Raw genomic sequence first — 51,363 nt, 5'->3', positions numbered from 1 at the left:
GTGCCTCCCCTTCAACACGTCGCGGCGCCGATTGGCGCACACGGCCTCAGCGGATCACTTGGTGACGACCGCCAGGACGTCGCGGGCGGACAGAATGAGGTAGTCCTCACCGGCGTAGCTGACCTCGGTGCCCCCGTACTTGGAGTAGATGACGACGTCGCCCTCGGCAACGTCAACCGGAACGCGATTGCCGGAGTCATCGACGCGACCGGGGCCCACGGCCACGACCTTGCCCTCCTGGGGCTTCTCCTTGGCGGTGTCGGGGATGACCAGGCCGGATGCGGTGGTCTGCTCGGCCTCAACGGTCTGGACGACGATGCGGTCCTCGAGCGGCTTGATGGAGATCGACATTGGAGACCTCCTCCTTCTCTTCAACGTGCAGTAGAACGGCTTGATCGCCCTCCCGAGGCGTACCCGACCGCCGTCGCGGGGGCCGGTCCGGCACGATGCAGGAGTGCGAGTCGCAGAAGGTACCCGCCCGCGTCTCAGGACCGGAGCAGGCACTCCGCTGCGCCTGACGGAGAATCTACGACGGCGTTAGCACTCAGTCAATGCGAGTGCCAAAGCGCGGCGGTGGTTTCGCCATGGGCGTCAGTCCTCGTCAGCGCCGGTGTTCCCGGGTCCAGTTGATGGCCTCCGCAACGCTCGTCTCACGGTGCCCCAGGGTCGGATCACGCCGGGAGACGACGTCGATGACGGCCTTGATCGTGGCCGGGCGCTCGCGCGTCCAGCTGACGGCCCAGCTGATGCGGTCATGACGGGCCCGTGAGTCACCCACGCCGTCGACGCTCAGGCCGACCGAGCGGCAGATGGCGACCGCACGCGGCTCATGGAAGTCCTGGGTCACGAGCAGAGCGCGCTCGATCCCAAAGATCCTGCGAGCCCGTACGCAGGTGTCGTAGGTGTCGAAGCCCGCGTAGTCCAGGGCGATCGCCTGGCTGGGGATCCCTTTGGAGATGAGGTAGTTGCGCATGACAGTGGGCTCGTCGTACCCAACGCGCCGGTTGTCCCCGGAGACCAGGATCGCCTCGGTGCGGCCACTGGTGTAGAGGTCGGCGGCGATATCGAGACGGTGGGCCAGCCAGGGCGAGGGCAGGCCGTCGGCGTGAACGGCGGCTCCCAGAACGATCGCCACCGGGGCCCGGGCGGCATTGGCGCCGTCGGCACTCTCACCGGCGACCTCGATGTGTCCGGCACTGACGGTCCAGGCCCAGGTGCCGGCACCGACCGTGATGAGCCCCAGGACCCCGACGACGACCAACGAGACCCGCATCAGTCTCCGCAGAAGGGCCCTGCGACGGCTCACGGAGCGGGGTGCCGCCTGTGGGTCGTCCCCATCAGCACCCTCACTTTCGGCGACGTCGCCGGGAGCGGCACCACCCCCGAGCCGCGGTTCCTCGTCAGTCATCGACTCCCCATCCATCTTCCCCATCCAAGGCCGTCCGGCTCCGCAGGCATGCGGACATCGGTTCACCACCCTACCCACGACTCCATGCACAGTGCCCTCCCCGCTCGCCTGCCCGACAGGTACCGAGAGCCCCTCCTCGCACCCCACCCAGCGAACATCACGCGCACTGACGGGTTCACCATGGAATGATCTGGGGTGATGGCTGAGAACCACGTCGCGCTCCTTCTGACGCCCGAGGGCTGGGAGCTTCTGTCCTCCTTGCCCCCGTACGACCCGGCCGAGGCTCTGTCGCTGGGACGCTCCCTGAGAGAGGAGGGCCACTCCCCCGCCCTGGTGGCGGCAGCGCTGACCCAGCAGCGTCTGCGCGCCCGGGCCGCAGCAAAGTTCGGGCCCTTCGCCCAGCAGATGCTCTTCACCGCTGACGGCCTGGAGCAGGCCACCCGACTCGCCGTCTCGGCTCACCACGCCGCCCGCTATGCGGCCGCGGGCGTGACGAAGGTCGCGGACCTGGGCTGCGGGATCGGTGGCGACGCCGTCGCCCTGGCCGGGCTCGACCTGCCGGTACTCGCCGTTGACCGCGATGAGGCCGCAGCCGCTCTGGCCACCATCAACCTCATGCCCTTCCCCCATGCGAGCGTCGAGTGCGCCGACGCCCTTGAGATCGACCTGGCCGAGCGAGGGGTGGACGCCGTCTTCGCCGACCCTGCCCGCCGGGCCCAGGGGCGGCGCATCACTGATCCGGAGCAGTGGTCGCCGGCTCTGTCCCGGGTACTCGCGCTGCGTGAGTCCGTGCCCGCTCTCGGTATCAAGGTCGCCCCCGGCATCGACCATGCCGCGCTGCCGCGGGACTCCCACACCCAGTGGGTGAGCGTGGACGGCGACGTCGTCGAAGCCGCCATCTGGTGCGGTCCGCTCGCCCCGGAGGGGCCCGGGCACTCCGCACTGATCATGCGCTCAGGGACGGATGGTGTGAACACCTGCACATTGGTCGACCCCAGCACCGCTGACCCCTCACAGCCTCCGGTTCAGGTCGACCCGATCAGCTCGCCCGACGACCTGGGCAGCATCATCCACGTCCCCGACGGCGCCGCCGTACGCGCAGGGCTCGTCGCCCACCTCTGTGAGCGCCTGGACGCCCGGCCGGTAGGGCCCCGGATCGGCTACCTCACGGGAGAGCGGCTCCCTGATGAGGCAACCACCCCCTTCGTGCGCTCCTTCCGGCTCACCGAGATCCTGCCACTACGACTCAAGACACTGCGGGCCCGAGCCCGCGAGCTGGGGGTCGGAAGCCTGGAGATCCTCAAGCGCGGCGTCGACGTCTCACCCGACGCGCTGCGCACCTCACTGAGACTCAGCGGTCAGGAGTCGGAGACCTGGATTCTGACCCGTGTGGGCGAGAAGGCCAAGGGAGTCGTCCTCGTCGTCGACCCCATCTCCAGGGGGCCATCAACCGACTCGTCAACGTCCCGAATCCACGACGCGCCTTCCGACGACTAGCCCACCGCATCCACCTGCCGGCCCCCCGTCAGGGACCCGAGGAGATGACCAGGACATGCAGGACACGAACCAGAGCACCCCATCCGCCGCCGGAACGACAACGGACCTGCCGCCGGCCCGCCGGCCTCAGTCCCTGCCCTTCACCAGATCGGAGCGATCCACGCTGGGGGTGGAGTGGGAGCTGGCGCTCATCGACCGCGACAGCCTCGACCTGCGCCAGTGCGCCGAGGAGATCCTCCAGAAGGTGGGCCCGGATCCGCACATGCACGGCGAGATGATGCTCAACACCATCGAGCTGGTCTCCGGGGCGCGCCGAACCGTCGCAGAGTGCGTGGAGGACATCGCCCTCGCCTTCGACCGCGTCCTTCCGGTCACCGATCCCCTGCGCGTGGACCTGGCTTCGGCAGGCACCCACCCCTTCGCAGACCCGCTGGTGCAGAAGGTGACCAACGCCGAGCGCTACGCCCGCCTGGTGGACCGCACTCGGTTGTGGGGCCACCAGATGCTCATCTTCGGCACCCACGTGCACGTCGGGGTCGAGGACCGGGCCAAGGTCCTACCGATCCTCAAGGCCCTGCTCACGCGCACCGCTCACCTGCAGTGCCTGAGCGCCTCCTCTCCCTTCTGGGCAGGCGCGGACACGGGATACGCGGACAACCGGGCCATGATGTTCCAGCAGCTGCCCACCGCCGGCGCCCCCGAGCAGTTCAGTACCTGGGAACAGCTGGAGAGCTACACCGGGGACCTGGTCCACACCGGCGTCATCGAGGACTTCACCGAGATCCGTTGGGACGTGCGCCCCTCACCGCGTCTGGGCACCATCGAGGTGCGAGCCTGCGACGCCGCCACGAACCTGACCGAGCTGGCCGGGATCGCAGCGCTGACCCAGTGCCTCGTGGAATCCTTCTCCCGCACCCTGGACCGCGGCGAGGAACTCGACGCGATGCCCGACTGGTACGTCGCCGAGAACAAGTGGCGTTCAGCCCGTTACGGCATGGACGCGATCCTCATCGTCAACTCCGCCGGCGAGGAGGAGCTGGTCAGCGACACGGTTGAGCGGATGCTCACTGAGCTCGCCCCGGTCGCCGAGGATCTCGGCTGCGCCGCCGAGCTGGACTCCGTGCGCGCTACCCTGGAGACGGGAGCCTCCTACCAACGCCAGATCGCCGCCGTCGGGGCCTATGGAGGGCAGAGAGAGGCGGCCGTCAGGCTGCTGCTGGCCGAGGCCCGCGCCGGCAGGCCCCTGCGCCCCACCGAGGTGCTCTCGCTGGCTGCCAAGCCCTGAGCCCCGCTTGTCAGTGGCTTGCCGGACATTACCGACATCGGGTGCCCCGGTTCCGGCTCAGCGGCAGCCCGATGGCGCACGCGACCATGCCCATGATCGCGATCACGGGCAGCTTGCGGGACTGTGACATCAGGTCCACTGGATATCCCTCCCACAGACACACGCTCACAAGCCCGACGATCACGAACATGGTCAGCGCTCCGAACCTTCCCCGGAGTGCTGCTGAGCTGGCGGTGAGCACACGGGCGGAGGGGTCGACGTGCACAGCAGCAGGAAGAGCGGACACGAATTCTCCTTTTCTTCCCGTGGAACAAGTATCGGAAAATGCGGAAAAGAATAGCGCTCACTGACGCCACAGCAAAGCACGACACCGAACATTAGGAACAATGCAGACTATTTCTCACCTCGAGGCCCACCCACGCAATGGAATTCACGTCCACGCAAACCCGAAACACCATTAAGCTTAAGTCACCCTCTGCCACACCCACCTGAAGCACACATTTTCCACGTCATCAAATTATTGTCGCGATAATATTATGGAAGACTGTGTTTCAAAAATGCACAGCCTGCATTCGCGCCCATGACCTCACTTCCCTCTCAGCCCTCCTCCGAGATTCTCCGCCCCAGCGGCACGAACGCCCCATTACAGCCACTCGCGGAGAACGGCGTGCCCCTGACGTACGCCCAGGGCGGCTCATCATGACGTGCAGCGCCCTCGCAGGCCTGGTCGACGCCACCCCCTGATCGGCTTCGCCGCCTTCATGGCGACACTACGATCCAGCGAGGAACCCTCAAAGAGATTGGCGCAGTCAACGTCGCCATGGGCGACAAGCGGATTGTCCTTCCAAGGAGCCGTTGCCCAAGGAATTTTCCGTAAGCGGACTGAGGCCCGCGCAGAGCGTATCGTTGAACGAATCAACGCCATGAATCCGCTGAAACGCTAGCCTCAGTCCATTACTGAGAAGTCAAGAATGACATCCGTCCCCGAGCCTCGCTCCGACTCCGAGCAGGCACGGGCTCAGAGTCTCCCCCTGTTCGCGGTTGACGGTCTCCGGGTCGATCATTCCGCCCGCGATACGAGTGCCCAGCCGCGCGCCCGGGTGCGCTGCTCCCAGAAGCTCCGGTAAGGACCGTCCACCTCCACAAGATTCTCGTGGCTCCCGCACTGGGCGACCTGCCCGGCGTCGTCGAGGACGATGACCTGGTCGGCCGCTGCGATCGTCTCGAGCTTGTGGGCAATGACGATAAGTGTCGAGGTGCGCCGCAGCTCCTGCATCGCGGCAACGATATTGGCCTCGTTCTCCGCGTCCAGGGCACTGGTGGCCTCATCGAGCAGGACGATCGGTGCGCGCTTGAGCAGGGCCCGAGCGATGGAGACGCGCTGGCGCTCGCCGCCGGACAGGGCCCGCCCACCCTCTCCCACGCGGGTGCTCCAGCCGTGGGGCAGACGGTTGACGATCTCGGTGACGCCGGCGAGGTCCGCAGCCCAGCGCACCTGCTCGTCGTCGGCCGCGGGGTCGCCGATGCGGACGTTGGCGTCCAGGGTGTCGTCGAAGAGGTAGACGTCCTGGAAGACCATAGAGAGCTGTTCCATGAGCTGGGCGGTCGGCATGTCGCGCACGTCGGTGCCGCTCACGCGCACGGTCCCGGAGCCGGTGTCCCAGAAGCGGGCGATGAGGCGGGCGATAGTCGTCTTGCCGCTGCCGGAGGGGCCCACGATCGCGCACATGCTGCGCGCGGGCACGTTCATCGACACTCCACCCAGGACGGGCTCGTCGGCACGGTAGCCGAAGACGACATCGTTGAGCTCGACGGCGCCAGGATCGGGCAACATGGCACGAGCCTCGGGCTCGGCCATGAGCTCGGCGTCCATGACGGCGTCAAGGTGGTTCATCATCTGACGCCGTTCCTCCAAACCCATGACGGATGCACCAATGTCGTCGAGCATGGTGGTGAAACGCAGACACATGCCGATGATGGCGACGGCCACGAGCGGCTCCATGGTGCCGGAGACCGCGTAGGAGGCGGTCAGGGCGATCATGGCGACGACGATGACCTGACTCAGTGCGCCGTTGACGACGTTGCCGGCGGTCTCCCACCACAGGGAGCGCCTCGAGGCGCGGGCTCCGTCGTCGAAGGCGGAGGCCAGGCGGCTGTAGCCGGTGGCGGCTCGGCACGAGCGCAGGGCGCCCTGGCAACGGGCGATCTCAACGATGCGGGTGGCGAGCTCGCGCTCGGCGGGCTCGGAAACGGACTTGCCATGGTCCAGCAGACGGCGCGCAGCACGCACCAGCCCGGCGAACAGGGGCGCGGCCACGGTCAGCAGCAGGCCCAAGCGCCAGTCCCAGGCCCAGGATCCGGCCCAGACGACCACGCAGGCAGCGCTCGTGGAGGTGAGCATGTACATGAAGTGGGCGGCTGACTCCCCCAGGGCTACCATCTCCTGGCTGACAGCCCGCGACAGGGTGCCGGCGGAGTCGGCGTTGAACCAGCGCAGGGGCAGGCGGGCGATCCGGTCTCCGACCGCGTGGTGAACATCGTGCATGAAGCCGAGGGCTCCGGACATTCCCCGCCGCTGCCCCTGGAACTCCGTGACAGCGGCGACGACGCCGCAGATGCCGAAGGTGACGAGCCAACCGCCGAAGGACAGCCCCCATCGGGGCGCACCGGACCCCAGCGCGACCGAGGCGGGCAGGAGTGAGACCAGTGCGGCCCCGGAGGCGATGCCGTTGGCCGCTGCCAGCATGAGGCAGCCACGCGTCTGGCGCCAGGAGGACTCCAGCATGAGCCTGCGGAAGCGGGCCAGCAGGGAGCTCGCACCCCTGGAGGTCTCGGCCTCCGGTGTCAGTACCGGAGGAACGGGCCGTGGACGGTCGGCTTCCACGCCGGCGTCCGGGCTGAGAGCGGCGGGAGGCTCCTCCTTCGATCCGGCACCTGCCCGAGTGGGACCGTCCGGCGCGGCGACGGGTCCGTGACCGGCCAGGGCGGAGACATCGCCGAGCTCGCCGGTCTGGCGCAGAAGGGCGCGGTAGTGGGGCTCGTCGACCAGATCATCGTGGCTGCCGGAAGCGACGATGCGCCCGCGCTCCATGACGACGATGCGGTCGGCACCGCGCACGGCGGCCGGACGATGAGCGATGACCAGAACAGTTCGGTCCTCAACCAGGGCACTGAGCGCCTCCTGGATCTCGGCCTCCGACTCCGGGTCGGCCATAGCGGTGGCCTCGTCGAGCAGGATGACGGGGGTGTCCAGCAGGATGGCACGCGCAATGGCGATGCGCTGCTCCTGCCCACCGGACAGAGCCGTGTCCTGTCCCAGGACGGTGTCGTAACCCTCCGGCAGGGCCATGATCTCCTCGTCGATGTGGGCCACGCGGGCAGCGTCGCGCACCTGCTCCAGATCGGCGTCGGGGCGTCCGAGCGCGATGTTCTCCCGCACGGTGGTGCCGAGCAGCTGGGCGTCCTGGAGGACGAAGGAGACCGTGGAGTACAAGGTGGGCTCGTCCATGTCCCGCAGGTCCACGCCACCGATGCGTACGGCGCCGGCGTCCGGGTCGGCGAAGCGTGCGATGAGAGTGGCCAGCGTCGACTTGCCCGAGCCGGAGGGGCCCAGCAGAGCGGTGACGGTGCCGGGTTCCAGAACGAGGGAGGCGTCGTCGACGGCGAGGGTGTCCCCGTAGGAGAAGGAGACACCGCTGATCTCGACGAGCGCCGTGCGAGGCCGCTCGGGGCGGTCTGCGGTTGGCAGCACAGGGGTGTCGAGAACCTCGCACAGGCGCAGGGCCGCGGCACCGGCGAGCTGGTAGGACCAGGAGATCGAGGCAATGGTGATGAGTGCGGCGGGCAGGACCAGGGCGACGAGGGTCGTGGCCAGAACCTGGGGCAGGGTGACGGCACCAGTATGGATGAGCAACGCCCCGCCACCGAGGTTGACCAGGAGCAGTACGGGGATCGAGACCCAGGTGAAGGACAGACAGGTGACGGTCACCAGGGGCATCGCCCAGGCGCGGTAGAAGGCGGAGAACTCGTCGGCGGCGGCGAGGTAGGCCGAGTGGGCGCGCCCCACGCGCCCGAAGGCCTTGACCACGCCGATACCGGAGACGAACTCGACCATGGTGGAGGAGATGGCCGCCAGCTTTCGGTCCATCTCCACGGTCTTCTCATTCATGCCGCGCATGGAGACCGAGTAGGTGAGCACGTAGAGGACGAGCGTGGAGACCGCCAGCAGGGCAAGGCGCCAGTCGATCCAGAAGGCGCACACGAGCAGCGCCAGCGGGGTGACAACGGCGTTGAGACGCTCAACGGGGCCGTGGGCGATGACGGTGTGGACCAAGGTCGTGTCATCCTGGACGGCCTTGCGGATACGCCCGGAGGTGGAGGCGGTGAACCAGGCCAGCGGAGCGTGGGAGATGCGCTCGACGATGTCGCGCCGCAGTCGGTCGCGCAGGGACAGGTCGGCCAGGTGAGTGATGAGCAGTGCCAGGAAGTACAGCAGCAGGCGGGTGGAGTAGACGCTCACGAGCAGCATGACGGCGGAACGCACCTGCTGCGGTTCAGGGCTCACACCCACCCGGTAGGCGCGCAGCAGAATGTCGCCGAGCTGGACCAGAGCGATATAGGGCGCCGCCGCCAGGACGGCGGAGAGCAGGACGAGGACCTGACCGATCCGCAGACGGGTGCGCACGGGAGCGCCGAGGCGCGCGATGGCGGCCTGCCCCTCACGGGAGCGCTGGGCGTTGCTCCTCCTCGCCTGCTCGCCCGACTCCCCGGCTCTTCCGGGGCCCGTCGAAGGCTGCGACAGCCGCGAAGACGACTGCGGTGCCGTCTGCGGCGACGTCCCTGGCGCCGGCCGCTGTGCCTGCGTGCTCATCAGGTGCCTCGTTCTTCCGTCGACTCTAATTCTGAAGGTGTTTCAGAACTCAATAAGGCACACCTTACTCTGGTCGCTGAACCGGGAGCAACCGTCGTTGAGTCGCACTACGGTGCTGTCATGGCATCACAGGCACGACTGGGCAGGCCAACCGGACCGAGACCCGGTTTCTCGCGCGACGACGTCGTCGACGCCGCCCTCGAGATCGGCATCGCCGAATTCACCCTGACCGCCGTGGCCAAGCAGCTGGGCGTGGCGGTCTCCGGCCTGTACCGCACGATCACCTCGCGAGAGGATCTGCTGGCCGCCTGCCTGGAACGGATCGCCGCCCAGATCGAGGTTCCCCGCCCCGGGAAGCGCTGGCCCGACACGGTTCGGGCGCATGCCGAGGCCGTCTGGGAGATGCTGGAGCGCTATCCCGGCCTGGCCGGCGTCATCATGGGGGTTCCCTGGGCCCACCAGGTCTTCGCCAGGCCCGTATCCCAGGCGTGTCAGGCCCTGATCGAGGGAGGACTCGAGGCCGACGAGGCCGGGGTGGTCCTGGACTTCGTCGGTGACACCGTCATCGCCACGCACGCGCAGATCGAGGTCATGCGCTCCCCCGCCGGTCGCCCCGAGCTGCCTGCACCGTTCCTGGGACACGAATCGGGAGAGAGCGCCTCGGGCGCCGGGAGGGGCGGCGCCACGGGGCTGGAGGAGGCGAGCCGGTTCGCGACGACCAGCAGGGCACCGGCCCTGCCCGAGGCACTGACTCCGAACGAGAGCTGGCTAGGCCGAGGCGGACTGGACCGCAAGATCGAGATCATCATCCGGGGTGTGGCCGCAGACATCGGACAGTCATCCCGAACGCGCCGGAGCCTGCGTCGAGAAGCGTCGGCGGACGTCAGCGGATGTCAGTGAGCGACGCTGACGTCCAGCGGCATCCCGGAGTCCGGGGCGAAGTCCATGGGGCTGGGGGCCACGCCGGAGCGCACCGCCGCTGATCCCAGGGCCGCGATCTGGGCACCGTTGTCAGTACAGAAGCGCAGCGGTGGCAGGCGCAGGGTGATGCCGGCGGCTTCGCAGCGCTCGGCCGCCAGGGAGCGCAGACGGGAGTTGGCCGAGTAGCCGCCTCCGACGACGAGCGTGTCGCATCCGGTATCCAGGCAGGCCTGGACCGCCTTGGCCGTCAAGGAGTCGTTAACGGCCTCGGAGAAGGCGGCGCAGACGTCGGCACTGGGGACGCCCCGCCCAGCGTCCTCCAGGGACTCGACGTAACGGGCCACCGCGGTCTTGAGCCCGGAGAAGGAGAAGTCGTAGCGGTGGCGCTCCTTGTCCTTTCCGGCGGCCAGGCCGCGGGGGAAGCGGATGGCGCTGCGGTCGCCCTCTTGAGAGAGACGGTCCACGTGCGGACCTCCGGGGTAGGGCAATCCCAGGAGCCGGCCGACCTTGTCGAAGGCCTCGCCTGCGGCGTCGTCGAGGGTACCGCCGAGCTCAACGACGTCTGTGGCGATATCACGGATGCTCAGAAGGTTGGAGTGGCCGCCGGAGACGATGAGTCCGATGAACCGCTCGGGCAGGGGGCCGTCGACCAGCTCATCGACCGCCAGGTGACCGATGACGTGGTTGACGCCGTAGATCGGTGAGCCCAGGCTCGCAGCCAGGGCCTTGGCGGCGGAGATGCCGACGGTCAGGGAACCAATGAGTCCGGGGCCGGCGCACACGACGACGGCGTCGATCTCGCTCAGGTCGACGTCGGCCTTCTCCAGCGCGGCGTCGAGGGTGGGCAGGAAGGACTCCAGGTGGGCCCGCGAGGCGATCTCGGGGATGATCCCGCCGAAGCGCGCGTACTGGTCCATGGAGGTGGCGGTGACGTCGGCGAGGAGCTCGCGTCCGCGCACGAGGGCCACGCCGGTCTCGTCGCAGGTGGACTCGATGCCGAGGATGAGGGGGTCGCTCACAAGTCCCCACCCTATCGCCTACCGAGACGGACGCGGGACAGCCGCCTGCCATCCCGCCCACTGCCGGCAGGCCGCCCGGCCACTGTCCCGGCTACCGTTGGGACGGGCCGATCGGGAGACGACACCGACCAGGCGCCCCTGACAGGTCACCGACGAGGAGGTACTCGTGACTGAGCCCGACAACCCGGACCTGGTGGTGGGGGACGACGGTCTGGCCAGGCCGGCTTGGGCGGCCACCGACCCTTTGCTGCGCGAGTACTACGACACCGAGTGGGGCATGCCGGTGCGCGACGAACGGGGAGTCTTCGAGCGGCTGAGCCTGGAGGCCTTCCAGTCGGGCCTGTCCTGGGCCACGATCCTGCGCAAGCGGCCGGCCTTCCGGGACGCCTTCTCCGGTTTCGACCCGGAGGTGGTGGCCGGTTTCGGGGACGAGGACGTGGACCGCCTGCTGAGTAACGCCGCGATCGTACGCAACCGGGCCAAGATCCTGGCGACCATCGCCAACGCCCGCGCGACGCTGCGACTCAGGGAGACGGGCAACGTCGCCGGCGGCCTGGCGGGCCTGGTGTGGTCCTACCGGCCGAAGTCGACTCCGCGACCGCACCGGCTTGCAGACATCCCCACTCAGTCGCCTCAGTCGGCGGCTCTGTCCCGCGAGCTCAAGCGTCGTGGTTTCCGCTTCGTCGGTCCGACGACGATGCACGCCCTCATGGAGGCGATCGGGATCATCGATACCCACCTGGTCGGCTCCCACCGCCGTGGCTCCTCCGGGGTCTGGGGCTAGGAATCCCGAGCCCTCCGACGTCGGTGCGCGTGCCCGACTTCGCCGGACCCGAGGTGGGGATCAATACCCCTACTTCGTCCCCGCATGCATCCCTACGCTCCTGCCATGAACAGCCCCGGACAACGCGCTCCTCTCCGTCACCTCGACCACCCCGTGCGCAGCCTCCGTACGCGGCGCGAGAAGCGGCCAGCAGCACCCTTCATTGCCGTCATCGCCGTCACCCTGGCGGTCCTACCGCTCTCGGCGTGCTCCGACGGCGGAGGCAGCATCATCCGCCCCTGGCTCCTGAAACAGGACGGGGTTGAGAAGGTCAAGACCTCCTGCGAGACATATGAGGAGACAGGGTGCCATACCATCGCCACGACGACGCTCTCCGATGACACGGAGCCGGACAAGGCCTGCACGATCCTGAACCAGGCGGCCACTGAGCTTCCCCGCCTGGACAAGATCAAGGAGGACACTGCGTACATTCAGCTCACCTGGAAGCACCACGGCACCGTCCTTGTTTTCGACAAGCAGTCCATCCGCCTCTACGAAGAGACCAACCCTTACCTCGCAGACAACCAGAAACGATCCCTGGAAGCGGCCTGCGACACCATGGAAACGACGGTGGAGCATTCCGGCGGCACCGCGGAGAGGATCACTCAGAGCTACGACACCCTGACGATCGAGCGCGGCGATGAGAAGTCAGTCCCATCTGACGTCATCACCCAACCCCTACCGACCAAGGATGGTCAGCTCCTCGACACGGAAGACACCTTCAGGATCGGCCACTGGGACATCCGAGCCCACACAGGCAAGGAGAACACGACAGAGACGCTGCCCACCTCGCTGATCTCCGACATCCTCGCCCTCTCCATTCCTGAGACGAAGGACCCTGGGATCTCAATCACCGCCAACGCTCTCATCTCCGATAAGAAAACGGGATTCGAGGTGGATGTCAGAGGACTTGGCCCCTACAACCCGGATGGCCCTGACCAGGGCACGACGCGCTCCGTCTTGTCAACGATCGAGAGGTACCCCACTGTCTCCAGCGTTAATCTCTGCACTGCGCAACCCAAGAACAATGCTCAGCACTGCAAGGAATACACTCTGAAGAATGGAGAGTTCGTCACCACCTCCAGCTAGACGCGACCACAGGACCACCAACACGCAGACGGCAAAACATCTCTCTAAGGGGTGGCTGTCACTGAATACGATGTCGGCGACTCAGGTTCACGATATCGTTCGATAGGCTGACGCCGTTCATCTCATCAATTCTGTTTCAGGAGGCATCGTGACCGTTCAGCTGTGGTCGTCATCGGGCAGTACCGCCGAGGGACCGGTGCTCCTGACCCGGGCCGAGGCGGTCCTGTGCGACATGGACGGTACACTCGTGGACTCCTCGGCAGTCGTGGAGTCGATGTGGAGCTCCTTCGCCCGCGATCATGGCATGAGCGAGCGCTTCGACGAGATCATGGCCTACTCCCCCGGCCGTACCGGCCTCGACACGGTCCGCCGGTTCCTGCCGGAGCTCGCGACGGAGGAGCAGGACGCCATCTATGAACGCTTCGCCCGTGAGGAGATCGTGCGCACGGCGGGGCGTATGGCTGAGATCCCCGGGGCCGCCACCCTGGTAACGACCCTGATTAATACCTGCGCTCCGCTGGCCCTGGTCACCTCCGCCCCCATGGAGCTCATGCGGACGCGTATGGAGGAGGCCGGGGTGCCCATCCCCTCCATCGTCGTCTCCGCCGACGACGTCGAGCGCGGCAAACCTGCTCCTGACGCGTACCTCAAGGCCGCCGAGCTCCTGGGGACACCAATCGCCTCTTGCCTGGTGCTGGAGGACGCCACCTCCGGCTACACCGCGGCCCGGCGGGCCGGCGCCCAGGTCCTCCTCGTGGGCACCGGCGCCCCCGAGGCCGATCCAAGCACGCCGCGGATCGCGGACTTCACCAGGATCACTGTCACCGTCGATTAGGGCCCCTGGCTCAGGTCCTGTTGCGAGGTAAGGGCTACAGGGTTACCAGAAGCTACGGCAGGCCCTCCCCTGGCCCGTCACGGACGCCCCAGAGAACTCGCGGGCCGCCCCACAGGACCAGTTGTCGACGCCTGGACGCTATTGGCCGGGAGGTTGGTGCACTCCACTGGGTGCGGAGGCTCGTGCAGTGCGGATAGTCCCTGATCGCCACACCCCAGAACGACCGGGCCCACCAAAGGCCCCATCAGAGCGGACGGAAGAGGCGGGACCACATCTCTCCAGTCCCGTCAGCTTATATCGATTTCTGCGATCAGCTGTAGAAGTATACCGGGGCGCGACTCCCTACCTGATAATAGTAGCGACTATCCTCGACCGCCCCCTCCAAACTGACGCACTTGGTCTCTCCTGGGTTAATGTTAAAGACGCGGGTTGGACCACTGTCGCCACCCTCGGGCACGACACGTATTTCTGGATCAAAAGACATCTTCAAGGCAGGTAAAACACCACTGGCAACTATTTCCATTGATGCACAGAATTGGTTGGTCGCATCATTGTAGCTGACTGCTACATGATCATCAGCTCTATAGTTCGACGGTCCGGGCGAGGCGGCCGAGGCCGGAACCGCAAGCATCACCACCCCAATGATTGCCGACCCTAGAACTGCGGTCTTGACAAGGTTCTGTTTCGTGAATTCTATGAGGAGCGCCTCCTTTGGTCGAGCATTAGATCGAGAATGAAACTTACACTCGGTACCGGCCGACGCCAGCATCTACGCAGGCCACAGAACCTGCAACGGATGCCGCGAATAACCCCCCATGACTTCGCTTCCGCTGTCACGCGACTATGCTACCTTGAAATTCGACTTATTGGTAGAAATAGAACTCTCTCTGTCTCATACACACAAAGAGAAGAGGCGAAGTGAACATATATCCACGTGTATCTTGTGCATTTTCTACACATATGCGAGGTGTCCTATCGACACGGAGGCTCAGCATCCCGCCCTGCGGCGCCCCAGGGAGTTGGCAAGGTCAACGGGCGATGGCAACCGAGTCGGTTCGGCTGGGCCAGTGCATCGTTGAGGCAGAAGCGCCGCCCCGACAAGACGACGAGTAGCACCTAGTCACATTCGCCCTCACTCAGCCCTGGGATACCGCACCCCTGACGAGCTCGAACACGAAACCCTGGCTTGGCCGGGGCGGCCCGAAACACAGAACAAGCAGCGTTGGAGCAACACCCGCACTCCGCACGTCTTTGTTTTCTCAACATGGCCTAACATCGAGCCGGGCTCCCATCGCGGCCCCAACAGAATTTCTGCAGGAATACACGATGTGGGAGCCCGGCTCGGCGTATGAGGGGTCTCAGTGAGCGTGCTGCCCCTTCCACAGGGCGTGGCCGAGGTCCCGGTTGAGGCGCGAGATGACCTCGAGCGGCACTGACTTGGGGCACACGGCCGCGCACTCACCGATGTTCGTGCAGCCGCCGAAGCCCTCGGCGTCGTGCTGGTTGAGCATGCTCACCACGCGGGCGAGACGCTCGGGCTGACCCTGCGGCAGCAGACCCAGGTGCGAGATCTTCGCACCCGTGAACAGCATGGCAGAGGCATTGGGACAGGCGGCCACGCAAGCACCGCAGCCGATGCAGGCGGCTGCCTCGAAGGCGGCGTCGGCCTTCTCCTTCTGCACGGGCACCGAGTGGGCCTCAGGGGCTCCACCAGTATTGACCGAGATGTAGCCACCGGCCTGGACGATGCGGTCCAAGGCGGAACGGTCCACGATGAGGTCACGCAGCACCGGGAAACCGGTGGAGCGCCACGGCTCGATCGTGATGGTGGATCCGTCCTTGAAGGAGGGGTCCTCCGCCAGGTGGCGCATGTGCAGCTGGCAGGTGGTGGAGCGGATCGGCCCGTGGGCCTGCCCGTTGATGACCACACCGCACTGACCGCAGATGCCCTCGCGGCAGTCGGAGTCGAAGGCCACCGGTTCCTTGCCCTCGGCGAAGAGCTGCTCGTTGAGCAGGTCGAGGACCTCGAGGAAGCTCATGTGCTCCTCGATCCCGCTCATGGCGTACTCCTCGAAGTGGCCCTTCGAGTCCTTGTTCTTCTGGCGCCAGATCTTGAGCTTGATGTTCACTTGTAACTCCGCTGCTTGAGCTCGATGTCCTTGTAGACGAGGTCCTCCTTGTGGAGGATCGGCGGACGGTTCTCCCCGCCCCACTCCCAGGCGGCGACGTAGAGGAACTCGTCGTCATGCCGCATGGCCTCACCCTCGGGCGTCTGGGACTCCGCCCGGAAGTGACCACCGCAGGACTCGCGCCGGTGCAGGGCGTCGATGCACATGAGCTCGGCCAGCTCGAAGAAGTCCAGCAGTCGGCCGGCCTTCTCCAGGGCCTGGTTGAGCTCGTCGGCCTGGCCCGTGATGCGGGCGTCGCGCCAGAACTCCTCCTTGAGGGCCCGGATCTGCTTGATGGCGTCACGCAGACCGGCATCACGCCGCTCCATGCCGCAGTACTCCCACATGATGCGCCCCAGGGCCATGTGGAAGTCGTCCACGCTGCGGGTTCCACGCAGCGCCATGAGGCGGGCGACGCGCTCCTCGACGGAGCGCTTGGCCTCGACAATCTCCGGGGCGTTCGGGTCGACCTTGCCCAGGCGCAGCATGTCCGCCAGGTAGTCGTTCATGGTGTCGGGCAGGACGAAGTAGCCGTCGGCCAGGCCCTGCATGAGTGCGGAGGCGCCCAGGCGGTTGGCACCATGGTCGGAGAAGTTCGCCTCTCCGGCGATGTAGAGGCCCGGGACGTTGGACTCCAGGTCGTAGTCCACCCACAGACCACCCATCGTGTAGTGCACGGCGGGGTAGATGCGCATGGGGACCTCGTAGGGGTCGTCCCCGGTGATGCGCTGGTACATCTCGAACAGGTTGCCGTATCGGGCGGAGACGGCGTCCTTGCCCAGGCGGCCGATGGCCTCGGAGAAGTCCAGGTAGACACCGCGGCGCATCATCCGCTCGTTGCCGTTGGCATCGCGCTCCTTGATGGCCGGGCCCACGCCGCGTCCCTCGTCGCACATGTTCTTGGCCTGGCGCGAGGCGATGTCACGAGGCACGAGGTTCCCGAAGGCCGGGTAGATGCGCTCAAGGTAGTAGTCGCGTGCCTCCTCGGGGATGTCGCGCGGGTCCTTGTCGCAGTCCTCGGCCTTCTTGGGCACCCAGATGCGGCCGTCGTTGCGCAGCGACTCACTCATGAGGGTGAGCTTGGACTGGAAGTCCCCGGACTGCGGAATGCAGGTGGGGTGGATCTGCGTGTAGCAGGGGTTGGCGAAGTAGGCGCCCTTGCGGTGCGCGCGCCAGATGGCGGTGGCGTTGCAACCCATCGCGTTGGTGGACAGGAAGAACACGTTGCCGTACCCACCGCTGGCCAGGACGACGGCGTCTGCCAGATGGGTCTCGATCTCCCCGGAGACCATGTCCCGGGTGACGATGCCGCGGGCGCGGCCATCGACGACGATGAGCTCGACCATCTCGTGACGGCGGAACTCCTTGACCGTCCCGGCATGCACCTGACGCTCCAGGGCCTGGTAGGCCCCGATAAGGAGCTGCTGGCCGGTCTGACCGCGGGCATAGAAGGTACGGGAGACCTGGACACCACCGAAGGAACGGTTGTCCAGCAGACCGCCGTACTCGCGGGCGAAGGGGACGCCCTGGGCCACACACTGGTCGATGATGTTGGCGGAGACCTCCGCCAGGCGGTACACGTTGTCCTCACGGGCGCGGTAGTCGCCGCCCTTGACCGTGTCGTAGAAGAGGCGGTAGGTCGAGTCGCCGTCGTTGCGGTAGTTCTTCGCGGCATTGATACCGCCCTGGGCGGCGATGGAGTGCGCTCGGCGGGCGGAGTCCTGGTAGAAGAAGACCTTGACGTTGTAGCCCTGCTCGCCCAGGGAGGCGGCAGCGGCGCCGCCGGCCAGGCCGGAGCCGACGACGATGATGTCCAGCTTGCGGCGGTTGGCGGGATTGACGAGCTTGGCCTCGAACTTGCGCTGCTCCCAGCGCCGGTCGATCGGGACGGAGTGGGGGGCCTTGGTGTCGGCGATCTTCTCGCCCTCGTAGTACAGGCCGTCGATGAGTTCAGTCATAGTCGTTCACTCTCAGTGGGTTGCCGCAACACACTCGGTGAAGTGCTCGGCGGAGGAGCCGATCGCATCACAGAACTGCGGGTAGTAGTCAGCAGCGGCCATGGGGGCGTCGACATAGCCGAAGAGGATCGCCGTCGGGACGGCCATGAAGCCGGCGAACACCGCGAAGGCCACCACGAAGGCGATCAGCCGGATGAAGGGAATGGTGCTTCCTCGCACCGCCCCCAGCGTCTGCAGGGCGGACCACACGCCGTGCCACACGTGCAGGCACAAGGCCACCAGCGCGATGGCGTAGATGAGCCACACCCACCACAGCTGGAAGCCGTACCACATGTTCATGTAGGCGCGCCCGTGCTCGTAGTGTCCCCCCGGCGTCAGCGACAGGGTGGTGAACTGCAGGATGTGCCAGATGATGAACAGCAGCAGGATGACACCGCCCCAGCGCATGGTGCGCATGGCATAGCGGGAGGCGAAGTACTCGGCGCCGGGCTTCTTGACGGCGTACTTGTCGTTGCCGCGGGCCCGCTTGTTGCGCGCCCACAGGTGGAAGGCGCTGCCGGCGTGAGCCAGGAGGCAGGCCATGAGCGCCAGGCGGAGGATCCACAGGACACCGCCGTAAGGCATGATCGGAACCAGCAGCGCTCTGAGGAACACGGCGTAGTGATCGTAGGCGACCTCACCCTCGAAGTAGTGCAGGTTGCCGTAGGCGTGGAAGAGGACGAAGAACAGGAACACCAGACCCGAGATCGCCATCATGCGCTTCATGAAGACGGTCGTGGAGAAGGCGGTCCGCCTCTTCAGGGAAGGAGCAGATGTTTTGGCCACGGCAAAAGGCTAGCCGGGCTTGGGGCGCTGTTGGTGCCATCAATGCCCCCATCAGCGTGGATACGCCAGTTATCCGCGAAATCATGAGGATTTCGAGAACCCTCAACTTCAGATTCAACGCTGCGGAATTTGCTGACTGCCACCTCTGCGGCCACCTTTTCGTCATGAGGGTGTCAGACAAATCTGTGAGGTCTCAGACACACAGCACCTCTCAGGTGGAAGACTGTGTTTATTGTCGACTTTACCGTTCCTATCTGCCTCTTCACCCCGGCGCAATCCTCCTGGTCGGATGCGGCACGTCCTTCGGTTCGAAGAGGCCCCCGGTCCGATTCAGCCCGGGATCTACTCGCCGTTCCCGGTAGACCCGACCGGACCCAGGCGCGGACGCAGCGTCAGCCTCATGACCACCGCGTCCTCGGGTGGTGCCTGGTAGTAGCGACGCCGTCGGCCGATGGGAACGAACCCGTGCCCGGTGTAGAGGCGTTGGGCGGCCTCGTTGGACTGACGCACCTCCAGCAGGACATCGGGGCAGCCGGCCTGCTGTGCGGTGCTGACGAGCTCGGTGAGCATGAGGGAGGCAACCCCCCGCCCGCGTGCGACCGGGATGGTGGCGATGGTCAGCAGGTCCGCGCTGGTCAGGCCGCTGGCGTGGTAGAGACCGGCATACCCCAGGAGCCGTGGCCCGTTCAGTCCGGCCCCAGCGCTGGGACTGGCAGCGTCGTCGGCGTCCTCGGACTCGACGACGACGTAGCGGCGGTCGGCCTGCGGGCCCCGGGACGCCTCCAGCTCGAGGTTCAGCAGACCCCGGCTCCAGGCCTCAGCCCCGAACAGCTCGCCTTCGAGACGGGTGATCGTGTCCAGATCCTCCTCGGTCATCTCCCGCAGGCCGGGTGTCCCCCCTGTTACTGGCACCTCGGGCACCTGAGTCACCCGAGCTCAGCGCACGCGCTTACGGGCGGCGGGCATCTGCACGTCGGCGTGACGCAGGTAGAGCGGCTGCGTGCCCAGCTCCTCGCCGTGGCCTAGACGGGCCAGGGCGATGCGCACCTGGGTCAGCGCGTCACCGGAGACCGGAGCCAGTACCTCGTGGCAGGAGGCGGTCCCCACCAGCTCGGGGTAGAGGGCGGCGCCGGAGCCGGCCACGGCGTCGATGGTGACGGCCCCGCTGCCCTGTTCCGGCGTCTGCACGGCAATGCACTCGGCGACCTGAGCCGGGGGGCAGACACTGATCTCGGTCAGACAGGTGACGTCATCGGGCCCGTTGGCGCGGAAGAGCGCCGCATAGACCTCGCGCCTGCGGGCGTCCGTGGCGACCAGGACAACAGGATCCTTCTCGCCCTGACGCGCACCGAGCTCATCGAGGGCCAGGCGGGCGACGGCGTCGAGGCTGGAGACGCCGTGGACGGGGATGCCGCGGGTACGCCCTACGACCCTGGCCGTCACCAGCCCGGCACGCAGCCCGGTGAAGGGTGCCGGCCCTGTGGCCGCGACGACGGCATCGAGAGGACGATCGGCGACACCGGGAGCGGACAACGCCTCGGAGAGCATCTGACCCAGCGACTCGGCATGACGCCGGGTATCGGCCTGTTCGGCCCGGCTGAGCACCTGCACAGGGCAGGTGACGGGCAGCCCGGCCGTCTCAGTGGTGTCGACGACCGCGACCTGCGTGCCCAGGGAGGAGTCGATCGAGAGGATTCGCACCGGACCAGCCTATGCCCTGGGGCCCCGAGGGGAGTTGACGTGGCTCTCGGGGATCGTGTCCCCCAGGGTCTCACCGTCGGTCGTGCCGGTGTCGCCTTCGGCCCCGTCTCCGAGGAGAGACAGGTCGATGGCGGCACGAGGGATGCCCCGTCTCACCGCGACGCCGCGGGTGTCGGACTCGTCCCGGCTGAGCCGATCGGCGCGCTCGGCCATGTCGGCACGGTTGCGGGCCTGACGCAGCGGCGCAGTCACCTTGCGCTCATGGCGGACCGTGATGATGACGGTGGCGACTCCGACGACGACGACCGCCAGGACCGGCCCCCAGATCGCCCAGCCGCCGGTGGCGGACCGGGCCTCGCTCTGGGTGGCAGAGGTCTTGGGCTTGGAACCCGCCCTCTCGCGCAGGATCTCTCCGTAGTCGCTGAGCTCGATGGGGCCGGCCAGACGCCGGGTGGCCGCCTCCCCCAGGGCGGTCACCGTGGTGCCGCGCAGCGAGTACCAGGCATTGGCATTGCGGTCGTGGATGAGGTGGGCGTCTCCCATCTGGTCGACGTCGGTGGCCAGGTCGTCGTCGAACATGGGGGTGCAGGTGGTGCGTCCCTTGTCCGTGACCACCTCGAGAAGGCCGACGGGCTTGCCTGCGGCGGTGGCGGTCGCGGCCCAGTCGCCGGTGTCGATGGGCTGCGCGGAGGGCTGGGAGCCGTCGAGGAAGCCGGGGGCCCAGGTGTAGACGCTCCGCACGTCTCCGAGCGTGATCTCACCCTGTTCTCCGGTGCTCTGACGCACCTGGGCCACGCAGTCACTCTCCATAAGCGACTTGGCCGCGCTGCGCGAGTCCGCGTCTGCCGTGCCTGCAGAGCCAGCCGTCGAGCCCCCGGCGGGAGCGGTCGGTGCGCTCTGGGCAGCCGGGTCGGAGGTCGCCGACGCTCCCACGGCTGAGCCGTCACCGCTGTCAGGGGCGCCTGAGGCTGCAGGGTCGCCCGCACCGGTCGACGGCGGGTCGGTGGCGGCTCGGACCGGCCCCGCAGTCAGAAGGCAGACGGCAAGGAGAGCCACCGCCAGGGCCAGGCGGATCGTGCTCATCGGGCGCCCGCAGCGCCCGTCGGGCCGGATGGGGATGGCGTCGCAGACCGGCGCCACGGGAGAAGGAGTGTTCACTGCGTTGCTCCAGGCTGATGGGTGGTGTCGGCGGCCAGGGGGCTCAGGTCGATGTCAGCCCATCGTGGACCGAGGGCACGCACGGTGATCGTCCGACTGCCATCATCAACCTCACCCAGGTCCACAACGGGATCCTCCGTCACTGCGCCACCGGAGGACTCAGAACCGAAGGCGACGTCGTCAAGCCTGCGAACGCCGTCGCGGACCGCGCCATGAGGCCGACGCACCTGGATCTCGAGGCGATCGGGGCTCAGGGCCTCCACCTTCTCCTCGCCCCACTCGACCAGGGTGACGGAACGATCCAGGGAGGAGTCCAGGTCGAGGGCGTCGATCTCCTCCAGGGAGGTGATCCGGTAGGCGTCGACGTGGATGAGGTCGGGGCCGTCGGCGAGGGAGGGGTGCACACGGGCGATGATGAAGGTGGGCGAGGAGACCCGGCCGCGCACTCCCAGGGCCGCGCCGATGCCTTGAGCCAAGGTGGTCTTGCCCGCCCCCAGCCCGCCGGAGAGCATGACGAGATCGCCGGCACGCAGAAGGCGGGCAATGCGGGCACCGAGCCCCCGAGTCTCATCGGCGTCGCCGGTGGCGACAGTGATCTCGGGGACGGCCTCGGGGGTGTGCAGCGCACCGCTCATGTGTCCTCCTCATTCATAGGTGGAGCCGGCGACCGGAGCCGACCGGCACCGGTCGCCGGGCCGACGTGCTCCGAGGCCCGCTGTTGTCTAGGGGCGAGCGTAGCCGCCACCAGCCTCTGCCCCGACGTAGCAGCGCGGGACGCGGGCTCCCAGCCGGGTCACGATCTCGTAGTTGATGGTCTCGCAGGCCTGCGCCCACTCGTCTGCCGTGGGGACGGTCTCCTGCCCCACAGCATCCGGGGCGCCCCAGAGCACGGCGGTGTCACCGACCTGGGCCGGCGCCGGCAGGAGCGCGCCGGTCTCATCTCGGGCCGGACCGAGGTCAATGACCACCTGGTCCATGCACACCCGCCCCACGATGGAGCTCATGAGGCCGCCGACGCCCACCGGGCCGGTCGAGCCGGCGGCGCGCGGGATACCGTCGGAGTAGCCCAGCGGGACGAGTCCCACCCAGCGGTCGGTGGGAGCGCACCAGGTGCCGCCGTAGGAGACGGCCTGCCCGGCGTCGATGCGCTTGACCTGGACGAGAGCGGACTCCAGGCGCATGGCGGGCTGAAGCCCGAGCTCGGAGCTGGTTGCCACGGACGGGTCAGGGCTCAGTCCGTAGAGGCCGATTCCCGCTCGCACCAGGTCCATGCGGGCCTCCGGGTGCCACAGGAGCCCGCCGGTGGCGGCCAGATGATGGATGGAGGGCCTCAGTCCCGCCTCCTGCACGATCTGCTCAGCCTGCCGGTATCGCTCCAGGTGCTGCTCGGTGGAGCCGCTGGTGGGCTCGTCGGCACGGGACAGGTGGGACCACAGGCCGACGACGTCGACCACCCCCTCGTCCTCAGCCTGCCTCAGCGCGGCGGCCAGGGCGGGCAGGTCCTCGACCATGGCACCGCCGCGCGACATTCCGGTGTCGACCTTGAGATGGAGGCGCGCCGTCGTCGCCTGAGCCCGGGCGGCAGCTGACAGGGCCTCGAGCTGAGGCAGGGTGGAGACCGACAGGTCCAGGTCGGCCGCCAGTGCGGCGCGCAGGGGCGAGTCCTCGGCGGCCGCCCGGGCGGGATCCATGACGGGCAGGAGCCAGGTGAGGATCCGGGGAGCCTGACCGGAGGGCTCCCCCGCGGGTCGATCCACGTCGGCCTCATCGAGGAGCGCGCGCAGGGCGAGGGCCTCGGCGAGCTGGGCCACCCCCAGCCAGGAGGCTCCCACTGACAGGGCCGTCAGGGCTATCGGCCCCAGGCCGTGGCCGTAGGCATCGGCCTTGACCACGGCCATCCACGGCACGCCCGCCACCTGCGCCAGGCGCCTTCCGTTGTGGGCCACGGCCTCCAGATCAATGACGGCCCGCGAGGTGGCTGCCCCGGGCAGCGAGGGCCGGGCTGCTGAGGCTTCCGGAGCGGTGGAGGGGGGCATTGCTACTGAGTCCGCGGAAGTGGTCACAGCGCGATTGTCGCACTGGGTGGCCGAAGGCGAGGCTGTTGGCTCTCGCACTCGACTGTTCACCTCCTCCGGCGACGACCGATCGGCTGACATGTCTCAGTGGTGCGGGACCGCCTGAAGCCAGTTGAGCTCAAGGCGGGCCGGGCCGAGGGCCGCGGCGATGTCGAGGGCAGCAACCGGGTGACCACCCGCACCGACGACGCCGGCTCCCGGCATCGCGGCGGCGTAGGCGCCCGCGAGCGCGTGCAGCCGGACTCCGGCGGCCACCGAGTCAACCAGAACGCCCTGGGCCGAGTCCGCACCGGCGGCTGCACACCCCACCTCCCGCTCCCAGCGGGCCGCGGCTCCGGCCAGGACCGCGCCGAGGACGCCGGCGAGCACGTCCCCGCTTCCTGCGGTCGCCATCCACCCTGGGCCGGAGTCCACGCTGACCAGTGGATGGTGCGGCGCGGCGATGAGCGTCGTCGCCCCCTTGAGCAGGACGGTGGCGCCGCTCAGGCGGCAGATCTCGCGGACCGCGTGCGCCGGGTGCGCCTCGACGCGCTCCCGGTTCCACTGGCGGGCCGTCCCCTCGGGCGTCTCCGAGTCCGCCAGCGCCGTCAGGAGGGCGGCGGCCTCTCCGGAGTGCGGGGTCAGAACATGACGCGGCGTGCAGCGCAGGCCCTCGTCGAGGAGCTCGGTCAGGATACTCAGCGCTCCGGCGTCGACGACGACGGGGGCCCCGGCAGGAGCTGCGCCAGCGGCACTGTCTGCTGCCTCCTCACCGGTCCTGGCGCCGTCAGCAACCCGCCCGCCCCCGCTGTCGCGTGCGGGGGCCAGGGTGGGGCGTAGGACCTCCCGCAGCTTGTCGGCCCGGACGGTGTCGGCGGGGGCGACTCCCGGCCCCAGGACGAGCGCCTGGCTGCGGCCGGCGGCGGGGACGACCTCGGGTCGAGCCGCCAGAACAAGGTCCTCCACCCTCCTGGGCGCGGTCAGGCGCACCATGCCGGCTCCGGCGAGCACCGCACCGTTGGCGGCCAGGACGGCTGCACCGGGATAGGTCTCGCTGCCGGCCCACAGGCCGACCACACCGCGGGTGTACTTGTGGTCATTGGCACCCGGCTCGGGGACCACTCGCGTCAGGTAGTCGCCCAGCGCGCCGTCGACGGGGCGGCGGGCGATGGGACGGCTCGTGGGCGAGGGCAGCCCGAGGGGGACGACCTCGACGGCACCGCACAGGTGCCGGGCCGGGGGCAGACACAGGCATCCCTTGAGGCAGGTGAAGGTGACCGTGCAGTCGGCGGCGAGAACCGGACCATCGACGGTGCCGTCATCGACGCCGGTTCCGCTGGGCAGGTCAACGGCGATGACGCGCAGCGGACGCCGCCCCGGCGCTCCGGCGGCAACGAGCGGGGTTATGAGGGCGACGGCGTCGGGCCGCAGCGGCCCGGTGGCCCCGATACCGGTGAGTCCGTCAAGGACGAGCCCGCCACGGGCGAGGAAGGCCTCGACGGCGGCCACGGCCTCAGCGCTGTCCCAGTCCTCTGCGCCGTCGCTGCGGTAGCCGGCGCCGTAGACGGTGACCCCGTGGCTGCGGGCCTCTTCCAGGGCGACGGGGTGAGGATGCTCCGTGGCGAGTACGGCAGTGACCGCGCAGCCGCTGTGTGAGAGCAGGCCTCCGGCCAGGAGGGTGTCGGCTCCGTTGTGACCGCCGCCCACCAGGAGGAGTACCGGCGCTCCTGAGATCCAGCCGGGACTCATATGCGTCCCCGCCGCCTCGCCCGATGTCCCTGCCGGGGCTGCCGGGGAGACCGGTGAGGCGGGTGATGCCGGCGGACCGGCGAGGTACGTCGGGGACGGAGAGCCGGAGGAGGGCCGCGCGAGGGACGCCGCGGCCCCGGGGACGACGGGCCCCTGGCGCAGCTCGCGCAGTGCCGCCCGAGCCACCGCGTGGGCGGCGGCTCTCATGTAACGGTCGGTGCCCGCGGTGACGGGGGCCTCCGCCGCCGCGATCTCCTGGGCGGGCCAGGCGCAGGTGGTGGGGTCGGTGACGTCGTCGGAACGCGTGAAGTCGTTGAGGTCACTCACCTGTCCCATTGTCCTCCGCTCAGCGCTCCTCGCCCCTCCAGCAACGTTCTGAGACGGGTGGTTTCAGAGAGTAAGACTCGCAAGAGACTCATCGCCGGGTCCGCGGACCGTGCCCGCGGACCCAGAAAGTTGTCCTTTCCAGAAAAAGGTGACGCGTTCAGCCCTCAACGCCTTCACCTACCCGGCACAATGGCCGAGTGATCCGCGCAGTAGGGACCGACCTGGTCGACGTCACCCGCCTCGAAGGCTATATGGACCGGGTACCCGGCCTGCGCGAACGGCTCTTCACTCCCGTCGAGCTGGCCGCCTGCCAGAAGCGGGCCGCCTCCTTGGGAGCACGGCTGGCCGCCAAGGAGGCGGTTCTCAAGGCCTTGGGGTCGGCCTACGCCGAGCTCGGACTGGACGCGCCCGAAGGATGGGCCTACAAGGACATCGAGGTGACCTCGACACCCGGCACCCCGCCGCGCCTGCGCCTGACCGGAGCGGCCGCCATGGCCGCGCGCCAGGCGGGCATCGGCCACTGGCACCTCTCACTGGCTCACGACGGCGGCATGGCGCAGGCCTTCGTCGTCGCCCAGGCCGACCACGTCGACAACGACGACGACCTGGCCCTGTCCTCCCAGCGCTCCGAGGCCCGCGTCAAGCCGCAGGTGAAGTCCCTGCGCCCAGCCCTGTAGACGTCGAGCCCCGGAAGGTCCGGGGCTCGACGTCTTGAGATGTGGGGCCGAGGTGCGGCAATGAGCCGCCATCGGAGCTACTCGACGGTGACGGACTTGGCCAGGTTGCGCGGCTGGTCGATGTCCAGGCCCTTGGCCCCGGCCAGGGCGGCGGCGAAGACCTGCAGCGGGACCACGGTGAGCAGCGGCCACAGGATCGTGGGAGTGGCGGGCACCCTGATGATGTGGTCGGCGAAGGGCTCGACGTCGGCGTCCCCCTCCTCGGCGATGACGATGGTGCGCGCACCGCGGGCCCGGATCTCCTGGATGTTGGAGATGACCTTGTCATGCAGGACGGGGCGGCGCGGGGTGGGCACGATGACGAAGACCGGCAGGCCCTCCTCGATGAGCGCGATCGGGCCGTGCTTGAGCTCGCCGGCGGCGAAGCCCTCGGCGTGGACGTAGGCGAGCTCCTTGAGCTTGAGCGCGCCCTCCAGCGCCACCGGGAAGCCGACGTGGCGGCCCAGGAACAGGAAGGAGGACTTGTCCGCCAGCTCGGTACCCAGCTCGCGCACCCGCGCCTCCTGGCTGTCCAGGACGTGCTGGATCCGCTCGGGCATGGCCTCCAGGTTGTCCAGGTACTCGGCGACCTCGTCGGGCCACTTGTTGCCGCGCAGCTGGGCCAGGTAGAGGCCCAGCAGGTAGCAGGCGGTGATCTGGGCGAGGAAGGCCTTGGTGGAGGCCACGGCCACCTCGGGGCCGGCGTGGGTGTAGAGGACGGCGTCGGCCTCGCGGGCAATCGTCGAGCCGTAGGTGTTGACGATGGCCAGGACCTTGCTGCCCTGCTCGCGGGCGTGGCGCACGGCCTGGATGGTGTCCATGGTCTCGCCGGACTGGGAGATGGCGACGGTGAGGGTCTTCTCGCTGACAACCGGGTCGCGGTAACGGAACTCGTGGGCGAGCTCGACCTCCACGGGGATGCGGCACCAGTGCTCGATGGCGTACTTGGCGACGTGCCCGGCGTAGGCGGCGGTGCCGCAGGCGATGACAATGATCTTGTCGACGCTGCGCAGGACGGCAGGGTCGATACGCATCTCGTCGAGCTGGAGCTCACCGCGCTCGTCAACGCGGCCGCGCAGGGTGTCGGCCACGGCGGTGGGCTGCTCGTGGATCTCCTTGTCCATGAAGGTGTCGTAGCCGCCCTTGACGGCGGCCGAGGCGTCCCAGGTGACCTCCCAGGTCTTGGGCTCGACGTCGTGACCGTCCTTGTCCCAGACGTGGACGGCGTCGGCGGTCAGGAGGAGGACCTGGTCGTCGTCGACCTCGGCGGCCTTCTTGGTGAAGGCGACGAAAGCCGCGACGTCGCTGCCCAGGAAGTTCTCGCCCTCGCCCAGGCCGATGACCAGCGGGCTGGAGCGGCGGGCCGCGACGATGGCCGCGGGGGCCAGGTCGGTGACGGCCAGGAGTGCGAAGGTTCCTTCGAGGCGAGCGGTGACGGCCCGCATCGAGGCGACCAGGATCTCGGCGACCTTGGCCGAGTCGGAGGCGGCGGCCGGGTCCTGGCGCAGGCGCTCGGTGAAGTCGATGTCCAGGACGTGGGCGACGACCTCGGTGTCGGTGTCGGAGAGGAGCTCGCGCCCAGCGGCCTCGACCTCCTCGCGCAGCGGGCGGAAGTTCTCGATGATGCCGTTGTGGACCACGGCGAGGTGGCCGGCGCGGTGCGGGTGGGCGTTGACCGTCGTCGGGCCGCCGTGAGTGGCCCAACGGGTGTGACCGATACCTGCGGTGGCGGGGGCCGGCGGGGCCGCCTCCAGCAGCTCGCGCAGGCCGGAGAGCTTACCGGCCGCCTTGACGACGTCCAGTCCCGAGGGGCCCACCAGGGCGACACCCGCGGAGTCGTAGCCGCGGTACTCCAAGCGACCGAGGCCGTCCATGAGAACAGTGAGGGAACGGGAAGAACCAGTTTCAGTCAAAGGGCCGACGTGGCCGACGATTCCACACATACTCTGATCGAATCATGCTGACGCGATGTTGACAACGAGCGCAGGACCACGTCAGTGTGATCTTGGCGTGATGTAGGCCTTACTGCGGGCTCCTTGCAGGCCGCCCCCGCCGCCTGCCGGCCCCTCGATTCGTTTCCGAGTCGGTATCCCACCGGTTCCTCTTCGGTCATCCGGAATTGTCCGCCGAACGACTCTTTTTGCGACACTGTGTCGGTGACCTCCGAGCTGAGTGACCCGAGCGACCTGGGCATCCCGGGCGTCTCGCCCTATATCGAGTTGGACCGTGACCAGTGGTCGGCCCTGGCGTCCTCGGCGCCGTTGCCGCTGACCCAGGCCGATGTCGAGAAGCTGAGAGGTTTGGGGGATCCCATCGACCTGGCCGAGGTGGACGCCGTCTACCGCCCCCTGACCGCGCTCCTGGAGGACTACATCGCCACCTCGCGCGAGCGCGCGCAGCGTACCGGATCCTTCCTGGGCGTGGGTGAGCCGCCGACCCCCTTCGTCATCGCGGTGGCCGGATCGGTCGCCGTCGGCAAGTCGACGACGGCCCGCCTCATCGCCCATCTGCTCGCCCGATTCCCGGACACGCCGCGGGTGGACCTGGTCACCACCGACGGCTTCCTCCTGCCCAACCGGGTCCTCGAGGAGCGCGGGCTCATGGCCCGCAAGGGCTTCCCCGAGTCCTACGACCGTCGCGCGCTGCTGGAGTTCGTGGCGGCCGTGAAGTCCGGCAGCGAGCGCATCCAGGCGCCGGTCTACTCCCACACTGTCTATGACATCGTGCCGGGCCGGCACATCGTGGTGGAGCAGCCCGATATCCTCGTCCTGGAGGGGCTCAACGTCCTTCAGCCCGCCCCACGGGGAACGCGGCCGGGGACCTCGGCCCTGGCGGTGAGCGACTTCATCGACTTCTCCATCTACGTCGACGCAGATCCCGCCGACATCCGCCGCTGGTACCTGGACCGGTTCCTCACTCTCAAGCACACGGCCTTCACCCGGCCGGGCTCCTACTTCCGGCGCTTCGCCGATATCCCGGACGACGTCGCCCTGGCCGGAGCGAACGAGATCTGGGAGAGCGTCAACCTGGTCAACCTGCGTGAGAACATCGCCCCCACCCGGGGCCGGGCCACCCTGGTCCTGACCAAGGACGCCGAGCACCGCATGAGCCGGGTCCTGCTGCGCAAGTCCTGAGCGCCCGTCCCTGAAACCACCGTGAAGGCGGCCTGAAACCGGAGAGCAACAGGCTCACGGTCATGACAGCACAGGAAACGCGCAAGGCTCCGATGAGCATCCTCGTCATCGGCCTCGGAGTCATCGGGACAACCTACGGATACCTCTTTCAGAAGGCCGGTCACCGCGTCGAGCACCTGGTCCGAAAGAGCAGCGCAAGGGCCGCAGCCGGCTCGCTCGAGGTCGAGATCCTCGATGGCAGGACTGATCCGAAAGGCTCGCTGTCCCGGGACCAGTACAACGTTCACCACCGGAGACGCACCAGCTACGACCTCATCGTGGTCTCGGTGCCGCAGGGCAGGATCACCGAGGTGATGGCCGACCTCCGCACGGGTGGGATCCAGGGGCCCGTGCTTCTGTTCTGCGGGTTCTGGGGAGAACGCGAGGAGCTCGACCGTTTGATGGCCGGCCGCGCCGTCCTCCTGGGGTACCCGGTGGCAGGAGGAAGTATCACGGGAGAGCGGCTCACCTGCTGCGTCTTCGACCACGTCATGCTGGAGCGGCGAGACAGAGCCCGCTTCCCGGGCTACGAACAGGTCGAAGCGCTATTCGGCTCCTGCGGTATCGGCCTCGAGCATCCCCACGACATGCTCGAGTGGATCTGGCTGCATATGGCGATCAACGCCGGCGTCGGTGCCGTGGCAGCAATGTACGGCGACGTCGAGGACACGACGCGCACCGCCGAGCAGCTCATGGGCTCTTCCAGGATGCTCGCCCAGGTGGTCAGAGCGATCCGGGAGACATCGAGGATCGTGGCCTCGCGCGGTGTTGATCTGAAGCGGTACCGCGGCGAACTGCTCGTCTACCGGCTGCCGACTGCCGTGTCCGCACCCCTCATGAAGCGGATGTTCGCCAGGAATCTCCTCACTCGACGGATCATGACGCTGCATGGCAACACCGCTGACCTGTTGTTCGTGTGCCGGACCGTCTACGAGCAGGGCCGGGCCAACGGAGTCTCTGCGCCCATCTTCTACAGAAGCTACGAGGCGGCCCAAGACAAGGCCACCCGTCACGATCAGCACCTACCTGGCATGGTCCGTGGGCGGAACGAAACGGCGTGAAACCGAGTGGCGTCGCAGTGAAGCCGCGGTGAAACCGCCGGGGTCCAGCCTTGGCGGCATGGCAACACGAACAGCAAGCGAATCGCTCTCACCGGGCGAGCCACCGGCCATCAGGACCGATGGCCTGACTCGGACCTTCGGCTCCTTCACCGCCGTCGACCGCCTGGACCTGGAGATCCCCACCGGCATCGTCTACGGCCTGCTCGGCCCCAACGGTGCCGGCAAGTCGACGGCGCTGCGCATGATCACCACCCTGCTGGCGCCCACCCGGGGTCGGGCGACGGTACTGGGGCACGACGTCGTCCGCGAGCGCCATGCGGTGCGCAGCCTCATCGGGGTGACGGGCCAGTACGCCAGCGTTGACGAGATGCTCACCGGGGTGGAGAACCTGCGGCTCTTCGGCCGTCTGCTGGGCCTTGGCCGACGTCGGGCACGAGAGCGGGCTGACGAGCTGCTGGCCGCCTTCAGCCTCACCGAGGCCGGCGGCAAGCGGGTCAGCGGCTACTCCGGCGGGATGAGGCGTCGGCTGGACCTAGCGGTCTCGCTCATCTCCCGGCCCCCTCTCGTCTTCCTCGACGAGCCCACCACAGGCCTGGACCCGCGCACGCGTGAGCAGATGTGGGACGTCATCCGTTCCCTGGTGGAGGGCGGCTCCACGATCCTGCTGACCACCCAGTACCTGGAGGAGGCCGACCGCCTGGCCCATCGGGTCGGCATCATCGACACCGGACGGCTCATCGCCGAGGGCACGCCCAATGAGCTCAAGGACCGGGTGGGCAGCAGCTCTCTCGTCCTGACCCCGACGACCCCCGAGGACCAGGCCGCCACCGCCGCGATCATCGAGCGGGTGGCCGGTCACGCTCCGGCGGTCGTCGACCAAGGTACTCATCTGCAGACTCCTCTGAGCGAGGCGTCGGTGGCCACCGAGGTGCTCGTGGCCCTGCGCGATGCCGACCTGTCCCCCAGAACCGTCTCCGTGGACCGCCCCAGCATGGACTCGGTCTTCATGGCCCTGACCGACCGTCCCCGAGACGACGAGGCCTCGCCCACTTCCCCGTCCGCCCGTCCTTCAGACGTCAAGGAGCAGTCATGACCGCCCCAGCAGCAGCCGCAACCACCCCGACCAGTACCGCGCTCTCCCCCGGCGTCTCCCGTTTCAGCGAGGCGAGGCTCGTCCCGGACACCCTCGCCATGGCCTGGCGCTCGCTCATCACCATGGTGCGCAACCCCGGAGAGTTCTACGACATCCTCATCCAGCCGGTGATGTTCACCGTCCTGTTCGGAGAGCTCTTCGGCGGCGCCATCGCCGGCGACGTCAAGGCCTACCTGCCCACGATCGTCCCAGGGCTCATCATCATGAACGCCCTGACCACGAGCCAGAGCGTGGGCGTGGACCTGCGCGAGGACATGGACAAGGGCGTCTTCGACCGCTTCCGCACCATGCCGATGTCCCGTATCGCGCCGGTCCTGGGCCCCATGGTCTCCGACGTGCTGCGCTACCTCATCTGCACCTCGCTGACCGTGCTCACCGGCTACGTCCTGGGCTACCGGCCTGAGAACGGCTGGTCGGGGACGGTCGGCGCCATCGCCCTGGCGGCGGGCTGCGCCTGGGCCATCGCCTGGATCTTCCTCTTCCTGGGGACGGTCTTCTCCTCGGCCCAGGCGGTCACCTCCTTCACGGTGATCGTCCTGTTCCCGCTGACCTTCCTGTCCAACGCCATGGTGCCCACCTCGACGCTGCCGGGCTGGCTCAAGACCTTCGTGCGCCACAACCCGGTCTCGCACATCGTCGACGGCGGCCGCTACCTGCTGGACGGAACAGCAGGCTCGGCCGGCGACGTACGTGCCGCGATCATCGGCTCGCTCCTGGTCCTGGCCGTCATGGCTCCCCTGACGGTCTTCCGCTACCAGCGGCGCAACGCCTGAGCCGCATGTTGAGGACTCAGCCGACCTCGCCTGCCAGACGGCCGGCGAGGTCGGCCGCATGAGCCACGAGCTCGCCGCGGTCCAGGAGCCGGATCCTTACCTCGGCCTGCGCCAGCGCTCGCGCGTCGAGCTGCTCGGTCCGGCTGTGCAGGTAGTCGTGGGAGAGCAGACGGCAGGTCTGGTTGGTGCCCACGGCCAGAGCGGTGGCGACCAGCTCGGCACCCACTGCCCGCCGGTCAGGGTCCGCGTCCTCAGCAGCCACGACGGACAGGCCGACGGCCGCGACGAAGGCCATGATCGTGGGAATGTCACGCTGCCGTGGGGCGGGGTCGGACAGGATGTCACGCAGCAGCGAGGTGGCTCGGACCCGGACGGCATCGGCGTCGAGCTCGACGGCCTCGTCGGGGCTGAGCTCGACGTCGGTGATCAGGCACATGCTCAGGATGTAGAGCTCCCACTGGGAGCCGGATCCCAGGATAGTGCGCCAGTGCCCGGCATAACGCAGGCTCACGCGCTGGATGAGGGCGGCGGTGCGCGCGTTCCCGCGAGTGAGCTCCAGCTCGCCGCGCACAGAACGGGCGATGAAGCGCATGGTTCCCGGCAGGTCGACGGGCTCCAGGCTCTCCAACAACCTGTCCGCAGTCTCGGGACGCGGATCGAGGTAGACCGCGCAGTAGGCTCCCTCCAACCGCAGCGTCGTGCGGAAGAACTCGCCCCAGCTGGGCAGAACCCGGTCCAGGAGCACCTGGGCGCGCGAGCAGGCGTCAACGACCTGGCTGTAGCGCCCCAGTGACATGAGAACCTGCAGCCGGTGGAGGTGAAGCTCGAGCAGGTGAATGCCGGCCAGGTCATTGCCGTGGAGCCGACCCAGAAGAGTCTCGATGGTTCTCAGTGAGGCCTGGGGATCGCCGTCGTCCTCCTGCTGAGCGGCCAGGCAGCGGGTCGCCGCCCAGGCGACCCAGGGATCGGCATCACCTATCAGCTCGGGCCACTGCTCGTCGCCCGCACGTAGAAACCGCCTAACGCGGTTAAACGATCCCTCGCCGTCGAAGGAGGCCGGCAGGAGTGAGCGGACCTGCGTGGGCACGTGACTCAGGAGCCCGAACAGGGTGACGCACAGGGCCAGGACGCTCAGGCCCGCCTCGTTGCCGCGCAGGTCCTGGGCCGGTTGGACGGCGGGACCGATGAGACGCGGGCCGTAGTCGGCGATGCGCTCATAGCTCCAGGTGACGCTCCACAGCCGCATGAGTGCGGCGCCGATGAGGCAGATCGCGTCACGCAGGTCCGCCGGCAGGTGATCCGAGCCGTGGTCATCGGCCTGTGCCAGAAGCCGGTCGAGCTGCTGAAGGATAGCGGCTTCGTCGTGGGCGACCTGCTGGAAGAGGCGGTTGTGGTAGCGCGCCTCAGGGTGACGGGCATCGCCGAAGTCACCGGCGTCGATGGGGAAGCGGATCCGGGAGCACAGGTCCACCGCCCACCGGTGCAGAGCCGCACGGGCCGCGGTCTCGTCACCGGAGGCGGACAGCTGCTCCAGGGCGAAGTCACGGACGGTGACGAGCATGTGGAAACGGGGCAGGCCATTGTCGCGCACCACGAGCAGGGAGTGGGAGACCAGTGCATCGAGGAGATCGGCGGCCTGCGCACCGACGAGCGCCTCCGCGGCGGCGAGGGTGAAGCCGTCAGCGAGCAGAGCCAGCCGAGCCAGGGCTCGGCGCTCGGATGCGTCGAGCAGGTTCCAGGACCACTCAATGACCGCTCTCAGGGTGCGCTGACGGGCCGGGGCGTCACGGGCGGCGGTGAGCAGATCGGGTCTGCCGGGCAGTCGCTCGGCGATCTGGCCGACCGACAGGCTGCGGGTGCGCGCGGCGGCCAGCTCAATGGCCAAGGGGATGCCGTCCAACCGCCCCAGGAGCTCGCCTAAGTCGTCATCGTCGATGACCTGGCCGGGGCGAGCGGCCAGAGCGCGGGCGCGGAAGAGCTCGGCGGAGGAGGCAGCATCGAGGGCCTCGAGGCGGTGGACGTGCTCCGCGGCCAGGTCAAGGGGGCGGCGCGAGGTCGCCAGGACGCGCAGGTCGGGGCAGGCCACCAGGAGCGGCCCGACGAGGTCGGCTGCCTCGCCGGCCAGGTGCTCGCAGTTGTCCAGGACCAGGACGGTTCCGGGCTGGGCAAGGGCGGCGGCCAGATCGCGGCGCGGGTCACCGGAGACCACTCCGGGGCCTCCGACGGCGTCGAGCAGGACCCTGACCAGATCAGCTCCGGGTGACACCTCGGCCAGGGCGACGACGTAGACGGCTGGGCGGCGGCTGCGGGCCGCCACCACCTGGGCCAAGGTCGTCTTGCCGACCCCGCCGGGGCCGGTGAGCGTCACCAGACGGTGGGTGCTCAGGGCCTTGAGAACACCGGTCACGTCAGTCTCTCGCCCCAGGAAGTGCTCGGGCTCGGGCTCCAGGCCGTGGCGCACGGGGCTCTCAGTGGCCAGGACCGTCTCGTGGGCGGCTCGCATGGCTGGGCCGGGCACCGCTCCCCGTTCACGCAGCCGACGGCGGTACTGCTCATAGATCTCCAGGGCCGCAGCGGGTGAACGCACCCAGGACTCAGCGCGCATGAGGGCGGCCAGGACGGTCTCGTCACCACTGTCGCGCTGGGAGGCCTCGCGCAGCAGGGCCACGGCCCGCTCGTGCTCACCGGCGGCCTCCAGGGCGAGCCCCCGGTCGCGGCGGGCCTCCTCGGCCTGCCGGGCGGCCCACTCCCGCAGGCGTGCCACAGGGGTGGCTCCTGCTCCGAGGGTGTTGTCCGCATCAGCGCATGCGGGCACCTGGGGCAGGGAGTCGGTGAGGTCGAGGACCTGCTCCCACTGACCTGCGACGGCGCAGGCCCGGGCCCGCTCCACCCGATCCGACAGATCCCGGACATCGACATCCGTCTTCGGCAGCGCCAGCCGGTAGCCGTCGCCGCTGCGCTCGACGGAGCCCTCCCCAACGACGGCGCGTACCCGGGAGACGACGACGTGCAGCGCTCGCAGGGGTTGGGCCGGGAGGTCGTTGGGCCACAAGGCCTCAATGAGGGCGCCGTCGCTCATCCGGGCGTCCCGGCTGCCGGCGAGCGCGGTGAGCAGGTCAAGACTCCTCCCGCTCAGGGCCATACCGCACCAGGTCGGAGGATCCGTCAGGAGAGCCAGGCGGTACGGGGAGGTCACGGGTCTATTCTCCCCCCATTACCGTGAGGCGGTGTTCCAGCGGTCAAAGTAAGCCGCGAGGCCCACCACCATCATGACGGTACTCCGGCTCCGAGGGCCTCAAGTGAGGCTCAGGTGCTAAGAAGCAGCGAAGGCTTTGGATGACATGCGCTTGAGCAGGGCAGACACATCCGGGACGTCATCGTGAGGACCATCGTCAGAAAGAGTAAAACGTTGAGCCTTCATCGTATCCATCACAGCACCGATGGACGATGTGTGGCCCTGAGGTCCGGTCCCCAGCGTCACCCCTCCGGCAGTGCTCCACCCTTCGGGGGCCTGCTTTGAAGGCATCTCCCACCTGAAAAAGCCGAAGCGCTTACTGCCCTGGCGATCGGGGAAAAACACGGCGACTATCGTGTCAGCACCGTGGTCGAGGTGATCGGCGATCACGGAGTCAATGGGCTCGGACTCAGGGACCGCAAGGATCCTGGTGTCATTGAGGTAGTGGTTACGCCTGAACAGTTCCCGCCCCTGAGTCGTACCGAGGAAGAGCCCCACAGCGCGCGCCGCGTCACGCCGCGTCGTCTTAGTGTCACTCATCTCTGCCAGCTCCTGAAGTGCTGTTCCATCCAGTCGATTACCTGCTTGTATGACTCTTCGTAAGACGCTCCCAGTATGGCATGGTCGTTCCTCCCCAGTACTTGGATGGGACGGGTCTCACGGTCGCGGTCTCGATGGTACTGGTGAGAGTGGATGCAGCCATGACGTGTGTCGATCCGAAACACGGGCCGCCAGTCGTCATCCGGGCTGGAGCACCACTCGTGCTGGAGCGCATAGTCAACCACGCGCCCTCTGTAGGTCCTCAGTCGTATGACTATCCGGTGGCGCCCTGACCCGGGGATCGGGCCGACATCGATTGGGTAGGTCTCGTCCACACATACGTGGATCGGCGGAGGACGGTATCCACCATCGGGCAGCTCCATGCTCGCTCCGCTCGATTTGTTAGACGCTGTATCCCAAAGGGTATATCAGAAGTGGATCGGCAATAACATTGAGGCTGAGACATAGCTGTCGACCACTGCACGGCTACGCCGTGCACCAGCAGTCCCAAAAGGTTCAATGCCCTGTGCCCCGCCCATAAGTTCTGGACGGGGCACATAGGTCGGACAAGATAGCCTTCTGAAGGCCGAGAAGGAACCCGCCGTCAGCTCACAGGCTGAGGTTGTTCTTGACGGTGTCGGCCAGGGAGCGGGCGACGCGGTCGGCCTCCTCCTGGGTGGCGGCCTCGACCATGACGCGCACGAGCGGCTCGGTGCCCGAGGGGCGCAGCAGGACGCGTCCCGTCTCGCCCAGCTCCTTCTCCGCGGAGGCCACGGCGTCCTGCACCGACTGGTTGGTGCTGGCGGCGGCCTTGTCGACGTTCTTGACGTTGATGAGCGTCTGGGGCAGGCGGGTGACGACACTGGCGAGCTCGGCCAGCGTCTTACCGGTGCGCTTGACGCGCGCGGCCACGTGCAGAGAGGTGAGCACGCCGTCGCCGGTGGTGGCGTGGATGGTGTCGATGACGTGGCCCGACTGTTCACCGCCCAGGGTGTAACCGCCCTGGAGCATGCGCTCAAGCACGTAGCGGTCGCCCACGCCGGTCTGAACAGTGCGGATGCCGTGCTCGCGCATGGCCAGGATGAGGCCGAGGTTGCTCATGACGGTGACGACGAGCGTGTCGGAGCCGAGGGTGCCGTCAGCCTTCATGCCGATGGCGAGCATGCCCATGATCTGGTCGCCGTCGACGAGCTTCCCGTCGGCGTCCACGGCCAGGCAGCGGTCGGCATCGCCGTCGTAGGCCACGCCCATGTCCGCGCCGACGGCCTTGACGTAGTTCTGCAGCTGCTCGGGGTGGGTGGAGCCGCAGCTGTCGTTGATGTTGAGGCCGTCCGGGGAGGCGTTGATGACGATGACCTCGGCGCCGGCCGCCCGCAGCGCGGCGGGACCGACGACGGAGGCGGCGCCGTTGGAGGCGTCGACGACGATGCGCAGCCCGGACAGGTCGGTGGCCGCGGAGTCGACGAGGTGGTTGATGTAGTTCTGGTCGGCGACGGTCTCGCCCTTGATGACGCGGCCGACGTCGGCGCCGGTGGGCCGGTCGTTGACCTTGCCCAGGAGGGCCTCGATCTCGTCCTCGACGGCGTCGGCGAGCTTGTAGCCACCGCGGGCGATGAACTTGATGCCGTTGTCCGGGAAGGGGTTGTGGGAGGCGGAGATCATGACGCCCAGCTCGATGTCCTGGGTGGCCGTCAGGTGGGCGATTGCCGGGGTGGGCAGGACGCCCACGCGAGTGACGTCAACACCGGAGGAGGCCAGGCCCGCACTGATGGCGTGGTCGAGGAACTCTCCGGAGGCGCGGGTGTCGCGCCCCACGATGGCGCGGGGGCGGCCGCTGCGCGAGCTGCGGGTGGCGGACGTGTCCTTGGTCAGGACGCGCGCCGCAGCCTCACCGAGCTGCACGGCCAGGGTGGGTGTGAGCAGGTCGTTGGCCAGGCCACGTACGCCGTCGGTTCCGAAGAGACGAGCCATGGAAATCCTCCTGAGGGGTGACGAAACAGCCCCATCCTGCCACGGGCCGCCCGATACGGTGACATGACGGCCGGACCTCGAGCAAGGTCTGATGTCCTGTGAGTCACCGACACCCGAGATCCGGGCTCGGATCTCACCCATTCGTCGCTGACTGCCGGATCTCCCGACGACGTCGGAGCCGATCGCGGCGAACCCTGACGAATGACGACGACGGCGACCGCCCCGGTCATGGGGACGGCCGCCGTCGTACACAGCGGGCGATGCGGTTCCGATCGGTCTGACCGAGACCGCTCCGGATCAGCGCTTGGAGTACTGGGGGGCGCGGCGGGCCTTGTGCAGACCGGCCTTCTTGCGCTCCACGATGCGCGAGTCACGGGTGAGGAAGCCGGCCTTCTTCAGGGTGGCGCGGTTGGCCTCACGGTCAATCTCGTTGAGGGCGCGGGCGATGCCCAGGCGCAGGGCGCCGGCCTGGCCGGAGACGCCACCGCCGTTGATGCGGGCGACGACGTCGAAGCGGCCCTCGAGGTCCAGGACGGTGAAGGGGGCGCGAACGAGCTGCTGGTGCAGCTTGTTGGGGAAGTAGTCCTCCAGGGAGCGACCGTTCAGCGTCCACTGGCCGGTGCCGGGAACGAGGCGCACGCGGGCGACGGCCTCCTTGCGGCGACCCAGGCCGGAGCCGGGGGCGGTGATGGACTGGCCGCGCCCCGGAGCGGACTCCTCGGTCTCGGTGGTGTAGCTGGAGGGGGCGTTCTCCTCGTCCAGCGCGTCGATGTCGACAGTGGTCTCAGCCACGATATGTCCTTTGCTTGTCGCTAGGTGCCGAGCGCTGGAGCGCTTACTGGGCGACCTGGGTGATCTCGAACGGCTTCGGGTTCTGGGAGGCGTGCGGGTGCTCGGCACCCGCGTAGACCTTGAGCTTCTTGAGCTGGGCGCGACCGAGCTTGGTGTGGGGCACCATGCCCTTGATGGCCTTCTCAACGGCGCGCTCGGGGCGGGTGGCCAGCAGCTCGCGGTAGGAGACGGCGGTCAGACCACCCGGGTGGCCGGAGTGGCGGTAGGCGAACTTCTTGTCGGCCTTGCCATTGGTGAGGGCCACCTTGTCGGCATTGATGATGACGACGTAGTCGCCGCAGTCCTCATTGGGGGCGAACTGGGGCTTGTGCTTCCCACGGAGCAGGGTGGCGGCCTGAGCCGCGAGTCGACCCAGGATGACGTCGGTGGCGTCAATGACGTACCAGTTCTTCTCGACGTCGCCGGGCTTCGGTGTATACGTGCGCACGGGCGTTGCCTTCGTTTCTCTTGGCGAGTGGGCACGCCGAAGCGCGGTGAAGCGTTCGCAGTTCGGCGAGACCACCATGGTCAGGTGAGCGGTCGGAGCACAGGCGATCCGGGGCGAGTGGGACGGCACCGCGGACACGCACACGCGTGCTGCACGACGATTGCCAACAGTACCGGGCGGTCTGCGGGAGGGTCAAAAGGTGCGGCTTTTCAGTTCCGTGAATCGCACCACGCGGCCCACCCGCCACTGAGCCCACGGTCAGCAGGTCAGACGTCGGGTGGTCCGGGCGCGCTCGGCCTGAGCGGCGAGATCGTCGTCAGCTGGGTAGACGATCTCCTCCAGAGTCAGCCCGTGCGGCGGGGCGACAGGAGCAGCGCCGTCACGCGTGCGGGCCGCCAGGAGCTCGCCTGGCCAGGTGACCGGTTTGCGTCCCTGCCCGACGGCGAGACCGGCCCCTACCAGGGACCGGACCATGGAGTGGCAGAAGGCGTCGGCGACGACGGTCAGGACGACGAGCCCGGAATCCGGCCCGCCGGCGGCTCGTCGCCACGTCAGGGTGCGCAGGGTGCGGATGGTCGTGGCACCCTGGCGGGGCTTGCAGTAGGACAGGAAGTCGTGCTCACCCAGCAGGGGCACGGCGGAGGCCCCCATGGCCCGGACGTCGAGCCGGTCCGGCAGCCACAGGACGGTGGCGCGCCGGGCGGGATCGCGCGAGGCTGCGGCGTCGGCGATCCGGTAGGTGTAGCGGCGGCTCAGCGCTCCGAAGCGGGCGTCAAAGGCCTGCGGCACGCTGCGCGCCCCGGTGACGACGACGTCGCCGGCGCCGCGCGGGGTACGCGGCAAACTGACCTGCGCCTCGCGCGCCAGGACGCCCGCGAGCCGGGTGAGCAGAGCGGCCTCGGGGAGGCGGTCGGAGCGCCCGGGTAGGGCGGCCCAGGCCTCAGTGCTCGCATCGAAGTGGACTACCTGGGCTGCGGCGTGGACACCGGCGTCGGTGCGGCCCGCCACCGTGAGGCGGACGGGCTCGCGCAGGACAGTGACCAGGGCAGAGGTGAGGACTCCCTCGACGGTACGCAGACCGGGCTGGGCGGCCCACCCGGAGAAGAAGGTGCCGTCGTAGGCCAGGTCGAGGCGAATGCGTGGCATGACCCCATTGAACCGCACCGGCCTCACGCTTCCACTAGGCTCGCAGCCGTGAGCACAACGACCCTGTCCGTGGACTGCGGCGGCGGCGGCATCAAGGCCTCGGTGCTGGACGCCGAGGGCAACATCATCTCCCGCGCCGTGCGCACCCCGACCCCCTACCCGCTGCCACCGACGAAGCTGGTGGAGACCATCGCCTCACTGGCCTCCCAGCTGCCGGAGGCGGACCGGGTGACGGTGGGGATGCCGGGCATGATCCGCCACGGGGTCGTCATCGCCACACCGCACTACATCACTCGGGACGGTCCGCGCTCCAAGGTGCTGCCCGAGCTGGTGGAGGCCTGGGCCCGCTTCAACATGGGCGCCGGCGTCTCGAGAGCCCTGGGCATCCCCGCCCTGGTCCTCAACGACGCCGAGGTCGCCGGGGCCGGCGTCGTCACCGGCCACGGCCTGGAGATGATCGTGACCCTGGGCACAGGCCTGGGCAACGCCGTCTTCGACAACGGCCTCCTGGCCCCGCACGTGGAGGTCTCCCAGGGCCCCGTGCGCTGGGGCCTGACCTATGACGACTACATCGGCGAGCACGAGCGGCTGCGCCTGGGCGACGCCCACTGGTCGCGCCGGGTGCGCCGCGTCGTCGACGCCCTACGCCCCATGTACCTGTGGGACCGCCTCTACCTGGGCGGCGGCAACTCGCGTCGGATCACGGCGGCCCAGCTGGCCAAGATCGGCGACGACGTCGTCGTGGTCCCCAACGAGGCCGGCATGACCGGTGGCGCCCGCTGCTGGGACATGGCCCGCCCCTAACTCACCTTATTCCCCTCAATTCCCCTCATTCCATCCACTGTCGGCGCCTCTACCGCGCCACGTGCGACCGCTTCTTCGACTCGTCTCTCCGCCCGCGTCACCGGGCCGGCACCAACCGTCCCTTGCCGAAGGCCTCATGACCTTCTATCTTGCCGATAGTTTCTTGTGAGGTGCCGACGACGGCACCCGTGTCGTGCAAGGAGGCACTATGCGTATCGGAGTCCCCCGCGAGCCGGTGGATCAGCCGCGCACCGCCGCGAGTCCGCAGACGGTGGAGCTGATGATCCGCCTGGGTTATGAGGTCCTGGTTGAACGCGGCGCCGGAGGACGGGCGCAGTTCCCCGACGACGCCTACGAGGCCGCCGGGGCCCAGCCGGCCGGCGGCGCCCGCGTGTGGGGCTGCGACGTCGTGGTGAGTGCCTCGGCCCCCGCCGAGGAGCACCTGGCGCTCATGAGCCGGGGCGCGGTCCTCATCTGCCGTATGGACCCGGCGCGCCGCCCCGAGCTCCTCGAGTCGCTGCGCGAGCGCAGCATCACCGGCCTGGCCCTGGACGTGGTCCCCAGGATCTCGCGGGCACAGTCCCTGGACGTGCTCTCCTCACAGGCGAACCTGGCCGGCTACCGCGCCGTCATCGAGGCGGCCTCCCACCTGGACAGGCTGTTCAGCGGGCAGGTGACCGCCGCCGGCAAGTTCCCGCCCGCCACCGTCTACGTCATCGGTGCGGGCGTGGCCGGCCTGTCCGCCATCGGGACTGCCTGCTCCCTGGGCGCACAGGTGCGCGGCTCCGACGTGCGTCCCGAGGTCGCCGACCAGGTTCGTTCGATGGGGGCGCAGTTCGTGCCGCTGCCCAGCTCCCAGGAGGTGTCCTCCGACGGCTACGCCAAGGAGATGAGCGCCGATCAGGCGAGTGCGGCCAACGCGCTCTACGCCCAGCAGGCCGCCGAGTCCGACGTCGTCATCACCACGGCGAGCATCCCGGGCCGCCGCGCGCCGATGCTCCTGGACCGCTCCGCGATCGAGGCCATGCGCCCCGGATCGGTCATCATCGACATGGCGGCGGCGACCGGCGGCAACACCGAGCTGACGGTGCCCGGCGAGGTAGTCACCACCGAGGGCGGCGTCACGATCGTGGGGCACACGGACCTGGCGGGGATGCTGCCCGCGCAGGCGACCCAACTCTACGGGCGCAACATCGTCAACCTACTGGGCCTGATCACCCCCGCCAAGGACGGAGAACTCGCCCTGGACCTGGACGACGAGGTGGTCCGGGCCATCACGGTCACCCACGACGGCGAGCTGCTCTGGCCCCCTCCCCCGATCCAGGTCTCGGCCACTCCCGCCCCGGGACGCCCGGAGCAGGCGGCCGCCGAGGACGCAGCCGCCCAGGAGGCCGCCCGCGTGGCCCAGGCGCGCTCGCGCTCCCGGCAGTGGCTGGGACTGGCCGCTGCGAGCCTCGTGGCCGCAGCCCTGGTGCTGGCAACGCCGGCGGCCGCCACGAGCCACTACATCGTGCTCACGCTCTCGGTGATCCTGGGCTTCCACGTCATCTCCAACGTGACCCCCGCCCTGCACACACCGCTCATGTCAGTGACCAACGCGATCTCGGGAATCATCCTGGTCGGGGCGATCTCGCAGGTGGGCCACCCCCATCCGCTCATCAGCGCCATCAGCCTGGCCGCGGTGGTCCTGGCCACGATCAACATCGTCGGCGGCTTCGCGGTCACCCACCGCATGCTCGCCATGTTCACGAAGGACTGAGGTGAGGACCAGATGATGACTCACATGCTGATGCCAGCCGCGTCGTCGGACACACTGATCGCCGCTGTGCCCTCGCTGCCCTCGCCGGTGGTCCTGGCCTACATCGCCGCCGCGATCCTGTTCATCCTAGCCGCAGCCGGTCTGTCCCGCCATGAGACGGCCGTGGCCGGCAACGTGGCGGGCGCCGTCGGCATGGGGGTGGCGGTGCTCGCCGCCATCGGCCTGGCTCTGAGCAACCGGCCCGCGCGAGGCGTGCTGCCCACCCTGCTGCTCATCGCCATGGGCCTGGCCCTGGGCTCGGTCATTGGGCTGGTGGTGGCCAGGCGCGTGGCCATGACCGGGATGCCCCAGCTCATCGCCGTGCTCAACGGGCTGGTGGGACTGGCGGCCGTCCTGGTGGGCTACAACTCCTACGTCTCCCCCGACGCGCTGTCCGTCTCGCTGGGGGCCTTCCACCTCGGTGAGGTCTTCCTGGGTGTGTTCGTCGGCGGGGTGACCTTCACCGGATCGGTCCTGGCTGCCCTCAAGCTGGCCGGCCGGGTACCGGGGCGCCCGCTGACGCTGCCGGGCCGCAACCTGCTCAACCTCGGGGCGCTCATCGTCTCCCTGCTCCTCATGGTGGGTTTCATGATGGTGCCGTCCGGATCCGGTGCCGGCTGGGCCTTCCTCACGGTGATGACCATCATCGCGTTGGCCCTGGGAGCCCACCTGGTGCTGGCGATCGGCGGCGGCGACATGCCGGTGGTCGTCTCGATCATGAACTCCTACTCGGGGTGGGCCTCCGCCTTCACCGGCTTCATGGTGGACAACGACCTGCTCATCATCACCGGGGCGCTGGTGGGCTCCTCGGGGGCCTATCTGTCCTACCTCATGTGCCAGGCCATGAACCGTTCCTTCGTCTCGGTGCTGCTGGGCGGCTACGGGACCGACTCCACCAGCGCCGCCGCGGGTGGCCCTCAGCACCAGGGCTCGGTGGACGAGACCAGCGCCGGCGAGGTGGCTCATCTGCTGCAGAACGCCCGACGCGTGGTCATCACCCCCGGCTACGGGATGGCCGTCGCCCAGGCCCAGTACCCGGTGGCCACCCTCACCGAGATGCTGCGCTCTGAGGGCGTGGAGGTCACCTTCGGCATCCACCCGGTGGCGGGCCGCCTGCCCGGACACATGAACGTGCTGCTGGCCGAGGCGAAGGTCCCCTACGACATCGTCCTGGAGATGGACGAGGTCAACGACTCCTTCGACGACGTCGACGTCGTCCTCATCATCGGCGCCAACGACACCGTCAACCCGGCGGCCCAGGAGCCGGGCTCGCCGATCGCGGGCATGCCGGTGCTGCACGTGTGGGAGGCCGGCCGGGTCATCGTCTTCAAGCGCTCCATGGCCACCGGCTACGCCGGGGTGGACAACCCGCTCTTCTTCCGGGAGAACACCTCCATGCTCTTCGGCGACGCCAAGGACACCGTCGAGGCCATCATCCGCGCCCTGGAGTAGGAGGCGCCAGCGTCCAGGAACCGCTCGGGTCAGTCGAGCCGGCCGCGCTCGAGGCACTCGACGCCGTCAACCCCGTCGAGCCCGGACAGGGACTCGATGAGGTTGGCGGCGGGCCGCTGCCCGTGGAAGCGCATGACGGCGTTCATGGTGCGCCCGTTCTCTCCACGGATCATCTCGGTCTCCTCGAGGGTGGCCGTGAAGCCGGAGGCCGTGGCTGCCTGGAGGATCTCAGGCATGATGGCGCGGCCGACCTCGTAGTCGATGCGCACGGTCACCTCGCCGCGGCGGCGCTGCAGGCGCGAGGTGAGGGGGCCCAGCAGCAGGACGACGACGTAGTCGAGCGCGACGGCCGTAGCCGCCAGGGGGATCATGCCCGCTCCGCAGGCCATGCCGATGGCGGCGCTGAGCCAGACGGTCGCGGCGGTGGTCAGGCCCCGGACGGTGTCGTTGTTGACGAAGATGACCCCGGCGCCCAGGAAGCCGATGCCGGAGACGATCTGCGCGGCCACACGGCTGGGGTCGACGGCGACATCCGCGCCGGTGACCGGGGCGAATCCGTAGGCGGATACGAGGGTGAACAGGCAGGAGCCCAGTCCCACCAGGACGTGCGTCTTGACGCCGGCGTCCTTGTGGCGCAGGTGGCGCTCGGCGCCGAGCGTCAGGCACAGGATGAAGGTCGCCGTCATGGCGACGACCGGGGCCCCCACGTGATTCAGGCTGAACAGCGCGCCCACGTCGTCCCCCTTCCTTGCGATGGCGATACCCGCACTACTGGTCCTGCGCCGATTCTAAGGGAGGTGCCGGCGAGACGCGTCCTCGGTGACCTCTCCCCATCGCGGCGCGAGCCCGCACCGCGTAACGTGCCGTCACCACCGTTCTCCCGATCCTGAGGTCTTCAATCCGTGTCGCTCTCACCCCATGTCAGCCCCGAGGGCGCGGCCCGTGCCGGCCGGCTGCTGGAGCTCAGTGAGCGCCTGGCGGGCTCGGGGCGCCGTGGCGAGGCCCTCGACGCCGCTCGAAAGGCGAGCGAGATCCTTCGCGGTCTGGCACGCGTCAACCCGGATCTCCACCTGGCCGACCTCGCCCACGCACTGACAGTCCTGGCCATCCGCCTGCGCGAGGCCCGCCGGATCCGCGAGGGTGTCGGTATCTCGCGGGAAACGACCCAGATCCGACGGCGCCTGACCCAGCAGGACTACGACGCGCATGCGCCCGGCCTGGCGGAGTCGCTGCGCCGACTCGCCGTCGATCTGAGCGCAGCCGGTGAGCTGCGCGACGCCCTGGCCACCGCGCAGGAGTCCGTCGACCTCTATCGGAGCCTGAGTCGGGAAGCCTCCGCCACCTACACCGGCCTGGCTCGGGCCCTCACCACGCTCGCCTGCTGTCTGGGTGAGTCCGGGAGGCCGAGCGACGCCTTCATCACCGCGCAGCAGGCGATCAGCGTCCGACGGCGTCTGGTCCAGTTCGCCCCCGACACCCAGGTCCGCCGGCTCGCAGCGGCCCTGAGCAGCCTGGCGCCGCGCCTGCGCACGGTGGGGTACGTCGAGGAGGCCCTTGACCAGGCCCGGGAGGCCGTCAGTCTGTACCGCGGCCTCGATGAGGACGAGCCCGGTTCCTGCACCGGTGATCTTGCCGGGGCCCTGGAGGTCCTGGCCGCCTGCGGGGCCGCCGTCGGGCGCCGCGACGAGGCCCTGGACGCGGCCGAGGAGGCTGCCGCGCTCTTCCGGGGGCTGGCCCGCCGCGCTCCTGCCCTCTACTCCCCCGAGGTCATCAGCTCCTTGGGCACCCTGGCCCGGCGCATGAGCGATGTGGGAAGGCATCATGAGGCCCTCGCCATGACTCAGGAGGCGGTCGGCATCGCTCGCGCTCTGGCTCACAGCGCCCCCGACACCCATCTGCCCGATCTGGCCGACGCCCTCAAGACGCACGCCGCCTGCCTGCGTGACGCCGACAGACTGGACCTCGCGCTGGCCGCGGCTCGGGAGGTGGTCAGCATCCGGCGTACCCTGGTGCGCAGCAGTCCCACCACCTACACCCCGGCTCTGGCCGAGTCCCTGTACATCCTTGCCGTCGCCCTGTACTCGGCCAAGCAGCTGCCCGAGTCCTTCACGGCGGCTCGGGAGGCCATCGACATCTACCGGCGCCTGGTCCGGGCCAATCCGGCCTCCTACACCGCCGACCTGGCCCGTGCGCTCAATATCCTCACCTTGAACCTCAATCGGGGCGGGCGCATGAACGAGGCCCTGGCAGCCGTTCAGGAGGCGGTCACCATCTACCGCAGCCTGGCGCAGATCGATCCGGCGGCCTACAAGCCTGACCTGGCCGCATGCCTGCACAATGTCGCCACGTGCCTGGGCGACACCGGGCACCGCTCAGCCGCCCTGGCCGCGATCCGGGAGACGACGACGATCCGCCGAGAGCTGGCCGAACGCGATCCGGCGACTCACGCCCCGGCGCTGGCACCGTGCCTGCACCGGCTCGCCAAGCGCCTGGCCGAGGCCGGCCACCGGGGCGAGGCGCTGGAGACCGCGCGGGAGGCGGTCGACCTCTACCGGAGCCTGGCCCGCAAACGCCCGGAGACCTTCAATCAGGGCCTCGCCGACACCCTCGGCACCTACGCCTCAATACTCCAGTGGAGCGGTAAGGAGGCCGAGGCCGCCCGCATCCGTCAGGAGATCAAGGACGTGACCCTGCAGATGGAGATAGAGGCCTCCGGCGGGAGCTTCTGAGGGGCGCTGCCGGCCCTGCGGCGAGGGCGCAGGTATGGAACGCGAAACCGAGCGGATCGGGAACTGCGTTCTCCATCCAGAACGTACTTCTCCCACAGACGACTGGAGCCCGACCCCAGTCGTCTGCGGGACAACGCAGTTCTCGCGGGAAAAGTACGTTCCCGATCAGAGCCAGCCCGCTGCGACGGCCCCCGCGTGCCGTCCCCCTCCCCGAGCCAGCAGGCACCACCCGTATCCGAGCCGACGAGCCTCGCTAAACTTATAAGCACACCCGATCCCCTCCCTGAAGGACCGATGGCATGTCCGGCTCCGCTCCCCCTGTATCCGACGACGACGCCCAGTTGGACCGCGCCTCTCAACTACTGGACCTGAGTGGGGCTCTGCAGAAGTCGGGGAAACCGCAGGAGGCTCTGGATGCCGCCCGCGAGGGGACCGACATCCTCAGGCGGATGATGCAGAAGGATCCCGCCGCCTACCGTCCCTGGTTCGGCTGGGCCCTGATGACCCTCACCCTCAGTCTGATCGACGTCGAGCAGGGCGGTGAGGCCCTGGCGAACGCGCAGGAGGCCGCCAGCCTCTACCGGGAGCTGACCCGGGAGGATCCGGCCTCCTACACCTCCCGTCTTGCGGGCTGCCTGGACACGCTCTCCAGCTGTCTGTCCCACGAGGGGCGCAGCTACGACGCCCTGGCCATGAGCGAGGAGGCCGTCGGCCTGTTTCACAGGCTGGCCGACGAGGACCCCGATGCTCACTACTCCGATCTTATCGGCTCTCTCGTCAACCTCTCCTCGCGCCTGTATGCGGTCGGACAACGCGATGAGGCGGCGAATGTCGTGCAGGAGGTGGTCCGGGTGCGTCGCAAGCTGGCGCAGAGCGATTCCACGGCCGATCTGCACAACCTCGCCGTAGCCCTGCACAACCTCGCTATTCACCTGTCGGCCGCCGGGCGCCGGGATGAGGCCATTGCCGCCGCGTTCCAGGCCGTGGACGTCGACCGGAAGCTCGTTCACCGCGAGCCCGACGCCTTCGCACCGGGGTTGGCCAAATCCTTGAGCAACCTGGCCATCCGTCTGAACGCGGCCGGACGCTCGGATGAGGCTCTGACCGCCACTCGGGAGGCCACCGAGGTGTACCGCTATCTCGCCCGGATGAACCCGGATGTCTTCACACCCGGGTTGGCGAAGTCCTTGGGTGTCCTCGCCGTCGAGCTCGGGGAGACCGGGAGGCAACACGAGGTCCTGGCCACCGCGCAGGAGGCCATCGGCCTGTACCGCCCGCTGGCCGACGACGATCCCTCCATGTACGCATCCGAGCTCGCGATGGCCCTGCGCACCCTGTCCGTCGGCATGAACGACCTCAAACGAGATGCTGAGGCGGTCTCCGCGGCGCGGGAGGTCGTGAGCATCTACCGGTACCTGGCCCGCACGGACGGAGACTACCTACCGGATCTGGCCGAGTCTCTGCATGACCTCGCCACCTACCTGCCGCCGACCGGCAACCGGCCCGAGGCACTGGCAACGATCCGGGAGGCCACCGAGATCCGGCGGGAGCTGGCACACCGCGACCCGGGCTCCTTCACTATCGACCTCGCCCGTTCCCTGGACGTCTGCGCGGCCATCCTCGACTGGTGCGGGCAGCCGGAGCAGGCGGCCCGCATTCGCCAGGAGCTCGACGCCGTCGCCAGCCAGATCGGGGCTGAGGGGAACGGCCACGACTGACCTGCGCAACCGCCCCACGCATAGCGACCGTAGACCTTCCGCAGTGCCAGTCTTCCGTGAGAAACCGAGTGGCTGCTCGGTAGACTGCCCCGCAACAGCCTTCCTCTTCTCCCCGAGGTCCGTACCGTGACAGAGCCGTCCCCTTCACCCATACCGACGACGTCCTCAAGTCAGTCATGGCTCGACTCGCTCGGCCCGCTGGACGACCTGTGGGCGAACCATCCCTTCGTCGCGTTCGTCCTCGGAGTCCTCATCACCGCAGTTCTTGCGAAGATCGGTTGGGCGCGCATCCAGGTATGGAGAAAATGGCGAAACAGGCAGCACAAGCAGTGCATTACCAGACGCCGGCAACAGCTTCCACCAGCTCTCCCTCCGTTCACGGTGGAATCCAGAGGCAGGCGGTTAATCCTGGAGCCCGCCCAGCCTCAACATGAAAGTGCGCCAGAAGGCATGAGCATTGTCCGACTTCTGAGCGCTAAGTCGACCCCGGTTCCCTTCCTCGACCGTGCAGAGGCACTCACCCGCTTGGAGACGTGGGCATGGAGCGAGGATCCCTTCGCGATCTACGTTCTTGGAGGGGACGGAGGTTCCGGGAAGACACGCCTCGGCGTGGAACTCTGCCGACGCATCACCACGCCAGACACTCATCACCGAGGTGCTGAGGTCTGGAAAGCAGGATTCCTTCAGAACATCAAACAGTCCGACAACGCTTCATCCAGCGACGATGCTTCGTCGCTGTTGCTCGTGATCGACTATGCCGAGGGACGGCCGGATACAGTCAAGGAGGTCATCAACATTGCTCTCCGCGCAGCAGAGGAGCCTGAGAGGCGACGAGTACGGATCGTCTTCCTGGTCCGCCGGCCGTCGCCGATCTCCTCGACCCGCCAAGGCTCCAACGAGTGGATTGACGCTCTTCGCCCACAGGAATCTCGAGACGAGGGGCTCAATCGCTGTCTCGACGAAACCTCAACGATCGTTTTGAATAACGAAGAACTATCCAGAAAAGAACGAGAAGACCTGTTTGAAGTGGCCTACAAATCATTCACCGAGCCACCAGGATCGCCACCACCGAACGGTATGCTCAATCAACTCAATGACCCCATGTACTCCCAACCCCTCCTCGTCACAGTCGACGCCTTCCTGAATGCACGACCCCTTCCGAATTCCCGGACTAGTTGCTCCCCGAGCGAATTGTTCGAGGAAGTTCTTCTCCACGAGGAGCACTACTGGGTCGAACACTGGCCTCAGAGTCTCGCCGTCAACACCGACCGAGAACGACAGACTGACGGCGCTGCAACTCCCATCGACGCACAGGACGAGAAGCGACGATCCCTCAATCGGGAACTGGCGCGCCAGGCAGTGGCCGCCGCCACGCTCGCCGATATCCAGGATGAAGAGGACGCTATCAGCCTTCTCCGACTTCTTCCGGCCACCCCCGACAAGAACACCGAGGACCTGGCCAAGTGGTTGCGAGACTGCTACCCACCCCACACGAACGGTAACGGGCACTCGACCTTATGGTGCGAAAACCTTGAGCCGGACCGCATCGGCGAGCACCTCATTGTCTCCGAGGCTGACGACCTAGTACCTCTTCTCCAAGAGCTTTTGTCCCCGAGCAGAGTGGGAACGTCATCCCTACGAACCTGGACTGTCCTCGAACGCATATCAACAGATCCTCGCCTCAATGGGCACGTAGGACGAATCCTCAACGATGTGCTAGTGGAAGTCACTCAGGCAGTTCACACAGAGACCGTCAACTCCCAGAGCCCAGACCTCGCAGCGGGCTTCGCCAAACTCGTTAACGCAGTACGTCCCCACATTGACCCTAACAAGGCCCACGAGGCACAGCAGACTCTATCCGATAGTGGATACTTCACCGCATTGTTGGAATACGAGCTTGCTCAATGTTCAGCCAATATCCTCCCTCCGACAGATGACTCCTCTGAAATTGATCGAGCAACCTATGCTTCACGGAGACTATCACTTAGCAGATGCTTGGCCAATATCGGAAGACACGATGAGGCCCTCAAAGCCGTACGAGAAGCAACCAACCTCTACCGGACCCTGGCCGAGCACAACCCAGCCGCCCACACCCCCGACCTCGCCATGTCCCTCAACAACCTCGCCA

38 protein-coding genes and 1 pseudogene are annotated in these 51,363 nt (G+C 68.1%); 17 read left to right on the top strand and 22 right to left on the bottom strand.

The window, feature by feature from the left end:
* Window positions 1–54 precede the first annotated feature (54 nt).
* Both groES and BKH33_RS11845 read right to left on the bottom strand, forming a co-directional pair.
* Complete coding sequence (gene groES / locus BKH33_RS11850; RefSeq protein ID WP_003781116.1) at window positions 55–351, bottom strand: co-chaperone GroES; 297 nt, start codon at window positions 349–351, stop codon at window positions 55–57.
* 250 nt (window positions 352–601) lie between these two features.
* Window positions 602–1,273, bottom strand: a complete 672-nt coding sequence (locus BKH33_RS11845; protein ID WP_003781112.1) for a SanA/YdcF family protein — start codon at window positions 1,271–1,273, stop codon at window positions 602–604.
* A 333-nt stretch (window positions 1,274–1,606) separates the two neighbouring features.
* Here BKH33_RS11845 and BKH33_RS11840 point away from each other — a divergent pair, with 333 nt between their 5' ends.
* Together BKH33_RS11840 and BKH33_RS11835 are read left to right on the top strand one after the other, a co-directional pair.
* On the top strand, window positions 1,607–2,905 hold the full coding sequence (locus tag BKH33_RS11840; RefSeq protein ID WP_043538901.1) for a class I SAM-dependent methyltransferase: 1,299 nt from the start codon (window positions 1,607–1,609) through the stop codon (window positions 2,903–2,905).
* A gap of 55 nt (window positions 2,906–2,960) precedes the next feature.
* Window positions 2,961–4,190: a glutamate--cysteine ligase gene (locus BKH33_RS11835; protein WP_198482863.1), complete on the top strand. Its 1,230-nt coding sequence runs from the start codon at window positions 2,961–2,963 to the stop codon at window positions 4,188–4,190.
* 1,060 nt (window positions 4,191–5,250) lie between these two features.
* Here the strand turns inward: BKH33_RS11835 and BKH33_RS11825 are convergent.
* Window positions 5,251–9,060 (bottom strand): ABC transporter ATP-binding protein, encoded by a 3,810-nt coding sequence (locus BKH33_RS11825; RefSeq protein WP_076142769.1) that lies wholly within the window; start codon window positions 9,058–9,060, stop codon window positions 5,251–5,253.
* Window positions 9,061–9,180: 120 nt separating this feature from the next.
* Here BKH33_RS11825 and BKH33_RS11820 point away from each other — a divergent pair, with 120 nt between their 5' ends.
* Entirely contained in the window at window positions 9,181–9,960 is a 780-nt protein-coding gene (locus tag BKH33_RS11820) for a TetR/AcrR family transcriptional regulator (RefSeq protein ID WP_003785220.1), read from the top strand.
* On the opposite strand, the gene tsaD is transcribed toward BKH33_RS11820, so the two are convergent.
* Window positions 9,954–11,000, bottom strand: a complete 1,047-nt coding sequence (tsaD, locus tag BKH33_RS11815; protein WP_003785164.1) for a tRNA (adenosine(37)-N6)-threonylcarbamoyltransferase complex transferase subunit TsaD — start codon at window positions 10,998–11,000, stop codon at window positions 9,954–9,956. The two genes, BKH33_RS11820 and tsaD, sit on opposite strands and share 7 nt — an antisense overlap.
* A 166-nt stretch (window positions 11,001–11,166) precedes the next feature.
* Between tsaD and BKH33_RS11810 the strand changes: the two genes are divergently transcribed.
* The 3 genes from BKH33_RS11810 (at window position 11,167) to BKH33_RS11800 (ending at window position 13,747) form a co-directional block, all read left to right on the top strand.
* On the top strand, window positions 11,167–11,784 hold the full coding sequence (locus BKH33_RS11810; protein ID WP_003785216.1) for a DNA-3-methyladenine glycosylase I: 618 nt from the start codon (window positions 11,167–11,169) through the stop codon (window positions 11,782–11,784).
* Window positions 11,785–11,889: 105 nt separating this feature from the next.
* On the top strand, window positions 11,890–12,912 hold the full coding sequence (locus tag BKH33_RS13910) for a hypothetical protein (RefSeq protein ID WP_162136593.1): 1,023 nt from the start codon (window positions 11,890–11,892) through the stop codon (window positions 12,910–12,912).
* A 148-nt stretch (window positions 12,913–13,060) separates the two neighbouring features.
* Window positions 13,061–13,747 carry an HAD-IA family hydrolase gene (locus BKH33_RS11800; RefSeq protein WP_003785199.1) on the top strand — a complete coding sequence of 229 codons (687 nt, stop codon included), beginning with the start codon at window positions 13,061–13,063 and terminating at the stop codon, window positions 13,745–13,747.
* 1,358 nt (window positions 13,748–15,105) lie between these two features.
* On the opposite strand, the gene BKH33_RS11790 is transcribed toward BKH33_RS11800, so the two are convergent.
* The 9 genes from BKH33_RS11790 to BKH33_RS11750 form a co-directional block, all read right to left on the bottom strand.
* Window positions 15,106–15,876 carry a succinate dehydrogenase/fumarate reductase iron-sulfur subunit gene (locus tag BKH33_RS11790; protein WP_003785183.1) on the bottom strand — a complete coding sequence of 257 codons (771 nt, stop codon included), beginning with the start codon at window positions 15,874–15,876 and terminating at the stop codon, window positions 15,106–15,108.
* Complete coding sequence (locus BKH33_RS11785) at window positions 15,873–17,873, bottom strand: fumarate reductase/succinate dehydrogenase flavoprotein subunit (protein ID WP_003785195.1); 2,001 nt, start codon at window positions 17,871–17,873, stop codon at window positions 15,873–15,875. The genes BKH33_RS11790 and BKH33_RS11785 overlap by 4 nt, the downstream gene beginning before the upstream one ends.
* A gap of 12 nt (window positions 17,874–17,885) precedes the next feature.
* Window positions 17,886–18,638: a succinate dehydrogenase cytochrome b subunit gene (locus BKH33_RS11780; RefSeq protein WP_171972694.1), complete on the bottom strand. Its 753-nt coding sequence runs from the start codon at window positions 18,636–18,638 to the stop codon at window positions 17,886–17,888.
* A 402-nt stretch (window positions 18,639–19,040) separates the two neighbouring features.
* Window positions 19,041–19,574, bottom strand: coding sequence for a GNAT family N-acetyltransferase (locus BKH33_RS11775; RefSeq protein WP_100219071.1), 534 nt, complete (start codon window positions 19,572–19,574; stop codon window positions 19,041–19,043).
* Between the two features lie 60 nt (window positions 19,575–19,634).
* On the bottom strand, window positions 19,635–20,399 hold the full coding sequence (gene tsaB, locus BKH33_RS11770) for a tRNA (adenosine(37)-N6)-threonylcarbamoyltransferase complex dimerization subunit type 1 TsaB (RefSeq protein ID WP_003785189.1): 765 nt from the start codon (window positions 20,397–20,399) through the stop codon (window positions 19,635–19,637).
* Between the two features lie 9 nt (window positions 20,400–20,408).
* Window positions 20,409–21,557, bottom strand: a complete 1,149-nt coding sequence (locus BKH33_RS11765) for a hypothetical protein (protein WP_003785208.1) — start codon at window positions 21,555–21,557, stop codon at window positions 20,409–20,411.
* Window positions 21,554–22,192 (bottom strand): tRNA (adenosine(37)-N6)-threonylcarbamoyltransferase complex ATPase subunit type 1 TsaE, encoded by a 639-nt coding sequence (gene tsaE / locus BKH33_RS11760; RefSeq protein ID WP_003785194.1) that lies wholly within the window; start codon window positions 22,190–22,192, stop codon window positions 21,554–21,556. Before tsaE ends, BKH33_RS11765 begins: the two co-directional genes overlap by 4 nt.
* Window positions 22,193–22,279: 87 nt before the next feature.
* Window positions 22,280–23,593, bottom strand: a complete 1,314-nt coding sequence (gene alr, locus BKH33_RS11755; protein ID WP_003785175.1) for an alanine racemase — start codon at window positions 23,591–23,593, stop codon at window positions 22,280–22,282.
* 123 nt (window positions 23,594–23,716) lie between these two features.
* Window positions 23,717–25,696: a bifunctional ADP-dependent NAD(P)H-hydrate dehydratase/NAD(P)H-hydrate epimerase gene (locus BKH33_RS11750; RefSeq protein ID WP_076142768.1), complete on the bottom strand. Its 1,980-nt coding sequence runs from the start codon at window positions 25,694–25,696 to the stop codon at window positions 23,717–23,719.
* Between the two features lie 188 nt (window positions 25,697–25,884).
* On the opposite strand from BKH33_RS11750, the gene BKH33_RS11745 reads away from it, so the two are divergent.
* Window positions 25,885–26,364 carry a holo-ACP synthase gene (locus BKH33_RS11745; protein WP_003785173.1) on the top strand — a complete coding sequence of 160 codons (480 nt, stop codon included), beginning with the start codon at window positions 25,885–25,887 and terminating at the stop codon, window positions 26,362–26,364.
* A 77-nt stretch (window positions 26,365–26,441) separates the two neighbouring features.
* Here BKH33_RS11745 and glmS read toward each other — a convergent pair whose 3' ends face one another.
* Entirely contained in the window at window positions 26,442–28,346 is a 1,905-nt protein-coding gene (glmS, locus tag BKH33_RS11740; protein WP_003785210.1) for a glutamine--fructose-6-phosphate transaminase (isomerizing), read from the bottom strand.
* A 207-nt stretch (window positions 28,347–28,553) separates the two neighbouring features.
* Here glmS and coaA point away from each other — a divergent pair, with 207 nt between their 5' ends.
* The 4 genes from coaA (at window position 28,554) to BKH33_RS11720 (ending at window position 32,563) form a co-directional block, all read left to right on the top strand.
* Window positions 28,554–29,537, top strand: a complete 984-nt coding sequence (gene coaA / locus BKH33_RS11735; protein ID WP_003785181.1) for a type I pantothenate kinase — start codon at window positions 28,554–28,556, stop codon at window positions 29,535–29,537.
* Between the two features lie 92 nt (window positions 29,538–29,629).
* Window positions 29,630–30,637 carry a ketopantoate reductase family protein gene (locus tag BKH33_RS11730; protein WP_003785206.1) on the top strand — a complete coding sequence of 336 codons (1,008 nt, stop codon included), beginning with the start codon at window positions 29,630–29,632 and terminating at the stop codon, window positions 30,635–30,637.
* Window positions 30,638–30,695: 58 nt separating this feature from the next.
* Entirely contained in the window at window positions 30,696–31,730 is a 1,035-nt protein-coding gene (locus BKH33_RS11725; RefSeq protein WP_050998549.1) for an ATP-binding cassette domain-containing protein, read from the top strand.
* Window positions 31,727–32,563 carry an ABC transporter permease gene (locus BKH33_RS11720; RefSeq protein WP_003785218.1) on the top strand — a complete coding sequence of 279 codons (837 nt, stop codon included), beginning with the start codon at window positions 31,727–31,729 and terminating at the stop codon, window positions 32,561–32,563. Before BKH33_RS11725 ends, BKH33_RS11720 begins: the two co-directional genes overlap by 4 nt.
* Window positions 32,564–32,579: 16 nt before the next feature.
* Here the strand turns inward: BKH33_RS11720 and BKH33_RS11715 are convergent, their stop codons facing one another.
* The 7 genes from BKH33_RS11715 to truA form a co-directional block, all read right to left on the bottom strand.
* Window positions 32,580–35,759, bottom strand: coding sequence for an ATP-binding protein (locus BKH33_RS11715; protein WP_076142767.1), 3,180 nt, complete (start codon window positions 35,757–35,759; stop codon window positions 32,580–32,582).
* Between the two features lie 117 nt (window positions 35,760–35,876).
* Window positions 35,877–36,338 carry a hypothetical protein gene (locus tag BKH33_RS11710; protein ID WP_003785190.1) on the bottom strand — a complete coding sequence of 154 codons (462 nt, stop codon included), beginning with the start codon at window positions 36,336–36,338 and terminating at the stop codon, window positions 35,877–35,879.
* Window positions 36,335–36,721, bottom strand: a complete 387-nt coding sequence (locus BKH33_RS14400; RefSeq protein WP_420866625.1) for a DUF7718 family protein — start codon at window positions 36,719–36,721, stop codon at window positions 36,335–36,337. Before BKH33_RS14400 ends, BKH33_RS11710 begins: the two co-directional genes overlap by 4 nt.
* A 226-nt stretch (window positions 36,722–36,947) precedes the next feature.
* Window positions 36,948–38,309, bottom strand: a complete 1,362-nt coding sequence (glmM, locus tag BKH33_RS11700; RefSeq protein ID WP_003785169.1) for a phosphoglucosamine mutase — start codon at window positions 38,307–38,309, stop codon at window positions 36,948–36,950.
* A 297-nt stretch (window positions 38,310–38,606) separates the two neighbouring features.
* A complete protein-coding gene (gene rpsI, locus BKH33_RS11695; RefSeq protein ID WP_003785165.1) occupies window positions 38,607–39,101 on the bottom strand; it encodes a 30S ribosomal protein S9 in 495 nt (164 codons plus the stop codon).
* A 43-nt stretch (window positions 39,102–39,144) separates the two neighbouring features.
* Window positions 39,145–39,588 carry a 50S ribosomal protein L13 gene (rplM, locus tag BKH33_RS11690; protein ID WP_003785197.1) on the bottom strand — a complete coding sequence of 148 codons (444 nt, stop codon included), beginning with the start codon at window positions 39,586–39,588 and terminating at the stop codon, window positions 39,145–39,147.
* A gap of 258 nt (window positions 39,589–39,846) precedes the next feature.
* Complete coding sequence (truA, locus tag BKH33_RS11685) at window positions 39,847–40,734, bottom strand: tRNA pseudouridine(38-40) synthase TruA (RefSeq protein WP_050998551.1); 888 nt, start codon at window positions 40,732–40,734, stop codon at window positions 39,847–39,849.
* Window positions 40,735–40,782: 48 nt separating this feature from the next.
* On the opposite strand from truA, the gene BKH33_RS11680 reads away from it, so the two are divergent.
* The 3 genes from BKH33_RS11680 to BKH33_RS11670 all read left to right on the top strand — a co-directional run bounded on the left by BKH33_RS11680 (window position 40,783) and on the right by BKH33_RS11670 (window position 44,788).
* Window positions 40,783–41,538 carry an ROK family protein gene (locus BKH33_RS11680; RefSeq protein ID WP_003785214.1) on the top strand — a complete coding sequence of 252 codons (756 nt, stop codon included), beginning with the start codon at window positions 40,783–40,785 and terminating at the stop codon, window positions 41,536–41,538.
* A 208-nt stretch (window positions 41,539–41,746) separates the two neighbouring features.
* Window positions 41,747–43,297, top strand: coding sequence for a Re/Si-specific NAD(P)(+) transhydrogenase subunit alpha (locus BKH33_RS11675; protein ID WP_076142766.1), 1,551 nt, complete (start codon window positions 41,747–41,749; stop codon window positions 43,295–43,297).
* Window positions 43,298–43,309: 12 nt separating this feature from the next.
* Entirely contained in the window at window positions 43,310–44,788 is a 1,479-nt protein-coding gene (locus BKH33_RS11670) for an NAD(P)(+) transhydrogenase (Re/Si-specific) subunit beta (protein ID WP_003781851.1), read from the top strand.
* A 29-nt stretch (window positions 44,789–44,817) separates the two neighbouring features.
* Here BKH33_RS11670 and BKH33_RS11665 read toward each other — a convergent pair whose 3' ends face one another.
* Entirely contained in the window at window positions 44,818–45,522 is a 705-nt protein-coding gene (locus BKH33_RS11665; protein WP_143229069.1) for an MgtC/SapB family protein, read from the bottom strand.
* Between the two features lie 168 nt (window positions 45,523–45,690).
* On the opposite strand from BKH33_RS11665, the gene BKH33_RS11660 reads away from it, so the two are divergent.
* The 3 genes and pseudogenes from BKH33_RS11660 to BKH33_RS11650 form a co-directional block, all read left to right on the top strand.
* On the top strand, window positions 45,691–47,517 hold the full coding sequence (locus tag BKH33_RS11660) for a tetratricopeptide repeat protein (protein ID WP_076142764.1): 1,827 nt from the start codon (window positions 45,691–45,693) through the stop codon (window positions 47,515–47,517).
* Window positions 47,518–47,816: 299 nt separating this feature from the next.
* A complete protein-coding gene (locus BKH33_RS11655; RefSeq protein ID WP_003781850.1) occupies window positions 47,817–49,235 on the top strand; it encodes a tetratricopeptide repeat protein in 1,419 nt (472 codons plus the stop codon).
* A 450-nt stretch (window positions 49,236–49,685) separates the two neighbouring features.
* Window positions 49,686–51,363: pseudogene (locus BKH33_RS11650) on the top strand (ATP-binding protein); the annotation flags it as partial.

Source organism: Actinomyces naeslundii, from assembly GCF_001956585.1.
Taxonomy (GTDB): Bacteria; Actinomycetota; Actinomycetes; order Actinomycetales; family Actinomycetaceae; genus Actinomyces; species Actinomyces naeslundii.
This window is presented reverse-complemented; position numbering and strand designations above follow the sequence as displayed.

What these genes read in the sequence shown, in the direction of transcription:
- groES (WP_003781116.1), bottom strand. Translation starts at nt 351, where the DNA reads ATGTCGATCTCCATCAAGCCGCTCGAGGACCGCATCGTCGTCCAGACC.
- BKH33_RS11845 (WP_003781112.1), bottom strand. Translation starts at nt 1,273, where the DNA reads ATGCGGGTCTCGTTGGTCGTCGTCGGGGTCCTGGGGCTCATCACGGTC.
- BKH33_RS11840 (WP_043538901.1), top strand. Translation starts at nt 1,607, where the DNA reads ATGGCTGAGAACCACGTCGCGCTCCTTCTGACGCCCGAGGGCTGGGAG.
- BKH33_RS11835 (WP_198482863.1), top strand. Translation starts at nt 2,961, where the DNA reads ATGCAGGACACGAACCAGAGCACCCCATCCGCCGCCGGAACGACAACG.
- BKH33_RS11825 (WP_076142769.1), bottom strand. Translation starts at nt 9,060, where the DNA reads ATGAGCACGCAGGCACAGCGGCCGGCGCCAGGGACGTCGCCGCAGACG.
- BKH33_RS11820 (WP_003785220.1), top strand. Translation starts at nt 9,181, where the DNA reads ATGGCATCACAGGCACGACTGGGCAGGCCAACCGGACCGAGACCCGGT.
- BKH33_RS13910 (WP_162136593.1), top strand. Translation starts at nt 11,890, where the DNA reads ATGAACAGCCCCGGACAACGCGCTCCTCTCCGTCACCTCGACCACCCC.
- BKH33_RS11785 (WP_003785195.1), bottom strand. Translation starts at nt 17,873, where the DNA reads ATGACTGAACTCATCGACGGCCTGTACTACGAGGGCGAGAAGATCGCC.
- BKH33_RS11780 (WP_171972694.1), bottom strand. Translation starts at nt 18,638, where the DNA reads ATGAAGCGCATGATGGCGATCTCGGGTCTGGTGTTCCTGTTCTTCGTC.
- BKH33_RS11775 (WP_100219071.1), bottom strand. Translation starts at nt 19,574, where the DNA reads ATGACCGAGGAGGATCTGGACACGATCACCCGTCTCGAAGGCGAGCTG.
- tsaE (WP_003785194.1), bottom strand. Translation starts at nt 22,192, where the DNA reads ATGAGCGGTGCGCTGCACACCCCCGAGGCCGTCCCCGAGATCACTGTC.
- alr (WP_003785175.1), bottom strand. Translation starts at nt 23,593, where the DNA reads ATGCCCCCCTCCACCGCTCCGGAAGCCTCAGCAGCCCGGCCCTCGCTG.
- BKH33_RS11750 (WP_076142768.1), bottom strand. Translation starts at nt 25,696, where the DNA reads ATGGGACAGGTGAGTGACCTCAACGACTTCACGCGTTCCGACGACGTC.
- glmS (WP_003785210.1), bottom strand. Translation starts at nt 28,346, where the DNA reads ATGTGTGGAATCGTCGGCCACGTCGGCCCTTTGACTGAAACTGGTTCT.
- BKH33_RS11730 (WP_003785206.1), top strand. Translation starts at nt 29,630, where the DNA reads ATGAGCATCCTCGTCATCGGCCTCGGAGTCATCGGGACAACCTACGGA.
- BKH33_RS11725 (WP_050998549.1), top strand. Translation starts at nt 30,696, where the DNA reads ATGGCAACACGAACAGCAAGCGAATCGCTCTCACCGGGCGAGCCACCG.
- BKH33_RS11720 (WP_003785218.1), top strand. Translation starts at nt 31,727, where the DNA reads ATGACCGCCCCAGCAGCAGCCGCAACCACCCCGACCAGTACCGCGCTC.
- BKH33_RS11710 (WP_003785190.1), bottom strand. Translation starts at nt 36,338, where the DNA reads ATGAGTGACACTAAGACGACGCGGCGTGACGCGGCGCGCGCTGTGGGG.
- BKH33_RS14400 (WP_420866625.1), bottom strand. Translation starts at nt 36,721, where the DNA reads ATGGAGCTGCCCGATGGTGGATACCGTCCTCCGCCGATCCACGTATGT.
- glmM (WP_003785169.1), bottom strand. Translation starts at nt 38,309, where the DNA reads ATGGCTCGTCTCTTCGGAACCGACGGCGTACGTGGCCTGGCCAACGAC.
- truA (WP_050998551.1), bottom strand. Translation starts at nt 40,734, where the DNA reads ATGCCACGCATTCGCCTCGACCTGGCCTACGACGGCACCTTCTTCTCC.
- BKH33_RS11675 (WP_076142766.1), top strand. Translation starts at nt 41,747, where the DNA reads ATGCGTATCGGAGTCCCCCGCGAGCCGGTGGATCAGCCGCGCACCGCC.
- BKH33_RS11670 (WP_003781851.1), top strand. Translation starts at nt 43,310, where the DNA reads ATGATGACTCACATGCTGATGCCAGCCGCGTCGTCGGACACACTGATC.
- BKH33_RS11655 (WP_003781850.1), top strand. Translation starts at nt 47,817, where the DNA reads ATGTCCGGCTCCGCTCCCCCTGTATCCGACGACGACGCCCAGTTGGAC.